Annotated in this window: 43 protein-coding genes; 18 read left to right on the top strand and 25 right to left on the bottom strand. The window is 64.1% G+C overall.

The window, feature by feature from the left end; all coding sequences use genetic code 11:
• Positions 1–345: 345 nt before the first annotated feature.
• Positions 346–795: an azurin gene (gene azu / locus G1E_RS19355; protein ID WP_009683310.1), complete on the top strand. Its 450-nt coding sequence runs from the start codon at positions 346–348 to the stop codon at positions 793–795.
• 108 nt (positions 796–903) lie between these two features.
• On the opposite strand, the gene nadE is transcribed toward azu, so the two are convergent.
• Positions 904–1,731, bottom strand: a complete 828-nt coding sequence (gene nadE, locus G1E_RS19350) for an ammonia-dependent NAD(+) synthetase (RefSeq protein ID WP_009683309.1) — start codon at positions 1,729–1,731, stop codon at positions 904–906.
• Positions 1,732–1,734: 3 nt separating this feature from the next.
• Entirely contained in the window at positions 1,735–2,940 is a 1,206-nt protein-coding gene (gene pncB, locus G1E_RS19345) for a nicotinate phosphoribosyltransferase (RefSeq protein WP_009683308.1), read from the bottom strand.
• A gap of 467 nt (positions 2,941–3,407) precedes the next feature.
• On the opposite strand from pncB, the gene G1E_RS19340 reads away from it, so the two are divergent.
• From G1E_RS19340 to G1E_RS19315, 6 genes are all read left to right on the top strand, one after another.
• The gene (locus G1E_RS19340) at positions 3,408–4,544 is read left to right on the top strand and encodes a branched-chain amino acid ABC transporter substrate-binding protein (RefSeq protein WP_009683307.1); all 1,137 of its coding nucleotides are present in this window, start codon (positions 3,408–3,410) and stop codon (positions 4,542–4,544) included.
• A 158-nt stretch (positions 4,545–4,702) separates the two neighbouring features.
• On the top strand, positions 4,703–5,617 hold the full coding sequence (locus tag G1E_RS19335) for a branched-chain amino acid ABC transporter permease (protein ID WP_009683306.1): 915 nt from the start codon (positions 4,703–4,705) through the stop codon (positions 5,615–5,617).
• 2 nt (positions 5,618–5,619) lie between these two features.
• Positions 5,620–6,921, top strand: coding sequence for a high-affinity branched-chain amino acid ABC transporter permease LivM (gene livM / locus G1E_RS19330; protein ID WP_009683305.1), 1,302 nt, complete (start codon positions 5,620–5,622; stop codon positions 6,919–6,921).
• Positions 6,918–7,793: an ATP-binding cassette domain-containing protein gene (locus G1E_RS19325; RefSeq protein WP_029885721.1), complete on the top strand. Its 876-nt coding sequence runs from the start codon at positions 6,918–6,920 to the stop codon at positions 7,791–7,793. Before livM ends, G1E_RS19325 begins: the two co-directional genes overlap by 4 nt.
• Entirely contained in the window at positions 7,790–8,506 is a 717-nt protein-coding gene (locus tag G1E_RS19320; protein ID WP_009683302.1) for an ABC transporter ATP-binding protein, read from the top strand. The genes G1E_RS19325 and G1E_RS19320 overlap by 4 nt, the downstream gene beginning before the upstream one ends.
• 647 nt (positions 8,507–9,153) lie before the next feature.
• Positions 9,154–9,921 carry an SDR family oxidoreductase gene (locus G1E_RS19315; RefSeq protein WP_029885720.1) on the top strand — a complete coding sequence of 256 codons (768 nt, stop codon included), beginning with the start codon at positions 9,154–9,156 and terminating at the stop codon, positions 9,919–9,921.
• A 35-nt stretch (positions 9,922–9,956) separates the two neighbouring features.
• Here G1E_RS19315 and G1E_RS19310 read toward each other — a convergent pair whose 3' ends face one another.
• The 3 genes from G1E_RS19310 to G1E_RS19300 all read right to left on the bottom strand — a co-directional run bounded on the left by G1E_RS19310 (position 9,957) and on the right by G1E_RS19300 (position 12,369).
• Positions 9,957–11,054, bottom strand: a complete 1,098-nt coding sequence (locus G1E_RS19310) for an AGE family epimerase/isomerase (RefSeq protein ID WP_009683299.1) — start codon at positions 11,052–11,054, stop codon at positions 9,957–9,959.
• A 108-nt stretch (positions 11,055–11,162) separates the two neighbouring features.
• Entirely contained in the window at positions 11,163–11,795 is a 633-nt protein-coding gene (locus G1E_RS19305; protein ID WP_009683298.1) for a TetR family transcriptional regulator, read from the bottom strand.
• Between the two features lie 121 nt (positions 11,796–11,916).
• Positions 11,917–12,369 (bottom strand): hypothetical protein, encoded by a 453-nt coding sequence (locus G1E_RS19300; protein WP_009683297.1) that lies wholly within the window; start codon positions 12,367–12,369, stop codon positions 11,917–11,919.
• Positions 12,370–12,705: 336 nt separating this feature from the next.
• Between G1E_RS19300 and G1E_RS19295 the strand changes: the two genes are divergently transcribed.
• A complete protein-coding gene (locus G1E_RS19295) occupies positions 12,706–14,772 on the top strand; it encodes an AsmA family protein (RefSeq protein WP_047150022.1) in 2,067 nt (688 codons plus the stop codon).
• Positions 14,773–15,120: 348 nt separating this feature from the next.
• Here G1E_RS19295 and G1E_RS19290 read toward each other — a convergent pair whose 3' ends face one another.
• Both G1E_RS19290 and osmE read right to left on the bottom strand, forming a co-directional pair.
• Positions 15,121–15,651, bottom strand: coding sequence for a bacterioferritin (locus G1E_RS19290; protein ID WP_009683295.1), 531 nt, complete (start codon positions 15,649–15,651; stop codon positions 15,121–15,123).
• 47 nt (positions 15,652–15,698) lie between these two features.
• Positions 15,699–16,040, bottom strand: a complete 342-nt coding sequence (gene osmE, locus G1E_RS19285) for an osmotically-inducible lipoprotein OsmE (RefSeq protein ID WP_009683294.1) — start codon at positions 16,038–16,040, stop codon at positions 15,699–15,701.
• Between the two features lie 123 nt (positions 16,041–16,163).
• Here osmE and G1E_RS19280 point away from each other — a divergent pair, with 123 nt between their 5' ends.
• The 3 genes from G1E_RS19280 (at position 16,164) to G1E_RS19270 (ending at position 18,513) form a co-directional block, all read left to right on the top strand.
• The gene (locus tag G1E_RS19280) at positions 16,164–17,054 is read left to right on the top strand and encodes a triacylglycerol lipase (RefSeq protein ID WP_009683293.1); all 891 of its coding nucleotides are present in this window, start codon (positions 16,164–16,166) and stop codon (positions 17,052–17,054) included.
• Between the two features lie 93 nt (positions 17,055–17,147).
• On the top strand, positions 17,148–17,435 hold the full coding sequence (locus G1E_RS19275; RefSeq protein ID WP_009683292.1) for a PsiF family protein: 288 nt from the start codon (positions 17,148–17,150) through the stop codon (positions 17,433–17,435).
• A gap of 70 nt (positions 17,436–17,505) precedes the next feature.
• Entirely contained in the window at positions 17,506–18,513 is a 1,008-nt protein-coding gene (locus G1E_RS19270) for an AI-2E family transporter (RefSeq protein ID WP_009683291.1), read from the top strand.
• Between the two features lie 138 nt (positions 18,514–18,651).
• Here the strand turns inward: G1E_RS19270 and G1E_RS19265 are convergent, their stop codons facing one another.
• A complete protein-coding gene (locus G1E_RS19265) occupies positions 18,652–19,923 on the bottom strand; it encodes an Hsp70 family protein (protein WP_009683290.1) in 1,272 nt (423 codons plus the stop codon).
• A gap of 175 nt (positions 19,924–20,098) precedes the next feature.
• On the opposite strand from G1E_RS19265, the gene cbpA reads away from it, so the two are divergent.
• Positions 20,099–21,052, top strand: coding sequence for a curved DNA-binding protein (gene cbpA, locus G1E_RS19260; RefSeq protein ID WP_009683289.1), 954 nt, complete (start codon positions 20,099–20,101; stop codon positions 21,050–21,052).
• A gap of 2 nt (positions 21,053–21,054) precedes the next feature.
• Positions 21,055–21,360 carry a chaperone modulator CbpM gene (locus G1E_RS19255; protein ID WP_009683288.1) on the top strand — a complete coding sequence of 102 codons (306 nt, stop codon included), beginning with the start codon at positions 21,055–21,057 and terminating at the stop codon, positions 21,358–21,360.
• Between the two features lie 68 nt (positions 21,361–21,428).
• On the opposite strand, the gene G1E_RS19250 is transcribed toward G1E_RS19255, so the two are convergent.
• The 17 genes from G1E_RS19250 to G1E_RS19170 all read right to left on the bottom strand — a co-directional run bounded on the left by G1E_RS19250 (position 21,429) and on the right by G1E_RS19170 (position 39,032).
• Entirely contained in the window at positions 21,429–21,944 is a 516-nt protein-coding gene (locus tag G1E_RS19250) for a GNAT family N-acetyltransferase (RefSeq protein ID WP_009683287.1), read from the bottom strand.
• 31 nt (positions 21,945–21,975) lie between these two features.
• Positions 21,976–22,674: an urea ABC transporter ATP-binding subunit UrtE gene (urtE, locus tag G1E_RS19245; protein ID WP_009683286.1), complete on the bottom strand. Its 699-nt coding sequence runs from the start codon at positions 22,672–22,674 to the stop codon at positions 21,976–21,978.
• Positions 22,675–22,820: 146 nt separating this feature from the next.
• Positions 22,821–23,678 carry an urea ABC transporter ATP-binding protein UrtD gene (gene urtD / locus G1E_RS19240; RefSeq protein ID WP_009683285.1) on the bottom strand — a complete coding sequence of 286 codons (858 nt, stop codon included), beginning with the start codon at positions 23,676–23,678 and terminating at the stop codon, positions 22,821–22,823.
• On the bottom strand, positions 23,675–24,754 hold the full coding sequence (gene urtC / locus G1E_RS19235; RefSeq protein WP_009683284.1) for an urea ABC transporter permease subunit UrtC: 1,080 nt from the start codon (positions 24,752–24,754) through the stop codon (positions 23,675–23,677). The genes urtD and urtC overlap by 4 nt, the downstream gene beginning before the upstream one ends.
• The gene (gene urtB, locus G1E_RS19230) at positions 24,754–26,241 is read right to left on the bottom strand and encodes an urea ABC transporter permease subunit UrtB (protein ID WP_009683283.1); all 1,488 of its coding nucleotides are present in this window, start codon (positions 26,239–26,241) and stop codon (positions 24,754–24,756) included. The genes urtC and urtB overlap by 1 nt, the downstream gene beginning before the upstream one ends.
• A gap of 138 nt (positions 26,242–26,379) precedes the next feature.
• Positions 26,380–27,645, bottom strand: a complete 1,266-nt coding sequence (gene urtA / locus G1E_RS19225) for an urea ABC transporter substrate-binding protein (protein WP_009683282.1) — start codon at positions 27,643–27,645, stop codon at positions 26,380–26,382.
• A gap of 184 nt (positions 27,646–27,829) precedes the next feature.
• A complete protein-coding gene (gene cycA, locus G1E_RS19220) occupies positions 27,830–29,236 on the bottom strand; it encodes a D-serine/D-alanine/glycine transporter (protein ID WP_009683281.1) in 1,407 nt (468 codons plus the stop codon).
• A 374-nt stretch (positions 29,237–29,610) separates the two neighbouring features.
• Complete coding sequence (locus G1E_RS19215; protein WP_009683280.1) at positions 29,611–30,978, bottom strand: PepSY domain-containing protein; 1,368 nt, start codon at positions 30,976–30,978, stop codon at positions 29,611–29,613.
• Positions 30,979–31,035: 57 nt separating this feature from the next.
• Positions 31,036–33,066 carry a TonB-dependent copper receptor gene (locus G1E_RS19210; protein WP_009683279.1) on the bottom strand — a complete coding sequence of 677 codons (2,031 nt, stop codon included), beginning with the start codon at positions 33,064–33,066 and terminating at the stop codon, positions 31,036–31,038.
• A 66-nt stretch (positions 33,067–33,132) separates the two neighbouring features.
• Positions 33,133–33,564, bottom strand: coding sequence for a DUF2946 domain-containing protein (locus G1E_RS19205; RefSeq protein ID WP_009683278.1), 432 nt, complete (start codon positions 33,562–33,564; stop codon positions 33,133–33,135).
• A 22-nt stretch (positions 33,565–33,586) separates the two neighbouring features.
• Positions 33,587–34,072, bottom strand: a complete 486-nt coding sequence (locus G1E_RS19200) for a copper chaperone PCu(A)C (RefSeq protein ID WP_009683277.1) — start codon at positions 34,070–34,072, stop codon at positions 33,587–33,589.
• A 46-nt stretch (positions 34,073–34,118) separates the two neighbouring features.
• Positions 34,119–34,508 (bottom strand): DUF2946 domain-containing protein, encoded by a 390-nt coding sequence (locus G1E_RS19195; protein WP_009683276.1) that lies wholly within the window; start codon positions 34,506–34,508, stop codon positions 34,119–34,121.
• 93 nt (positions 34,509–34,601) lie between these two features.
• Complete coding sequence (locus G1E_RS19190; RefSeq protein ID WP_009683275.1) at positions 34,602–35,456, bottom strand: SPFH domain-containing protein; 855 nt, start codon at positions 35,454–35,456, stop codon at positions 34,602–34,604.
• A 26-nt stretch (positions 35,457–35,482) separates the two neighbouring features.
• Positions 35,483–35,920, bottom strand: a complete 438-nt coding sequence (locus tag G1E_RS19185) for an NfeD family protein (protein ID WP_009683274.1) — start codon at positions 35,918–35,920, stop codon at positions 35,483–35,485.
• A gap of 94 nt (positions 35,921–36,014) precedes the next feature.
• Complete coding sequence (locus tag G1E_RS19180) at positions 36,015–36,737, bottom strand: cobalt-precorrin-6A reductase (RefSeq protein WP_009683273.1); 723 nt, start codon at positions 36,735–36,737, stop codon at positions 36,015–36,017.
• A complete protein-coding gene (locus G1E_RS19175; RefSeq protein WP_009683272.1) occupies positions 36,734–37,828 on the bottom strand; it encodes a cobalt-precorrin-5B (C(1))-methyltransferase in 1,095 nt (364 codons plus the stop codon). The genes G1E_RS19180 and G1E_RS19175 overlap by 4 nt, the downstream gene beginning before the upstream one ends.
• Positions 37,821–39,032: a bifunctional cobalt-precorrin-7 (C(5))-methyltransferase/cobalt-precorrin-6B (C(15))-methyltransferase gene (locus G1E_RS19170; protein WP_009683271.1), complete on the bottom strand. Its 1,212-nt coding sequence runs from the start codon at positions 39,030–39,032 to the stop codon at positions 37,821–37,823. Before G1E_RS19170 ends, G1E_RS19175 begins: the two co-directional genes overlap by 8 nt.
• A 143-nt stretch (positions 39,033–39,175) precedes the next feature.
• Between G1E_RS19170 and cobG the strand changes: the two genes are divergently transcribed.
• The 5 genes from cobG to G1E_RS19145 form a co-directional block, all read left to right on the top strand.
• On the top strand, positions 39,176–40,507 hold the full coding sequence (gene cobG, locus G1E_RS19165) for a precorrin-3B synthase (RefSeq protein WP_033690488.1): 1,332 nt from the start codon (positions 39,176–39,178) through the stop codon (positions 40,505–40,507).
• Entirely contained in the window at positions 40,500–41,126 is a 627-nt protein-coding gene (locus G1E_RS19160; RefSeq protein WP_009683269.1) for a precorrin-8X methylmutase, read from the top strand. The genes cobG and G1E_RS19160 overlap by 8 nt, the downstream gene beginning before the upstream one ends.
• The gene (locus G1E_RS19155) at positions 41,123–41,857 is read left to right on the top strand and encodes a precorrin-2 C(20)-methyltransferase (protein WP_033690487.1); all 735 of its coding nucleotides are present in this window, start codon (positions 41,123–41,125) and stop codon (positions 41,855–41,857) included. The genes G1E_RS19160 and G1E_RS19155 overlap by 4 nt, the downstream gene beginning before the upstream one ends.
• Positions 41,845–43,563, top strand: a complete 1,719-nt coding sequence (gene cobJ, locus G1E_RS19150) for a precorrin-3B C(17)-methyltransferase (protein WP_047150020.1) — start codon at positions 41,845–41,847, stop codon at positions 43,561–43,563. The genes G1E_RS19155 and cobJ overlap by 13 nt, the downstream gene beginning before the upstream one ends.
• A 92-nt stretch (positions 43,564–43,655) precedes the next feature.
• Positions 43,656–44,178, top strand: a 523-nt coding sequence (locus G1E_RS19145; RefSeq protein ID WP_047150026.1) for a hypothetical protein, incomplete at its 3' end; no start/stop codon positions are given.

Raw genomic sequence — 44,178 nt, 5'->3', positions numbered from 1 at the left:
CACCTCCAGTCACTCAGGGTGACAGGGTACGGTGGCTGACCGTCGCTTCCAAGGCCGGGTTCATTCCGGGCGCGAGAATTCGCAGATCGCGCCGGTAGCACCGTGGGCGTAGGCGGCGAGCAGGCTGTTCAGAAACTGGGAGATGGGCATTTGGTATTGCTCCTAAATGAGAGGTTGTCCCATCGTCCAATAAAAGGGCATGATGTGCTCTTAGATTGGTTGTATACAATCCATTGAACAATTCAACTGACTGGCCACTTGACACCCCCTTGACCCATATCAGCAGGGTGCTGAACGGTTTCAGGCAGTCTCGCAATTGATAAAACCCTGCCAAGGAGATTCATGATGTTTGCGAAAGCTGTAGCGGTATCCCTGCTGACCCTCGCCAGCGCCTCTGTCTTCGCCGCCGAGTGCTCGGTAACTGTCGACTCCACCGACCAGATGTCATTCAACACCAAGGTAATCACCGTCGACAAAAGCTGCAAGGAATTCACGGTCAAACTGACCCACTCCGGCAACCTGCCGAAGAACGTCATGGGCCATAACCTGGTGATCAGCAAGACTGCCGACATGCAGGGCATTGCGACCGAAGGCATGAGCCAGGGCCTGGAAAAGGACTACATCAAGGCTGACAACGCCGCGATCATTGCCCATACCAAAATGATCGGCGCGCCGGAAAAAGAAACCGAAGTGAAGTTCGACCCTTCCAAGCTGGAAGCCGGTGGTGACTACAGCTTCTTCTGCACCTTCCCGGGCCACATCTCGATGATGAAAGGCAAGGTTGTCGTCAAGTAATCAGCTGACGCCGAGCCCTGTAGGGGCGGCTTTACCCGCGAATGCGGTGCCAGATCCACCATCGCATTCGCGGGTATACCCGCTCCTACAGGCGTTGTTACAGCCTGATCAAGGGGCGAACGGCAATTCGCGCTTGTGCTGGGTCTTGCGGTAGGTGGCCACGATGATGTCGAACGCTGCCTGGTCGACCGGCTGCCCATGCAGGAACGCGTCGATCTGCTGGTAGGTGACCCCATGCGAGGCTTCGTCCGGTTTGCCCGGTGCCAGGTCTTCCAGGTCTGCAGTCGGCACCTTCTCCACCAGTGACTCCGGCGCGCCAAAGCTGCGTGCAATGGCCCGCACCTGGTTTTTTACCAGGCCGCTCAGCGGCGCCAGGTCGCAGGCACCATCACCAAACTTGGTAAAGAAGCCCATCACCGCTTCGGCGGCGTGGTCGGTACCGATCACCAGCCCTGCGCGCGCGCCAGCGATGGTGTATTGGGCCACCATGCGCGTGCGTGCCTTGACGTTGCCGACCACGAAGTCCACCAGCGCCGGCGAGCCGCTTTTCAATTCCACCACTTCAGCCGCCAAGGCGCGCACTGCCGGGGCGATGTCCACGGTGTGCACTTCGTCGGCCCTGATCACGTCCAGGCAGGCCTGGGCGTCATGTTCATCATGCTGCACCTGGTACGGCAGGCGAACGGCGATGAAGGTATAAGCCTGGTCACCGGTTTCGGCGCGCAGTTCGTTGATGGCGCGCTGGGCGAGCAGGGCGGCGGTCAGCGAGTCGACCCCGCCGCTGATGCCCAGTACCAGGGTCTTGAGCCGGGCGTTGGCCAGGCAGTCCTTGATGAACGCCACGCGCCGGGCAACTTCTGCCTCTAGCGCGGCCGCGTCGGCGAACGGCGGCTGGACCTTCAGCGCCTGGGCAATTTCTTGCTGAACCGCTTGCATGGGTTACTCCTTGCTGGGGACTTTGAATACGTGACGCATGTAGGCAACGAAGTTGGCGTCGCGGCACTGGGTCTTGGCCGCTTCGTCGGAAATCTTGGCCACCGGTGCGCCGTTGCAGTCGGTCATTTTAAGCACGATGCTCATGGGGACCACACCCGGTATGTCGCAGGTCAGGTTGGTACCGATGCCAAAGCTGACGTTGATGCGCCCGCGCAGGGCCCGGAAGATTTCCAGCGAGCGGGTAAGGTTTAGGCTGTCGGAAAACACCAGGGTCTTGGTCATCGGGTCGATACCCAGTTTCTGGTAATGGGCGATCGCTTTCTCGGCCCAGGCTACCGGCTCGCCGGAGTCGTGGCGCAAGCCATCGAACAGCTTGGCGAAGTACAGGTCGAAATCGCCGAGGAAGGCATCCATGGTGATGCAGTCGGTCAGGGCGATACCGAGCAGGCCGCGGTACTCGCGCACCCAGCAGTCCAGCGCGGCGATCTGGCTGTCGATCAGCCGCGGGCCCAACTGCTGGTGCGCCATGATCCACTCGTGGGCCATGGTGCCCAGCGGCTTGATATCCAGTTTCCATGCCAGGTCGACGTTGCTGGTGCCGACGAAACGGCCAGGGAAGTCGTCGCGCAGTACCCGGACCACTTCCTCCTGCACGCGGCTGGAAAAGCGCCGGCGGGTGCCAAAGTCGGCTACCTGCAGTTCCGCCAGTTCGTCGTCGCTGGCGTGGGCGCGCAGCCAGTCGAACTTGCGGTACAGCTGGTCGCGTGCCTCGGCCAGGCGCATATGCGGGTGCAGGTGGCGGTTGCGCACTTCGCTGATGATCGCCAGCAAAGGCACTTCGAACAGGATCACATGCAGCCAAGGGCCTTTGAGGCGCAGGAACAGCTGATCGTGCTCGATGCCGAGGTGCACATAGCGCAGGTTGAAGCGAAACAGCCGCAAAAACCGCAGGAAGTCGGGCTTGAGGAAACTGATGCGCTCCAGAAAACCCAGCTGGCCATCATCGAGCGTGAGGTCGTTGAGCACCTCCAGCTGGTGGCGGATTTCGCCTAGATACGGCCGCAAGTCCTCGCCGTTGCGGCAGCGGAATTCCCATTCGACGTCGGCGTCCGGGTAGTTGTGCAGCACACCCTGCATCATGGTGAGTTTGTAGAAATCGGTGTCGAGCAGGTTGTGCACGATGCGCTCGGCGAATGCGCTCTCGCTCATCAAAGGGGCTCCGGAGGCGGCGAATGGGGGACATTGTGCCAGCCTTTTCGGCCTTGTTGTGTCTGCGCTGGCCTGTTCGCGGGTGAACCCGCGCCTGCAGGGCCGCGTATCTGCCAAATCCGCGTGTTTTTCGGTGCACCCGCCAGCCTTGTAACGGTGCTGCCTGTAGCAGTCGCGCACCACGGGTGTGCAGTTCGGTGACGTCTGCTGTTACAGGCCGGTTGCACGTAAACACCCGGCAGGGTTGCAATGATGGCGCGCGGCGGTTGCGCCTTGTCTGTACGGGTGGTGGCACCCGGCGCGTGGCAGACGGTTGCACGCTCAATAAAGAAAAGGCCGTCGGTCGCTTCTACGTGCCGATGGTGGTGTGATTTTCCGTAAGACAAAACTGATGGCACGGCCCTTGCTCTGAGCATTGGGCTGAGAAGTTGTAGTGCCAACCAAAAAAACTCTAGGAGCACCACCTCATGTCGCAGACGTTTTACAAGAAAGGTTTCCTGGCGCTTGCCGTAGCCACGGCACTGGGTGTTTCTTCGTATGTCCAGGCCGACGTCAAGATCGGCGTAGCGGGGCCGATGACCGGAGCCAACGCAGCGTTCGGCGAGCAGTACATGAAAGGTGCGCAAGCTGCGGCCGACAAGATCAACGCCGCGGGTGGCGTGAATGGCGAGAAAATCGTGCTGGTCAAAGGCGATGACGCCTGCGAACCGAAACAGGCCGTTGCCGTAGCCAACCGCCTGGTCGACCAGGACAAGGTGATCGGGGTGGTCGGCCACTTCTGTTCGTCCAATACCATCCCGGCCTCCGAGGTGTATGACGAGGCCGGCGTGATCGCCATCACGCCCGGTTCGACCAACCCACAGGTCACCGAGCGCGGCCTGAGTGCCATGTTCCGCATGTGTGGCCGTGACGACCAGCAGGGCGTGGTCGCCGGCGACTACATTGTCGACGTGCTCAAGGGCAAGAAAGTCGCGGTGCTGCACGACAAGGACACCTACGGCCAAGGCCTGGCTGATGCCACCAAGGCACAGCTGGAAAAACGTGGCGTCAAGCCTGTGTTGTACGAAGGCCTGACCCGTGGCGAGAAAGACTTCAGCGCCGTGGTTACCAAGATCCGTGCTGCCGGTGCCGATGTTGTCTACTTCGGCGGCCTGCACCCGGAAGCCGGCCCGCTGGTGCGCCAACTGCGCGAACAGGGCCTGAAGGACGTCAAGTTCATGTCGGATGATGGCATCGTCACCGACGAGCTGGTGTCTACCGCCGGCGGTGCGCAGTACGTCGATGGCGTGTACATGACCTTTGGCGCCGACCCGCGCCTGCTGCCAGACAGCAAGGCCGTGGTCGAGGAGTTCCGCAAGGCGGGCACCGAACCGGAAGGCTATACGCTGTACGCCTACGCCTCGCTGCAGGCGCTCGCCGCCGCCTTCAACGGCGCCAAGTCGAACAAGGGCGAAGACGCTGCCAAGTGGCTCAAGGCCAACCCGGTGCAGACCGTCATGGGCGAAAAGAAGTGGGACAGCAAGGGCGACCTGACCGTGTCCGACTACGTGGTCTACCAGTGGGACAAGGACGGCAAGTACCACCAGCTGGACAAACAAAAATAATAACGGCCACCCGCCCGGGTTGCGCATGCGCCCGGGCCTGAGCCCCTGCGGTACCTGTCCTTATTCGGAGACCTGCACGGTCGTGCACTGCTGGGGCCGCATTGTCCGTGGCCTTGCGTGGTCGGCATGCGTGCAGTCTCGCTCAGTGAGATTGCGTTATGGATGGTATTTTCCTGCAGCAACTGGTCAACGGCCTGACCCTCGGGTCGGTCTATGGCCTGATCGCCATCGGCTACACAATGGTCTATGGCATTATCGGCATGATCAACTTCGCGCACGGCGAGGTGTATATGATTTCCGCCTACCTGGCGGCGATCAGCCTGGCATTGCTGGCCTATTTTGGCGTCGAGTCGTTTCCCCTGCTGATGCTGGGCACGCTGTTGTTCACCATCGTCGTCACGGGGGTGTACGGCTTCACCATCGAGCGCATCGCCTACAAGCCGCTGCGTAACTCTACCCGCCTGGCACCGCTGATCAGCGCCATCGGCATTTCGCTGATCCTGCAGAACTACGCACAGATCAGCCAGGGCGCTCGCCAGCAAGGCGTGCCAACCCTGCTCGAAGGCGCCATGCGCATCGATGTCGGCACCGGCTTCGTGCAACTGACCTACACCAAGATCTTCATCCTGGTGGCGGCATTCCTGGGCATGGGCCTGCTGACCTATGTGATCAAGTACACCAAGCTCGGTCGCATGTGCCGCGCTACCCAGCAAGACCGCAAGATGGCCTCGATCCTGGGCATCAACACCGACCGGGTCATTTCCTACGTATTCGTCATTGGCGCAGTGATGGCCGCCCTGGCAGGCGTGCTGATCACCATGAACTACGGCACCTTCGACTTCTATGCCGGCTTCATCATCGGTATCAAGGCATTCACCGCCGCAGTGCTCGGTGGCATTGGCTCCCTGCCTGGCGCGATGCTCGGCGGAATCATCCTGGGGATCTCCGAATCGCTGTTCTCCGGCCTGATCAACTCCGACTACAAGGACGTGTTCAGCTTCTCGCTGCTGGTGATGATCCTTATCTTCCGCCCACAAGGCCTGCTGGGTCGCCCGCTCGTGGCTAAGGTGTGAACATGTCGATTGCCAAAATTGCTTCTGCCTCTGAAACCAAAGGTTTCGATATCAAACGCAGCCTGCTCGAAACCCTCGTCGCCGGCCTGCTGGCGCTGATCGTGTTCGGCCCGATCGTCGGCGTGGTGCTCGACGGTTATACCTTCAACGCCGAACCCCGCCGCGTGGCCTGGCTGGTCGGTGGTGTGATGCTCGGGCGTTTCCTGCTCAGCCTGTATGTGCAGACCGCTGCCGGCCGGCGCATGCTCGAAGGCTTCGACAGCGGTGGCTCGGGCGTGCATGTGCGGGCGCCGAACTATGTGTCGCGGCTGCGCTACATCATCCCGGCGCTGATCGTGATTGCCATCGTCTTCCCGATCTTCGCCAACAAGTACCTGCTGACCGTGGTCATCCTCGGCCTGATCTATGTGCTGCTGGGCCTGGGCCTGAACATCGTGGTCGGCCTGGCCGGCCTGCTCGACCTGGGGTACGTGGCCTTCTACGCCATTGGCGCCTACGGCCTTGCACTGGGTTACCAGTACCTTGGCCTGGGCTTCTGGAGTGTGCTGCCGCTGGCAGCGATTGCGGCGGCCCTTGCCGGGTGCATCCTGGGCTTCCCGGTGCTGCGCATGCACGGTGACTACCTGGCGATCGTAACCCTGGGCTTTGGCGAGATCATTCGCCTGGTGCTGAACAACTGGCTGTCGTTCACCGGCGGCCCCAACGGCATGCCGGCGCCGTCGCCGACCTTCCTTGGCCTGGAGTTCGGCCGCCGGGCCAAAGACGGTGGGGTGCCCATCCATGAGTTCTTCGGCTTTGCCTACAACCCCAACCTCAAGTTCGTGTTCATTTATGCGGTGCTGTTCATGGTCGTGCTGGCCGTGCTCTACATCAAGCACCGCTTGACCCGCATGCCGGTCGGCCGGGCGTGGGAAGCGCTGCGCGAAGACGAGATCGCCTGCCGTTCGATGGGCCTGAACCACGTGCTGGTCAAGCTCTCGGCCTTCACCCTGGGTGCTTCCACCGCGGGTTTGGCCGGCGTGTTTTTTGCCACTTACCAAGGCTTCGTCAACCCCTCGTCGTTCACCTTCTTCGAGTCGGCCTTGATTCTCGCCATCGTCGTGCTGGGTGGCATGGGCTCCACCGTGGGCGTCGTCATTGCGGCATTCGTGCTGACCGTGGCGCCCGAGTTGCTGCGCAGCTTCTCCGAGTACCGGGTGCTGCTGTTCGGGGTACTGATGGTGTTGATGATGATCTGGCGACCGCGGGGGCTGATCCGCATCAGCCGTACCGGTGTGACCCCGCGTAAAGGAGTGGCGCCATGAGCGACGAAATCATTCTGTCGGTCGACAACCTGATGATGCAGTTTGGCGGCATCAAGGCGCTCAGCGACGTGAGCCTGAAGGTCAGGCGCAACCAGATCTTCGCCCTGATCGGCCCCAACGGCGCCGGCAAGACCACGGTGTTCAACTGCCTGACCGGCTTCTACAAGGCCAGTGGCGGGCGCATCGAACTGAATGTGCGCGGTAGCCACACCAATGTGATCCAGCTGCTGGGCGAGCGTTTCCAGGCGGCCGACTTCGTTTCGCCGGCACGCTTTGCCAGCCGCCTGTACTACAAGATGTTCGGCGGCACCCACCTGGTCAACCGCGCGGGCCTGGCGCGCACCTTCCAGAACATCCGCCTGTTCAAGGAAATGTCGGTGGTGGAGAACCTGCTGGTGGCCCAGCACATGTGGGTCAACCGCAACCTGCTGGCGGGGGTATTCAATACCAAGGCCTACCGCAAGGCCGAAAGCGATGCGCTGGACCACGCCTTCTACTGGCTGGAGGTGGTCGACCTGGTCGACTGCGCCAACCGCCTGGCCGGTGAGCTGTCGTATGGGCAGCAGCGCCGCCTGGAAATCGCCCGCGCCATGTGCACGCGACCAAAGATCATCTGCCTGGACGAACCGGCGGCGGGCTTGAACCCGCAGGAGACCGAGGCACTTAGCCAGATGATTCGCGTGCTGCGTGACGAGCACGATATCACCGTGGTGCTGATTGAACACGACATGGGCATGGTCATGAGCATTTCCGACCATATCGTGGTATTGGACCACGGCAACGTGATTGCCGAGGGTGCGCCACAGGACATCCGCAACAACCCGACGGTGATCGCTGCCTACCTGGGTGCAGACGAAGAGGAACTGGTATGAGTGCACCCATTCTCGAGCTGAAGGACCTGGACGTGTTCTATGGGCCGATCCAGGCGCTGAAAAAGGTATCGATGCACATCAACGAAGGTGAGACGGTCAGCCTTATCGGCGCCAACGGGGCCGGCAAGTCGACCCTGCTGATGTCGATCTTCGGGCAGCCGCGGGCGGCTTCCGGGCAGATCGTCTACCGTGGCACCGACATTACCCGCAAGTCATCGCACTACATTGCTTCCAACGGCATCGCCCAGTCGCCGGAAGGGCGCCGGGTATTCCCCGACATGAGCGTCGAGGAAAACCTGATGATGGGGACCATCCCCATTGGCGACAAGCATGCCGACGAAGACATGCAGCGCATGTACGAACTCTTCCCGCGCCTAAAAGAGCGGCGTAACCAGCGGGCCATGACCATGTCCGGTGGCGAGCAGCAGATGCTGGCGATTGCCCGGGCGCTGATGAGCCGGCCAAAATTGCTGTTGCTGGACGAGCCCTCGCTGGGGTTGGCACCCATCGTGGTCAAGCAGATCTTCTCGACCCTGCGGGAACTGGCGAAGACCGGCATGACCATTTTCCTGGTGGAGCAGAACGCCAACCACGCCCTGAAACTGTCGGACCGTGCCTACGTGATGGTCAACGGGCAAATTCGCATGACCGGGACTGGGCAAGAGTTGTTGGTCAACGAAGAAGTGCGCAGCGCTTACCTGGGTGGGCATTAGTTCCCCCTAGGGGCCGCGATCCATGCCCGGTCGCGGTCCCCTGTAGGAGCGGCCTTGTGTCGCGATGGGCTGCAACGCAGCCCCCTTCCCATGTGGACAACTCAACCTAACCGGGCCCTCAACCCGTTCACCCACAGCTACCCAACCCCGCTTCCCGCAAGCCAAATCTTTTCCACCGATAATGTGGAACCGCCTGTGGAAAACATGGTGGTATCCCCCTCCAACCCAACACCATCAAGCCCTACAGCGGCATGATCATTTTTTGATCAGTGCACCCCTGTGGATTGTTTTCCCAGGCAAATCACGTCATTCCAACCACTCCCAGCACTGCGCAAATTCTGTGGATAACTCTGTGTAAAAGCCTTGGACACCCCGCTACAGGCGGCATGCTTGAAAGCTTTCGCCACCACCGAAAAGAATGCCGCCGACCACGACGGGCTGAAAGGGTTCCGCCGGACAGCGAAGTTGCCCCCAATCCGTGGGGAAAGCTCTGTGGATAACATGCGCATAGCTGGCGCGGAGGCTTCTGCCACAAGGGTTTGCCGCACATGAACAAAAAATGACCAGCTGCCTTTTCGGCTTGCCGCCAGCGTTGGCCACGGGCATGCTGCAAAGCTGCCATGACCACCCACTGCGAGGAACAGAGCATGTCATCCACCGTATTCATCACTGGCGCCACGTCGGGTTTCGGCGAGGCCACAGCCCGCCGTTTCGCCGAAGCCGGCTGGAAGCTGGTGCTAACCGGTCGTCGCAAGGAGCGCCTGGACGCCTTGTGCGCCGAGCTTTCTGCCAAGACCGAAGTACATGGCCTGGTGCTCGATGTGCGTGACCGCAAAGCCATGGAGCAGGCCATTGCCAGCCTGCCAGCCGGCTTCGACAAGCTGCAGGGCCTGGTCAACAACGCCGGCCTGGCGCTGGGCGTGGATGCGGCGCAGAACTGCAGCCTGGACGACTGGGAAACCATGGTCGACACCAACATCAAGGGCCTGATGTACACCACCCGCCTGCTGCTGCCACGGTTGATTGCCCATGGCCGTGGGGCGTCGATCCTCAACGTCGGTTCGGTGGCCGGCAACTATCCGTACCCGGGCAGCAACGTGTATGGCGGCACCAAGGCCTTTGTCGGGCAGTTCTCGCTGAGCCTGCGCTGCGACCTGCGTGGCACAGGTGTGCGCGTGAGCAACATCGAGCCGGGCCTGTGCGAAAGTGAATTTTCGCTGGTACGGTTCGGTGGTGACCAGGCCAAGTATGACGCCACCTACGCAGGCGCGGAGCCTATCCAGCCGCAGGACATTGCCGAGACCATCTTCTGGATCCTCAACCAGCCCGCGCACATCAACATCAACAGCCTTGAGCTGATGCCGGTGAGCCAGGACTGGGCCGGGTTCTCGATCGACCGGTCGGTCAAGGGCTGAGCCATGGCCGCTCGGCGGCCACAGCCGCGAAGGCTTCAGCTCAGGCGCTGCAAGCCTTCCAGGCAAGTTGCCAGGTGGTAGGGCGTAGTCGAAGGCATGTCATGCCGGCTGACGGCACCCTCGCCATCCCGGCATTCGTACCAGCCAGCCTCGCGCAGGAACCGCGCTTCCAGCACCTGCAACTGTTCAGGCAACCTGGCTTCACCGCCAGCGCGCAGCACCAGCGCACGCAGGTACTCCGCCTGTGCCCAGATGCGCTGGGTGGCGTCCAGCACCTGGCCGTCCACGCCCAGCATGGCGAGCACTGCGCCACCCTGCACCCCTTGTTGTTCGGCGTAGCTGAACGCCCGGTCGATCGAGGCATGCAGCGGCGTATCTCGCAGCAGCGGGGAGGTGTGCAACAGGTAGAACCATTCGAACTGGTGGCCAGGCTCGTACCAGTTATCCACAGCCCCGCGCGGTTTCTCCAGCATCAGCCCATGGGCCGGTTCGACGAAATGCGCCTGGAGTGCTGCACACAGTTGCAGCAGTGACTGCCGGGTATGTTCGTCGTCGCGAACAGCCAGTACCTGCAGGAAGGCCTCGGCCAGGTGCATCTGTGGATTCTGCAGGGGCCCGCTGCCCAGGTCTGCCCAATCCTCGCCCAGGCTTGCTTCGTACAGGCCATCGTCCCTGGCGAACTGCTGGTCGATGATGTCGAGGCCGGCATTGAGTGTGGATTCCACCAGGCTTTCGCCGACCTTGCCCCAGTAATGCGCGCAGGCAAAGACGATGAAGGCGTGGGTATACAGGTCCTTGCGCCGGTCCAGCGGGTTGCCCTGGGCATCGATGCTGTAGAACCAGCCCCCGTGCTCCGCGTCGTGAAAGTGCTTCTGCAACGAGCGGAACAGCGCGGCTGCACGCTCGGCGCTGCCCGGTTGTTCGATGCGGCTGCTGAACAGGTACAGCTGGCGGGCGCAGGCCATGGCCCGGTAGCGCTGTACCGGTAACGGCCGGTGCTGGGCGTCGAGGGCTTCGTAGGGCAGTGCCATGTCGGCATTCCAGCCCGGGCCTTGCCACATTGGCACGATGCGCTCGGCGAAGTGCTGGTTGAAACGGGCCAGTGCGGGCAGGGTAGGGCGGGGGTCGGACATGTCGGCGCTCGTGGCTGTCGGGCAGGGCGCCATGGTAGCAGAAGTGGGGTTTTCGGTAGCCGGCGGTGCGCTTGCCCGGCTGGCCGGGCGGGGTTGAGCGAAAGGCGATCAGCCCGGGTTGCCTAACCCTTGCCAATGCCGCGCCCCGACGAAGATGAAGCGCAACTGCTGGGTGATCTTTTCCTGCGGTGACAGGGCCTGTGGATAACCCGCTTCTGGGCTGTCGATCAGCTCGGGCAGGGTGGCGAACACCGTTTTCACCACCAGGTCGGCCATCACTGTCAGCGCCGCGCTGTCCAGGTGCTGCCAGCGTTTCATGCGCGCAAGGTCGGTGGCCAGGTCGTCGCTTATGTTCTGACGCAGGCGGGCAATGGCCTGGCGCACCGGCTGTGACCCACCATACTGTTCCCGCGCCAGGAACAGAAACAGCGCGCGGTGGGCGGCGACTACATCGAGAAAGATGCGCACCGAGGCGTCGGTGATGCCGCCCAGCTCGAATTCGTTGTGACGGACCAGGCGAATGGTCTGGCGGAAGGTAGTATCGATCTCGGCTACCAGGGCCAGGCCCAGGGCGTCCATATCCGGGAAATGCCGGTAAAAGCCGGTTGGCACGATGCCGGCTGTTTTCGCCACTTCGCGCAGGCTGATGCTGCCAAAGCCCCGGCCACTTTCCATGAGCTGGCAGGCGGCATCGAGCAGGGCCTGGCGAGTCTGTAGCTTCTGTTCGGCGCGCGGCAGCATGGTGCGGGCTTCTGTGACGGTGAGGCTGGGCACTCTAGTTAAAAAAACGAAGCCCGGTCAATGACCGGGCTGGGAGGGGAGCAAGCGGTGTGACACAGGTTGTTCTTTTCAGCCATGGCAATCAGCTCACGTGGCTGATTGCAACCAGGCGATCCGAACCACCTTCGGCCACGCGGCCGGACTGTTCGATGAGGCGATCCGAACCACCTTCGGCTACGCGGCCAGATTGTTCGATCACGCGATCCGAGCCACCTTCGGCCACGCGGCCGGTCTGTTCGATGAGGCGATCCGAACCACCTTCGGCTACGCGGCCAGATTGTTCGATCAGGCGATCCGAGCCACCTTCGGCCACGCGGCCGGACTGTTCGATGAGGCGGTCCGAACCACCTTCGGCCACGCGGCCGGATTGTTCGATCAGGCGGTCCGAGCCACCTTCGGCGACTGTTTTCAGCGGTTGGGCAATTTCGACAGCGCTCGAACGCGATTCCGCAGTGAGGTGTTGTTCTGCCGCTGGCAGGGCAAAGGCGTTGGCGGCCAGGATGGACAGGGTCAGGGTCAGCAGTTGGCGTTTCATGATTCGGTGCTCCTTTCGGGGGCTGGAAAGTGGGTACGAAGCCAATGCTACGCCGGGTAACGCCAGAGAGAAGTTCATACGGGTAATGGTAACAATCGACCATATTGATAGAGCTCGGCGAGCGCTCTGTTAAGCGCCTTGCAGGCTCGTTGATGGCAAAATGCCGAGGCTGTTGTGGGGTAACATGAGCGCGGCCGCGCCACGATTTGCTGAGCGAATGGCCAGGAAAAACTTCGCTAAGATGACGCTCCCGATAAAACCCCACGGGTTTTCATCAGTCCCAGATACTAAGTGCCCCGCCGCGCCTGTTTCGAGCCCCGCAAGGAGAATCACGCAATGACGCGTCCCGCCAGAATCCTCGTCTGGACCCTCGCCACCCTGCTCACGCTGCTGGCAATACTGGTAGTGGTGATCGCCACCTTCGACTGGAACCGCGTCAAGCCGTTGCTCAACGAGAAGGTGTCCGAGGCCTTGCATCGGCCGTTCGCAATCAACGGCAACCTCGCCGTGCATTGGCGTACCGAGCCAGAAGAAGGCGGTTGGCGTGCCTGGGTGCCATGGCCGCACTTCACCGCCGAAGACCTCACCCTGGGCAACCCTGAGTGGTTGCAGGAGCCGAAGATGGTGGGCCTGGAGCGCGTAGAGTTCCGCCTGGCGCCACTTCCGCTGTTGGTACAGAAGATCAGCATTCCGCGCATCAACCTGACCAAGCCCACGGCCAGCCTGACCCGGTTGGCAGATGGCCGGGCCAACTGGACATTCGACTTCGGGCCGAAGGACGAAAACGAGGCACCGTCCAAATGGCAGTTGGACATTGGTGCCATCGGCTTTGACCAAGGCAATGTCAGCTTCGACGACCAGACCTTGAAAACCCGCATGAAGGTGCAGGTTGACCCATTGGGCAAGCCAATCCCTTTCAGCGAAATCGTTGGTAAGGCCAGCGCTGAAAAAGCCGGCGGAGCGCAGGATTACGCCTTTGCTTTCAAGGCCCAGGGCCGCTACAAGGGGCAGCCGGTGTCTGGCACCGGCAAGATCGGTGGCCTGCTGGCGCTGCAGGACGCCACCCAGCCGTTCCCGTTGCAGGCCGACGTGCGCATTGCCGATACGCACGTGGTACTTGCCGGCACCCTGACCGACCCACGCAACCTGGGTGCCCTTGACCTGCGCCTGCGCCTGTCGGGCGCCAGCCTGGGCAACCTCTACCCCTTGACGGGGGTGACCTTGCCCGACACCCCGGCCTATTCCACGGACGGCCGGCTCAGCGCCAACCTGCATGCAGCCGAAGGTGCGCGTTTCAAGTACGAGGGTTTCAACGGCAAGATCGGCGACAGCGACATCCACGGCGACCTGGCCTTCGTCGCCAGCCAGCCACGGCCCAAGCTGACGGGCAAGCTGGTGTCCAACCAGCTGCTGTTCAAGGACCTGGCGCCGCTGATCGGCGCTGACTCCAATGCCGAGCAGAAGGCCCGTGGTGGGGCCAGCAAGCAACCGGCCGGCAAGGTGCTGCCGGTGGAAGAGTTCCGCACCGATCGCTGGCGCGCCATGGACGCCGACGTCACCTTTGCCGGCAAGCGCATCGTGCACAGTGCGCAACTGCCGTTCAACGACCTGGCGGCGCATGTGATTCTCGATGACGGGCTGCTACGCCTGGAGCCGCTGCGGTTTGGCGTGGCCGGTGGCAACCTGGCCTCCAACATTCGCCTGGATGGGCGCAGCGTGCCGCTGCAAGGGCGGGCACAGTTGACCGCCCGTGGCTTCAAGCTCAAGCAATTGTTCCCCGGTTTCGCGCCCATGCAGACCAGTTTTGGTGAGCTCAATGGCGATGCCGATATCAGTGGCCGTGGCAATTCCGTCGCTGCCCTGCTAGGCACGGCCAATGGCGACCTGCGCATGTTGGTCAACGATGGCGCCATCAGCCGCAGCCTGATGGAGATTGCGGGTTTGAACGTGGGCAACTATGTGGTTGGCAAGCTGTTTGGCGATGAGGACGTGCAGATCAACTGCGCGGCGGCCGATGTTGGCATCAAGGACGGCTTGGCCTCGACCCGGCTGTTCATCTTCGACACCGAGAACGCGATCATCTATATCAATGGCACGGCGAATTTTGCCAGTGAGCAGTTGGACCTGAAGATCACCCCTGAATCGAAAGGGCTGCGGCTGTTCTCGCTGCGTTCGCCGCTGTATGTACGCGGGCCATTTGCCAAACCCAATGCGGGTGTACAGGCGGTGCCACTGGCGTTGCGCGGTGCGGGCATGGTGGCGTTGGGGGTTGTGGCAGGGCCTGCAGCCGGTTTGCTGGCGCTGATTGCACCCAGCAGTGGCGATGATCCGAACCAGTGCACACCGTTGTTGCAGCAGATGAAGGCGGGCAAGGCACCCGCTGCGGTGAAAGGGCGTAAATAGCAGCCAGCTGTGTTGCCGGCCATTACCACGCACGGTCGCTGTAGGACCGGGTTTACCCGCGAATGCGGTGGCAGATGCGAGGGTGAATGGCCAGGAGATAGCCGCCGGTAGGCCCGGCCTCTTCGCGGGAAACCCGCTCTTACAAGGGGCGCTAAGCGCCTAATGCCAGTCAGTTAAGTCATTTGGGGCCGCTTTGCGACCCTTCGCGGGCACGCCCGCTCCTACAGGTAATCGCGCATGTCTTGATTTCAGCGCCAAACCTGTGGGAGCGGGCGTGCCCGCGAAGGGCTGCAAAGCAGCCCCAGTGACGCTTAACTGACTGGCATTCCGCTAAGCGCCCCCTGGTCCTTACAAGCCTTGCAGCAAGTCGGACATGTCGTCTGCGTGCTCTTCTTCCTGCGCCAGGATGTCTTCGAAGATGCGGCGGGTGGTAGGGTCTTTGTCGCCGATGTACTGGATGATTTCGCGGTAGCTGTCGATTGCGATGCGCTCAGCGACCAGGTCTTCCAGCACCATCTCCTTCAGGGAATTACCGGCCACATACTGAGCATGCGAGTTCTTGGTCAGGTTGTCGGGGTTGAAATCCGGCTCGCCGCCCAACTGCACAATGCGCTCAGCCAGCTTGTCGGCGTGCTCGGCTTCCTGGTTGGCATGCTCAAGGAATTCGCTCGCGGCAACGCTTGCCTTGATACCGCTGGCCATGAAGTAGTGGCGCTTGTAGCGCAGCACACACACCAGCTCGGTCGCCAGGGACTCGTTCAGCAGGCGCAGGATCTGTTCGCGGTCGGCGTGGTAACCCTCGGTCACGGCGCCTTGCTCAACATGCTGGCGGGCACGTTCGCGCAGGGTTTTTACATCGGTCAGTTCTGTAGCACTCATTTTCATCTCCGAAAGCATCAGGGTGGTCGTGGCATGCAGGGTGAGACTTACGCGCCGTGAACGGCCTCGCTGTCTTCTTCGCGTTGTTTACAGGTTTTGAAACCCTTGGCATCAACATGGCCGGTGGCGTCGAAACGCACGTAATACGGTTGTTGCTTGCCATCGTGGTTAAGAATGTAGTCGTTGCAGGTGCCCCCGTGCGGCAGGTCGATCACGTTCGATGGGCTACCGCCAATGGCGATGACCTTCTGCATGGTCATGCCGTGCTCCACCTGCTTGACCAGCGGTTCGTCGCGGTAGGTGACGTAGTCGACCGGGTTTTCCGGGCGGCTGCCGCAGGCGGCCAGGGTGGCGCTTGCCAGAAGGATTGCCAGGGTCTGCTTGTACATGGTCCCGCTCCTTGCAAAGGGTCTGTGTGGTTTTGAACAACAGCGCGCGCCAGGAGTTCGATTGCGATGCCCACGAAAGCCGCTGTAGGGTTGGCCAAACCTCCACGCAAAGGGTCAGGGGCAATGCAGCAGGATTTGGCTACGCAATACCCCTTGGTACTGGTGCCAGGGATGCTCGGGTTCGTCCGGGCGGGGTTCTATCCCTACTGGTTCGGTATTGTCCCGGCCTTGCGCAAAGGGGGCGCGCGGGTGTTCCCGGTACAGGTTTCGCCGCTGCACAGCAGTGAGGTGCGCGGCGAGCAACTGCTGACCATCATCGAAGACATCTGCAGGCGCACGGGCGCCGCCAGGGTCAACCTCATCGGCCACAGCCAAGGCGCCCTGAGTGCGCGTTACGCAGCCGCCAGGCGGCCAGCCAGGGTGGCATCGGTCACCTCGGTGGCCGGGCCCAACCATGGCTCGGAGCTGGCCGACCACCTGCAACGCACGGCGCCGGGGGATTCGCCTCAGGGGCGTATGCTGAGGGCGGTGCTGCATGCCCTTGCCGTGGTGCTGGGGTGGCTGGAAACCGGTTGGCGGCGCGACCCATTGCCGGTGGATGTGCATGCCTCGCATCAGTCGCTGACCAGCGCCGGGGTGGCACTGTTCAACCAGGCTTACCCACAGGGCTTGCCGGCCACCTGGGGCGGGGAAGGTGCCCATGAAGTCAACGGAGTGCGCTATTACTCATGGTCCGGCACCTTGCAGCCCGGGCTGACCGACCGGGGGCGCAACCGCTTCGATGGCAGCAACCGTTTCTGCCGCCTGTTCGCCCGCAGCTTCGTCAGGGAAAAGGGCCAGTGCGACGGTATGGTGGGGCGCTTCAGCTCGCACTTGGGGCAGGTGATCGGTGACGATTACCCGCTCGACCACCTCGATATCGTCAACCAGCAGTTCGGCGCCGTAGGGCGGGGTGCCGAGCCGGTGCGGCTGTTCACCGAACACGCCGCGCGGCTCAAGGCGGCAGGCCTTTAACGGCGGATGTCGGGGGGGCTGGGGGCTGAAATTCTTGGCTACACTCTGACCTCGACACCCGTGCATCGGGCACGGAGCCCAGGAGACCACTCCATGAAAGTGCTGCACATCCCGTTACTGGCCCTGGCGATGATGTTCAGCGCCCAAGGCTTCGCTGCCAACACCGCGCAGCAGGAAAAAATGAAAACCTGCAATGCCGACGCCACCGCCAAGGCCCTCAAGGGTGATGAGCGCAAGGCCTTCATGAGCACCTGCCTGAAGAAGAGCGCCCCGCAAACCCAGCAGGAAAAGATGAAAACCTGCAACGCCGACGCCACCACCAAAGCCCTGAAGGGGGACGAGCGCAAAGCGTTCATGAGTGACTGCCTGAAGAAGAAGTGACCTGCGCCTATGCCTGCGCCGTCAAGGCTGGCAGACTGCGGGCATTCCCGCTGTCTGCCTTCGAGGCTGTATGACCTTTACCCCGCGTCAGATTACCTTGGCCAGCCTGATCATCGTCATGGCCGGCCTGCTGCTGGCTTTGCCGCTGAAGTTATTGCCCAGCCTGCTGGCCGGCTTGCTGGTGTTCGAACTGGTCAACATGCTGACCCCGCGCCTGCAACCCCTGCTGGCCGGGCAACGCGCGCGCTGGCTGGCGGTGGCGCTGCTGGGCACGCTGGTGGTGCTCAGCCTGAGCCTGCTGATTGCCGGCGCGTTCAGCTTCCTGCTGCACGAGGCGGAAAACCCCGGTGCCTCGTTGGACAAGTTCATGGCCCTGGTCGAACAGGCCCGCAGCCAGCTGCCGCCGTTCATCGAAGCCTACCTGCCCGCCAGTGCTGCCGAATTCAAGGTTGCCATAGGCGACTGGATCAAAAGCCACCTCAGCGACCTGCAACTGGTCGGCAAGGGCATGGCGCACATGTTCGTCACGCTGCTGATCGGCATGATCCTAGGCGCCATCATTGCCTTGCAGCGCATTCCCGATGTGTCCCGGCGCAAGCCGTTGGCGGCGGCATTGTTCGAGCGCCTGGCCCTGCTGGTACAGGCGTTTCGCAACATCGTCTTCGCCCAGATCAAGATTTCGCTGCTCAACACGGCCTTTACCGGCATTTTCCTGGCAGTGGTGATGCCGCTGTTCGGGGTGCACCTGCCGCTGACCAAGACCCTGATCGTACTGACCTTCCTGCTGGGGCTGCTGCCGGTGATCGGCAACCTGATGTCCAACACCCTGATCACCATCGTCGGCTTGTCGCTGTCGATCTGGGTGGCGGCGGCGGCGCTGGGCTACCTGATCGTCATCCACAAGGTCGAGTACTTCCTCAACGCCCGTATCGTGGGTGGGCAGATCAGCGCCAAGGCGTGGGAGCTGCTGCTGGCGATGTTGGTGTTCGAGGCGGCGTTCGGGCTGCCTGGGGTGGTGGCGGGGCCGATCTACTATGCCTACCTGAAAAGTGAGCTGAAGCGGGCCGAGCTGGTCTGACAGATTGCCGGGGCCGCGCTGCGGCCCATCGCGACACAAGGCCGCTCCTACAGCCGACTGCGTGCATCCAATGATTGCACCTCACCCTGTAGGAGCGGCCTTGTGTCGCGATGGGCTGCAACGCAGCCCCAAAATGGATCAGGCTACCCCGTACCGCTTGCGCGCTTCGATCGCCAGCCCACTACCAATACTGCCAAAGATATTGCCCTCCACATGCCGCGCATTGGGCAACATCGCCGACACGCTGTTGCGCAATGCCGGAATCCCGCTGGAACCACCGGTGAAGAACACCGTGTCGACCTGGCCTTCGCTCACCCCGGCCTTGGCCAGCAGCTCGCTCACGCTGCCGCGCACACGCTCCAGCAACCCCTCAATGGCCTCTTCGAACAGCACCCGGGTCAGTTCGGCAGACAGTTCAGGCTCGACCCGGTGCAGGTCGATGCGGCGGCTGTCGCGCTCGGTCAGTTCGATCTTGCTGGCTTCCACTTCCATCGCCAGCCAGTGCCCGGCACGCTGCTCGATCAGCTTGAACAGCCGGTCGATGCCGAAGCTGTCCTCGATGTCGTAGCGCATGCTGCCCAGCGCCAGCTGCGACTTCTGCGAGTACAGCGCGTTGATGGTGTGCCAGGTGGCCAGGTTGAGGTGGTAGCTGGTCGGCATCAGGGCGCCGCTTTTCATGCGGCTGCCGTAGCCGAACAGCGGCATCACGCCCTGCAGGCTCAGCTGCTTGTCGAAGTCGGTACCGCCGATGTGCACGCCGCCCGTGGCCAGGATGTCGCCCTGGCGCTCGGCCAGCAGGTGGCGCTCTGGCGACAGGCGGATCAGGGTGAAGTCCGAGGTACCCCCGCCAATGTCGACAATCAGTACCAGCTCTTCGCGGCTGATGGTCGACTCGTAGTCGAACGCGGCGGCAATCGGTTCGTACTGGAACGACACGTCCTTGAAGCCGAGCTTGCGTGCCACCTCGGCCAGGGTGTCCTCGGCCTCCTGGTCGGCGGCCGGGTCTTCGTCGACGAAAAATACCGGGCGCCCCAGCACGACCTGGTCGAACTCGCGGCCCGCGGCCGCCTCGGCACGCTTTTTCAGCTCGCCGATGAACATGCCCAGCAGGTCCTTGAACGGCAAGGCACTGCCCAGCACGCTGGTGTCGTGCTTGATCAGCTTGGAGCCCAGCAGGCTTTTCAGCGAGCGCATCAGGCGGCCTTCGTAGCCTTCCAGGTACTCGTGCAGTGCCAGGCGGCCATAGACCGGGCGCCGCTCTTCAATGTTGAAGAACACCACCGAGGGCAAGGTGATCTTGCCGTCTTCCAGGGCGATCAGCGACTCGACCCCAGGGCGGTGCCAGCCAACCGTGGAGTTGGAGGTGCCAAAGTCGATGCCCAGGGCACGGGCCGGGGTTACGTCAGACATGGGAAAAGGCTTCCGGAGGCAAAACGGCCGCGCAGTTTATGCCAGTTGGCTACAGAATCAAGACCAGTCGTCTGCGATGGAGCAAAGCCAAGGCGGTCTTGAAAGGCTATGCTTGACCCCTATCTTCAGTAGCATCTTCAGTTGCAACACGCACTTTCACATTGGTGATCCACAGATGGACTTCAAAGACTATTACAAGATACTTGGCGTAGAGCCCACGGCGGACGAGAAGGCGATCAAGGCCGCGTACCGCAAGCTGGCACGCAAGTACCACCCCGATGTCAGCAAGGAACGCGACGCCGAGGACAAATTCAAAGAGGCCAATGAGGCCTACGAGGTTCTGGGCGACGCGCAGAAACGTGCCGAGTTCGATGAGATCCGCAAGTATGGCGGCCAGCACGGCCGGCCATTCCAGGCGCCACCGGGCTGGGAAAACCGCGGTGGCGGTGGTGGCTTCGAGGGCGGCGATTTCTCCGACTTCTTCAGCTCGATATTCGGCAACCGTGGTGGCAACCCCTTCGGTGGTGGCCGGCAGCAGCAACGCAGTGCCGGCAGGCGGGGGCAGGACGTGGAACTTGAATTGGCCGTATTCCTTGAAGAAACCCTGAGCAAGGAGTCCAAGCAGATCAGCTTCCAGGTGCCGCAAACCAATGCCATGGGCCAGCGCACCGGTTTCACCACCAAAACCCTGAACGTGAAGATTCCGGCCGGGGTCACCGATGGCGAGCGTATCCGCCTCAAGGGCCAGGGCGCGCCGGGCAGTGGCGGCGGGGCCAATGGCGACCTGTTCCTGACCATTCGCATGGCACCGCACCCGCTGTTCGATGTTGAAGGCCATGACCTGATCATCACCGTGCCCCTGGCGCCATGGGAGGCTGCGCTGGGCACCAAGGTTGCGGTACCCACCCTGGACGGCAAGATCAACCTGACCATCCGCCCGGACAGCCAGAGCGGCCAGCGCCTGCGTGTACCGGGCAAAGGCCTGGCGAGCAAGCACGGTGAGCGCGGTAACCTGTATGCACAGCTGAAGGTGGTGATGCCGCCGGCATCCGACGAGTCTGCCCGCGAACTGTGGGCGAAGCTCGCCGAGAAAGCGGCGTTCAACCCGAGGACACAATGGAGTAAGTGATCATGAGCAGCACCCTGATCGTTCAACTGGACATGCGTACCCTGTGTCAGGAAGCCGATGTCACGGCGGACTGCGTGATCGAAATCGTCGAACACGGCATTGTCGAGCCTTCTGGCCGAACGCCAGAGGACTGGCTGTTTGACGATCAGGCGCCGTTGTTGGCCAAGCGCGCGGCCAAGCTGCACCGGGAACTGGAGCTGGAGTGGGAAGGGGTGGCGCTGGCGCTGGAGCTGTTGCAGGAAGTGCAGCAGCTGCGCAGCGAGAACAGCATGTTGAAGCAGCGGCTGGGCAGGTTTACCCAGATGTAGGCTTGCGCGCCGGCCTTTGTGGGAGTGGCCTTGTGTCGCGTAAGGGCCCTCCCACAAGCGGCCGCATTTCAGCCTGGTTCAGCTCCCGGGTTCAGTACCCGCTGCATGAAGGTCAAATCCAGCCAGCGGCCGAACTTCACGCCAACCTGGGGCATCTGCCCGGTCACCACGAAACCCAGCCGCTCATGCAGGCGGACCGACGCCGCATTGCCACTTTCGATGGCCGCGACCATCACATGCTTGCCGCAGCCTTGTGCACGCTCGATCAGCGCCGCCATCAACACCGCCCCCAGCCCCTTGCCCCGCTGGTCGCCGCGGATGTACACCGAGTGCTCCACGGTCAGGCGGAAACCCTCGAACGGCCGCCAGTCGCCAAACGAGGCATAGCCCAGCACGCCCGTGTCATCCACAGCCACCAGGATCGGATAGCCCTGCTGCGTACGTGCTTCGAACCAGGCCTGGCGGTTGGCCAGGTCTACCGGGGTTTCGTTCCAGATCGCCGTGGTAGTGCGCACGGCGTCGTTGTAGATATCGAGGATGCCCGGCACGTCGGCGGGCAGGGCATCGCGCAGCTGGTAACTCATGACAGGGTCTCGCAAGTACGGTGCTTGCAGGTTAAATGGTTACCAGGCCGCGCACACCCTCGACTTGCATGTTTTCGCCGCGCCCGCGCTGCACGATCTCGCCACGGGCCATGACCAGGTACTGGTCGGCCAGCTCTTCGGCAAAATCGTAGAACTGCTCCACCAGCAGGATCGCCATGTCCCCCCGTGCGGCCAGGCGACGGATGACGGCGCCGATTTCCTTGATGACCGACGGCTGGATGCCTTCGGTCGGTTCGTCGAGGATCAGCAGACGCGGCCGGCTGGCCAGGGCGCGGCCAATGGCCAGCTGTTGCTGCTGCCCGCCAGACAGGTCGCCGCCCCGGCGCTGCTTCATTTGCTCAAGCACCGGGAACAGCTCGTAGATGAAGGCTGGCACTTCGCGGGCCTCCCGCGCGGGGAAACGCGACAGGCCCATCAGCAGGTTCTCCTCGACGGTCAGGCGCGGGAAAATCTCACGGCCCTGGGGCACGTAGGCGATGCCTGCGTGCACGCGTTGCTGGGGTTTGAGCGCGGTAATCGGTTTGCCTTCCCATTCGATGCTGCCATCCCGGGCGGGCACCAGGCCCATCAGGCAGCGCAGCAGGGTAGTCTTGCCGACCCCGTTGCGGCCCAGCAGGCAGGTCACTTCGCCGACTTTGGCTTCGAAGGAGAGGCCGCGCAGAATGTGGCTGCCTCCGTAGTATTGGTGCAGGGTGTCGATCTTGAGCATGTTGGTGTTCCTGAAAGTGTTGCTGTGCCTGTGCCGGCCTATTCGCGGGTGAACCCGCTCCTACAGGGACCGCACAGATTTCAAGACTTGTGCATTACCTGTGGGAGCGGGTTTACCCGCGAATAGGCCGGCACAGGTATCCCTGTCTAGCGGCCCAGGTACACCTCGACCACCCGCTCATCCGCCTGCACCTGCTCCAGCGACCCTTCTGCCAGCACACTGCCCTGGTGCAGCACGGTCACGTGGTCGGCGATGCTGCCGACAAAACCCATGTCGTGCTCGACCACCATCAGCGAATGCTTGCCGGCCAAGCCCTTGAACAGCTCGGCGGTGAACTCGGTCTCGGCATCGGTCATGCCCGCCACGGGTTCATCCAGCAACAGCAACTGCGGCTCTTGTACCAGCAGCATGCCGATTTCGAGGAACTGCTTCTGCCCGTGCGACAGCAGGCCCGCCTGGCGCTGGGCCAGCGGCAGCAGGCGCAAGGTGGTCAGTACCTCTTCGATGCGCTGGCGCTGCTCGCCGCTCAGGCGTGCAGCCAGGCTGGCCCATACCGATTTGTCGGTCTTCAGCGCCAGCTCCAGGTTCTCGTATACCGTCAGCGCCTCGAACACCGTGGGTTTCTGGAACTTGCGGCCAATGCCGGCTTGGGCGATCTGGTACTCGCTCAGGCGGGTCAGGTCTAGGGTGTCGCCAAAGTAGGCCGTGCCGCTGTCTGGGCGGGTCTTGCCGGTGATCACGTCCATCAGGGTGGTCTTGCCGGCGCCATTGGGGCCGATGATGCAGCGCAACTCACCCACCCCGATGTACAGGTTGAGCGCGTTCAGCGCCTTGAAACCGTCAAAGCTGACACTGATGTCTTCCAGGCTCAGCACCGTGCCGTGGCGGGTATCCAGGCCCGCCTTGCGGGTGTGGCCCAGGCCAATGGCGTCGCGGCCGGCGCCGAGGGGGTCGAATACCGGTTCGAGCATGAATTCGGGATGCACCGGGGGCACGCCTCTCATGGCTGGCTCCTTTTTTTCAACAGGCCGACCACGCCCTTGGGCAGGTACAGGGTGACGAGAATGAACAGCGCACCGAGGAAAAAAAGCCAGAACTCCGGGAAGGCCACGGTGAACCAGCTTTTCATGCCGTTGACCAGGCCGGCGCCGAGCAACGGCCCGATCAGCGTGCCACGGCCACCAAGGGCTACCCACACGGCGGCTTCGATGGAGTTGGTCGGCGACATTTCGCTGGGGTTGATGATGCCCACCTGGGGCACGTACAGCGCCCCGGCCAGCCCGCACAGCACGGCGCTGAGCACCCACACCAGCAGCTTGAAGCCGCGCGGGTCGTAACCGCAGAACATCAGGCGGTTCTCGGCGTCGCGCACGGCGGTCAGCAGGCGGCCGAACTTGCTGCGGGTCAGCCGCCAGCACAGGTACAGGCTGGCCAGCAGCAGGCCGACCGTCAGCAGGAACAACACGGCGCGGGTCCCTTGCGCGGTGATGTCGAAGCCCAGAATGGTGCGGAAGTTGGTGAAGCCGTTGTTGCCGCCGAAGCCGGTTTCGTTGCGGAAGAACAACAGCATGCCGGCGAAGGTCAGGGCCTGGGTCATGATCGAGAAGTACACACCCTTGATCCGCGAGCGGAAGGCGAACCAACCGAACACCAGCGCCAGCAGCCCGGGGGCCAGCACCACCAGGCACAGGGCCCAGGCAAAATGCTGGGTTCCGGCCCAGTACCATGGCAGCTCGGTCCACGACAGAAAAGCCATGAACCCGGGCAGGCCGTCCCCGGCCGCCTGGCGCATCAGGTACATGCCCATGGCATACCCGCCCAGGGCGAAGAACAGGCCGTGGCCCAGTGACAGCAGGCCGGCGTAGCCCCAGACCAGGTCCAGGGCCAGGGCGACGATGGCGTAGCAGAGAATCTTGCCGACCAAGGTCAGGGTATAGGCCGACACTTGCAAGGCGTGGTCCGCCGGGAGCAGCGACAACAGCGGCAGGGCGACCAGCAGCAGGGTGACGACGGCGCCGATGGCCAGCGACAGGCGCGGCCCGGCCTTTTGCGTAGCGGTGACTAGCAGTGGCTGGTTCATCAGTCGATTACCCGTCCCTTGAGGGCGAACAGGCCTTGCGGGCGCTTCTGGATGAACAGAATGATCAACGCAAGGATGAGGATCTTGCCGAGTACGGCGCCGATCTGGGGTTCCAGCAGCTTGTTGGCAATGCCAAGGCCGAACGCCGCCCACAGGCTACCGGCCAGTTGCCCGACCCCGCCGAGCACCACCACCAGGAACGAGTCGATGATGTAGCTCTGGCCCAGGTCCGGGCCGACGTTGCCCACCTGGCTCAGGGCTACGCCGCCCAGCCCGGCAATGCCCGAGCCAAGGCCGAAGGCCAGCATGTCGACGCGCCCGGTAGACACACCGCAGCATGCCGCCATGTTGCGGTTCTGGGTCACCGCCCGCACGTTCAGGCCCAGCCGCGTGCGGTTGAGCAGCAGCCAGGTCAGCAGCACCACCGCCAGGGCGAAGCCGATGATCACCAGGCGGTTGTAGGGCAGCACCAGGTTGGGCAGCAGCTGGATGCCGCCCGACAACCATGCCGGGTTGCTGACTTCGACGTTCTGCGCGCCGAACAGCAGGCGGATGGCCTGGATCAGGATCAGGCTGATCCCCCAGGTGGCCAGCAAGGTTTCCAGTGGGCGGCCATACAGGTGGCGGATGACCGTGCGCTCCAGCGCCATGCCGACGCCGGCGCTGATGGCGAAGGCCACCGGCAGGGCGATCAGCGGATAGAACTCGATGGCACCCGGGGCATAACGCTGCACCAGCACCTGGACCATATAGGTGCTGTAGGCGCCGAGCATCAGCATCTCGCCATGGGCCATGTTGATCACGCCCAGCAGGCCGAAGGTGATCGCCAGGCCGAGCGCCGCCAGCAGCAGGATCGACCCCAGCGACAGGCCACTGAAGGCCTGGCCGAGCAGCTCGCCGAACAGCAGCTTGCGCTGCACCTGGGCCAGGCTGGTTTCGGCAGCGGTGCGCACGCCCGGGTCGCTTTCCGCGTCGGGTTGCAGCAGCGCTTCAAGGCGGGTGCGGGCCAGCGGGTCGCCGGTTTCCCCCAGCAGGCGCACGGCGGCCAGGCGTACAGCGGGGTCGCTGGCGCCCAGTTGCAAATTGGCCAGGGCCAGGCCCAGGGCTGCGTGTACGGCAGCGTCCGGCTCGCTGGCGAAGCGCCGGTCGAGGAACGCCATTTGCGCCGGTTGTGCGCTTTTTTGCAGTTGCTGGGCGGCAGCCAGGCGGGTGTCGCTGTCGTCGCTGAGCAACTGGTGGCTGGCCAGGGCATTGTCGATCAAGCCGCGCAGGCGGTTGTTCAGGCGCAGCTTGCGGGTGTCGTCGGGTGCGATGCGGCCCTGGCGCAGGTTTTCCAACAGCGGCAGGCGTGCAGCATCGGGTTGCGCTGCCCAGTTTCCGAGCAGTTGGGCCTGCTCCGCGGGCTTGGCGGTGAGGAAGAATTCGCCCTCGCTGGCGTGGGTTGCCAAGGGCATTAGCAGGAGAAGTGTGAGCAGGAGTCTGAGCATGCGGGCAATCCTGGAAATCGGTGTTGGATTCTTCGCGCGTAAACCCGCTCCTACAGGGATTTCACCGGTCCAGAGGGCAGTGGGGATCCTGTGGGAGCGGGCAAGCCCGCGAATGGGCTGCAAAGCAGCCCCCTGCACTCAGTTACCTTTCACGGCGTAATCTGGCCGCTTGTCATTGCCCGGAATGAACGGGCTCCATGGCTGCGCCCGCAGCGGCTGCTCGGTTTCCCAGACCACGCTGAACTGCCCGTCATCCTGGATCTCGCCGATCATCACCGGCTTGTGCAGGTGGTGGTTGGTCTTGTCCATGGTCAGGGTGAAGCCTGACGGTGCCTTGAAGGTCTGGCCGGCCAGGGCCTCGCGGACCTTGTCCACGTCGGTGGACTTGGCTTTCTCAACCGCCTGGGCCCACATGTGGATGCCCACGTAGGTGGCCTCCATCGGGTCGTTGGTTACCGCCTTGTCGGCACCGGGCAGGCCTTTGGCCTTGGCGTAGGCTTTCCAGTCGGCGACGAACTTCTGGTTGACCGGGTTATCCACCGACTCGAAGTAGTTCCACGCCGCTAGGTGGCCCACCAGTGGCTTGGTATCGATACCGCGCAGCTCTTCTTCGCCCACCGAGAACGCCACCACCGGCACGTCGGTGGCTTTCAGGCCCTGGTTGGCCAGTTCTTTGTAGAACGGCACGTTGGAGTCGCCGTTGACCGTGGAGATGACCGCCGTCTTGCCGCCTGCGGAGAACTTCTTGATGTTGGCGACGATGGTCTGGTAGTCGGCGTGGCCGAACGGCGTGTACACCTCTTCGATGTCCTTGTCGGCCACGCCCTTGCTGTGCAGGAAGGCGCGCAGGATCTTGTTGGTGGTGCGAGGGTAGACGTAGTCGGTGCCCAGCAGGAAGAAGCGCTTGGCGCTGCCGCCGTCTTCGCTCATCAGGTATTGCACCGCAGGGATGGCTTGCTGGTTGGGGGCGGCGCCGGTGTAGAACACGTTTGGCGACATCTCTTCACCCTCGTACTGCACGGGGTAGAACAGCAGGCCGTTGAGTTCCTCGAACACGGGCAGCACCGACTTGCGCGACACCGAGGTCCAGCAGCCGAACACCACCGCGACCTTGTCCTGGGTCAGCAGCTGGCGGCTCTTCTCGGCGAACAGCGGCCAGTTGGAGGCCGGGTCGACCACCACCGGTTCGAGCATCTTGCCGTTGACCCCGCCTGTGGCGTTGATTTGCTCGATGGTCATCAGCGCCATGTCCTTGAGCGACGTCTCGGAAATGGCCATGGTCCCCGACAGCGAATGCAGGATGCCGACCTTGATGGTCTCGGCGGCCTGGATACTCCAGCTCAGGCCCATTGCCGCAATCGATGCGCTGAGGGTTAAGGCCTTGATCAGACTGCGACGCTTCATGTGCTCTCTCCGCTGGTTTTTATGTGTTGGGCAAGCGGGAGGAGCTTTGCAAGGGGTGTGCCTAACGGCGAAACGGGCGGGATAGAGCAGTGGTGCGAGGTGTTGGGGCGTTTGCGCGGGCCAGCATGGTGCTTGTGGGGGTTGCGTGCACAGGATTGGGGCTGCAACGCAGCCCCCAAGGTCATTAACCGTTGCGCACTGTGGAACGCGGCTGACGGCGGCTGCGCACGCCCTGGTAAGTGGATGCCAGCAACAGGAACCAGATCGGCGTTACCACCAGCGCCGAGCGGGTGTCGGCCTCCAGGCTCAGCAACACCAGGATGAAGGCAAAGAACACCAGGCACACGTAGCACATGAAGCGCCCGCCCGGCATCTTGTACTTCGACGCCTGGTGCAGCGCCGCCCGTTGCTTGCGGTACTTCAGGTACGACAGCAGGATCAGCGTCCAGACGAACATGAACAGCACCGCCGATACCGTGGTCACCAGGGTGAATGCCTCGACCACGTTCGGCACCAGGTAAATCAGCACCGCCCCCAGCAGCAGGCAGGTGCAGGAGAAGTACAGGCCGTTGGCAGGTACCGAGCGGCTGGACAGTTTCTCGAACGCCCTGGGCGCATCACCTTCCTGCGACAGGCCGTACAGCATGCGGCTGGTGGAGAACACGCCGCTGTTGGCCGACGAGGCGGCCGACGTCAGCACCACGAAATTGATGATGCTCGCCGCGGCCGGCAGGCCGGCCAGCACGAACAGCTCGACGAACGGGCTCTTGCCCGGTACCACGTCGCGCCACGGGGTCACCGCCATGATCGCGATCAGTGCCAGCACATAGAACACGATGATGCGTACCGGGATCGAGTTGATCGCCCGCGGCAGGGTGCGCTCGGGGTTTTTCGCTTCGGCAGCGGTGGTGCCGACCAGCTCGATGCCGACGAAGGCGAACACGGCGATCTGGAAGCCGGCGAAGAAGCCCATCACCCCGTTGGGGAACATGCCGCCGTCATTCCACAGGTTGGCCAGCTGCGCCGTGCGCCCGCTGGGCGAGGTGAAGCCGGTGATGACCATGTACAGGCCGGTGGCGACCAGGCCGAGGATGGCGACGATCTTGACCAGGGCGAACCAGAACTCCAGCTCACCGAACATTTTCACCGTTACCAGGTTCAGCGACAGCAGCAGCGCCACGCAAGTCAGCGCGGGTATCCACTGCGGCAGGTCGGGGAACCAGAACTGTGTATAGGCGGCGATGGCGACCACATCGGCGATGCCGGTGACCACCCAGCAGAACCAGTAGGTCCAGCCGGTGAAGTAGCCAGCCCAGGGCCCGAGCAGGTCGGCGGAAAAATCGATGAAAGACTTGTAGTTGAGGTTCGACAGCAGCAGCTCGCCCATGGCGCGCATGACGAAGAACAGCATGAAGCCGATGATCATGTAGACGAAGATGATCGATGGGCCGGCCAGGCTGATGGTCTTGCCCGAGCCCATGAACAGGCCGGTGCCGATCGCGCCGCCGATGGCGATGAGCTGGATATGGCGGTTGGTCAGGTTGCGCTGCAGATGCGGTTCATCTGGCGCTGTGGGTGAGGTTTGCGTCATAGGCAGCATTCCCTTGTAAAGGTCAGTCTTCTTGTCAGAGGTAGCCGGCTAGGCTAACACGGGCGTCCCAATTCGGGGCGTGACAGATCGACTCTGCATTTGGGTAGCAGTGTGATGCCTGTGCCGCCCTCTCTACAAAGCCAACGCAGTTCGTTGTAGGAGCAACGGTCTTTCCCAAAATTTGAAAAGCCTGCGCGATTCATTGTGGGAGCGGGCAAGCCCGCGAAGCAGGCGACGCGGTGTCTGGCACCGGCTGCGCCGGTGTTCGCGGGCACGCCCGCTCCCACAAGTGGAGCGGTGAATGGCAGCTTCTGCTCCTACTCGTGCTCTAGGCACCTACGGCATTCAGCTTGTCATTCACCGCTCATGCACAATTAGGCGCTGGCCAACACCCGGCGGCGCCTCACCACCAGGCTGTCCACCGCCCACATCACCACCATCGACACCCCCACCAGCGGGAACATCACCCCCAGCACCAGCATCACCGCCACCGCCGCCTTCCAGCGCGGCAGGTCATGGCGCAGCGGCGGTACGCCCAGGCCGCCCTCGGGCCGGCGTTTCCACCACATCACCAGCCCGCTCACCGAGCTCAGCAGGATCATCAGGCACACCAGCAGGATGATGACCTGGTTGACCACGCCAAACATCCTGCCTTCATGCAGCATCACCCCCAGTTCGGTGGCGCGGGCGACCGGGCTGTAGTCCTGCCAGCGCACGTCGGCCAACACCTTGCCGGTGTACTGGTCGACATGCAGGGTGGCGTCATTGCGCGGGTCATCGGCGAACACGGCGACGGTGAACACCCCATCGGCGGTGGTGGGCAGGGTAATGCTGTAGCCCGGCTCGACCTGCCGCGCGGTGGCGATGTCTTCGACCTGCTGCAGGCTTACCTGCGGCGCTGCCGGTTTGGCCGACATCATGTGGTGCCCGGCGTGTTCGGCATGCGCGCCAGACTGCGGCATGGGCGTATTTTCCATGGCCCACGGTACGGTCTGGCGGTGCGCGTCGTTCAGTTCGCCCGCCTGCTGGTCCGACTTGGGCACGTTGGTCCACATGGCCGCCGGGAAGCGGTTCCACAGCTCGGCGTACTGCTTGCCCCACAGGCCGGTCCAGGTCATGCCGCTGAGCAGCATCAACAGCAGCAAGGCCGAACCCCAGAACCCGGTTACCGCATGCAGGTCGCGCCACAGCAGGCGGCCACGTGCCGACAGCCGGGGCCACACTACCCCGGCGCCGGTGCGCCCGCGTGGCCACCACAGGTACAGGCCCGAGACCACCAGCACGATGCCCCAGCCGGCAGCCAGTTCCACCAGGCGGTCACCGACGGTGCCGACCATCAGTTCGCCATGCAGGGCACGGGCGATGGCCTGCAGGTTCAGCTTGCCGTCCTGTTCGCCGAGGACCTTGCCGCTGTAAGGGTCAACGAAGACGTTCAATTCCCGCCCGCCGTCATGCACCACGAACTGCGCGCTGCGCTCGGCATTCAACGGCGGCAGGTATTGGCCCACGTGGCCCTTGGGGTAGGCCTGGTGCACCTCGGCCAGCAACGTATCGGCGGCCTGGCGATGATGGCCGGCTTCGACCACCATCAGGTCGCGGTACAGCACTGGGTCGAGTTGCGGCTTGAACAGGTAGATGATCCCGGTGATGGCCAGCAGGATCATGAAGGGGGCCACGAACAGCCCCGCATAAAAGTGCCAACGCCAGGCCAGGTTATAGAAACTGATGCGTGTTCCTCTCATGGGAACCTCCTTTTGACCCGCAGATGGGCGCAACCGAAGCTGCGCCCGTGGTTAGTGTCAGAAGCTGAAATCGACCTTGGTCCAGAAGGTCCTGCCTGGCTCGTTGACCGGCTGTGGGTCGCTTGCCGGGTAGCCGAACCCGGCGTTGCCGGCCAGGTTCAGGTGCTCGGCGTATGCCTTGCCGAACAGGTTGTCGACCCCGGCGCTGAGCTTGAGGTTGGTGTTGACCTTGTAGGCGCCGTTGAGCGAGAACACGCCGAAGCCGGCGCTTTTTTCGTAGTCCTTGCCGACCACGTTGCCCTGGTTCTCGGCGATGCGGTTCTGCGCCGCCACCAGCCGCCACAGCGCACCGACGCTCCACACATCACGGCTGTAGGTCAGGCCCAGGCGGCTTTCCAGCGGGGGCATCTGTGGCAGCGCCTTGCCGTCACTGCTGTTCTTGCCCCACGCGTACGCCAGGCTGGCATCGGCCTTCCAGTGCTCGGTCAGCTGGTAGGCCGCGCCCAGTTCGCCACCCATGATACGCGCATCGACATTCTGGGCCTGCGAGGTGCTCATGCCCATCATGCCGGGGCGGTAGTCGAACAGGATGTAGTCACGGATCTGCCCGACATAACCCGAGGCCCAGGCTTCCAGGCGTTCGCTACGGTACTGGATGCCGAAGTCCAGCTGGGTGGTCTTCTCGGGCTTGATGCCGTCGAAAGCGTTGGCCGCACCGGGCGGTGCCAGCTTGGGCGAAAACAGCTCCCAGTAGTCGGGGAAGCGCTGGGCATGGCCCAGGCCAATGTAAGTGGTGGCCGGCAGGCCTGCCAGGTCATGTTCGTAGCGCACGAAGCCGCTGGGCAGGGTGGCCGCGCGGGTGTCGCCCTGGGTGGCGCTGCCTTGGCGGAAGTCGCGGGCCGAGGCGCGGTCCAGGCGGGCACCGCTGACCAGGCGGTCCTCACCCGTGGCGTACCAGGTCAGTTCGCTGAAGGCACCGTAGTTGTGGAAGTCGGCGTCCTTGGTCCAGGCCTGGCCCTTGTGCGCGTCCACGCCCATGCCGCCACGCTGGCGGTGCTCGTTGGTTTGCGCATCGAGGCCGCTGATCAGTTGCACGTCGGCCCAGCGCCAGGTGGCCTTGATGCGTGCGCCCAGGGTGCGGCGGTCTACGTTGCTGACCATGGGCATGCCCATCATGCCGCTGCCCGAGGGCGTGCGCAGGCTGTAGTTGTCCATCACGTGGTCGGCGTAGTTGTAGTAGACCTGCGCTTCAAGCGCGTCCAGCACCTCGCCGAGGTTGGACTTTTCAAAGCGCAGGCCCAGGCTTTCGCGCTTGAACTGCGAGCCGTCCATGCCACGCCCGGCGTAGCGGGCTTCGCCATCGCCCTTACCGGCGGTCAGCTCCAGCAGGGTGTCCTGGTCGGGCGTCCAGCCCAGGGCGACATCGCCGTTCCACTTGTCCCAGCGTGACGGCACGGTGTCGTTGTTACCGTCGTGATAGTCGTCCGAGCGCGACTGGTTGCCGACGAACCGTGCATAGGCCTGGCTGTTTCCGGCAGCGGCATCCAGCACTTTGTCGAAACGGCCGTTGGAGCCGGCCAGCAGGCTGGCATTGACCCGGCTGCCGAGGCTGCCGAACTGCTCGGGTTCGCGTTCGAACAGTATCGTGCCCGCCGAACCGCCTGGCCCCCAGATCACGCTCTGCGGGCCCTTGATAACGGTCAGCCGGTCATAGGTTTCGGGGGAAATGTAGGAGGTCGGCGCGTCCATGCGGTTGGGGCAGGCGCCGAGCATCAGCCCGCCATTGGTGAGGATGTTCAGGCGTGAGCCGAACATGCCGCGCAGGACCGGGTCGCCGTTGGTACCGCCGGCGCGGATCGCCGAGAAACCGGGAATGGTTTTCAGGTAGTCGGCGCCATCGCTGGCCGGCACCGGCTGGCGTGGGTCTTTCGGGTTGGTGACCACGGTCAACGGCGAACTCGGTGCCACGGCGGTGACGACCGTCGGGCTCAGCTCGGCGGCCAGGGCTACCGGCGCAAGCAGCGAGCCGCACAGTGCGGCGATGGTCCCACGCAGGGACAAGGCAAAAACAGGGGTGCAGCCAGACATAATGATTCCAGTCGATCAGTCATGAGGTAGCGCGAAGCCCGCGGGCTTCGTGCACAAAACGTCGGTTCAGGTGCTGATCGAGGAAGGCGGTGCACGGCTGCGCGCACCGGGGAATACAGCCTGCCGGGCATGGCCCTGGTGCGTGGGTGCAATCAGGTGGCTGGTGGGGACGACGCTGCCGGCGCTGAGTGGGCTAAGGGCCTGGGGCAGGGCCGGGCAGTTGAACAACAGGCTGCAGTAGCCGCACTTTTCCCACATCACATGCAGCTGGCCGTCGCTGCCGTGGCCGTGATGGCTGTCGCCAGCGTGCTGATGGGCAGCCGGCATGGGCATGTCCATCGGCATGGCCATGCCGGCGTGATGGTTCATCGGCATCGCCTGGGAAATCAGCGGGCCGATGAAGATCATCCACATGGCGAACAGGCTCAGCCATCCGCCACCGGCGCGCCTGCGGTCAGGGCGGGTGGTACGGCGCATGCGGGGGTAGGGCAGGCTCATGGCCAGCGCCTGTCAGCTGCGGTCAGTGTGCGTGTTCGTGCGCTTGCGGCTGGTTCGCTGGCGCTTGCTTCTGCACGGCCACTTCGACGGTGACATCGCCGGCCTTCTCGAAGTGCAAGGTCAACGGGAAGCGCTTGCCATCGACCAGCAGGCTGCGATCCTTGGGCTGCATCAGCATCACGTGGTAGGCACTGGGGGCGAAGGTCAGGTCCTTGCCGGCGGGCACCACCACGCTGGGTACCTGTTGCATTTTCATGGCGCCGTTGGCGCTCATGGCATGTTCGTGCAGTTGCGCATCATCGCTGATCGGGCTGTCGACGCTGAGCAGGCGGTCGTCGGCCTGGCCGTTGTTGTGCACCACGAAATACGCCGCCACGTTGGGCGCATTGGGTGGCAACTGCAGCGACCAGGGGTGGGCAATGTGCAGGTCACCCACGCTGTATTCGTGGGCATTGGCGAAAGCGCCAGGCAGCATCAGGGCGGCCAGGACGAGGGCGTGCTTGAGCATGGTGAATCTCCGTTCTGTTTCAGGTTCAGGCAGACAACGACGGAACTCAGGCCAGCGGAGAGGCACGAGGGTTTAACGCAGGCCAGAGCTGGCGCGGCGTGGGTTGGTAGTCAGCCGGTGGCGGCAACAGCCCGGCGAACAGTGTCGGCGGGTTGTGCAATTGCGGCGGGTATGCGGGCAGGGCCAACAGCGGCGCGGCGCCAGAGCAGCACCAGCAGTTCATCAAGGCGGCGCTGTCGTCGCTTTGCGGGCCCAGGTCGATCTTGGCCAGTGCCTGGACATCGACCTTGGCCTTCTTGGCCATGCTGGAACAGAAGGCCCCCCACAGCAGCTGCTCGGCCGGGCCCTTGGGCGCGGCAGAGGACAGCGGCATGGCCAGCAGGTTGAACAGCACTGCAAGGCAGGCTATCCAGGCGATGTGCCGACGTGGGGGCATGGAGAGATCCGGTCAGGAATCGTGGTGGGTATTGTAAGGCGGAGTATAGGTAAATACGCGGGGTGCGGTGAAGTGACGCAGCGCGTGGTGCTATCAAGCCTTGCCACGCCCCATCAGCCCACGCACGGTTTCCTGCAGGTCCGCCGGCAACACCACCACCTTGGCATTGTTGCTCCCGGCCAGGTTTTCCATCGCCCCGACATAGCGCTCACCCAGCAGGTACATGGCCGGCACGGTTTCGTTGCCCACGGCTTCCTTGACCAACGAAATAGCCCGGGCCGAAGCCTCGGCCAGGCTGATTTGCGCCTCGGCATCCAGCCTGGCGGCTTGCAGGCGCGCTTCGGCTTCCAGGATGGCCGCCTGCTTGGCGCCTTCGGCACGGGTCACGTCGGCCTTGCGCTCCCGTTCGGCGGCAGCCTGGCGCTCCATGGCCAGTTGCATGTTTTCCGAGGGCTTGATGTCCTGGATTTCCACCGAACGCACGGTCACGCCCCAGTCTTCGGTCTGCTCGGACATCGCCTCGCGCAGGCGTGCCTTGATCTGCTCGCGGCTGGACAGCGCTTCGTCCAGGTCCATGGCACCGACGATCGCGCGCAGCGAGGTCATGGTCAGGCTGGTGACGGCGAAGGAGAAGTTCTGTACGCCATACGAGGCTTTCTGCGGGTCGACCACCTTGGCGAAGCACAGGGCATTGGCGACGATCACCGCGTTGTCCTTGGTGATGATTTCCTGCTCCTGCACATCGAGGATGATGTCCTTGGTGGGCAGGCGGTAGGCGACCACGTCCATGTACGGGATGACGATGTTCAGGCCGGGCTTGAGGGTGCTGTGGTAGCGGCCCAGGCGCTCGACGATCCATTCCTCGCCCTGGGGCACGATGCGAACCCCCTTGAACACGGTGATCAGAACGAACAGCGCGATGGCGCCAACGACGATGAGGCTGGTCATGATGCAAAATTCCTTTTTGTGCGGTTTCAGGCCCGGATGACGCGGGCGGTATTGCCCTCGATGGCGGTCAGGCGCACCCGCTCGCCGGCGGCGATTTCGCTGTCGGCGATGCAGGTCCATTCTTCATTGCCGAGGATCGGCTTCTGGAAGCGCACGCGGCCCTTGTGGAACTCCGACACCGCGGCGGTCAGCAGGCCCACTTCGCCGATCACGCTGTCGGCGGTCCAGCGCACATCCGGCTGCTTGCGCCGGAACAGCTTGAACCACAGCGCGGTGGTGGCCGATGACAGCACTACCCACAGCAGTACCTGCATGTCCAGGGCCAGGGTGGGCGCGGCCAGGGCAACCAGCGCGACCAGCACGGCACCGATGCCGAACCAGAGGATGAAGAATGTCGGCAGGACCAGTTCCAGCAGGATCAGCCCGATGCCGAACAGCAGCCAGATCCACCATTGCATTTCCATATGGGTTGCGCCTTCCAGGGGGAGGTGCTGAGTGTAAGGCAGCGGGGCGCTACTGGGCCACTTGCAGGGCGTACGGAAAAATCTGAAAAAGCTGTCAGTGCAGGCCCAGCGCGGCCAGCAGCGCCAACGGCGTGTCGAATGCACGACCCACCGCTGGCAACGCCGGGCGTTTCAGGACCAGCACCGGCACCCCCAGCTCACGCGCCACTTCCAGTTTGGGTTCGGTCGCCACGCTGCCGCTGTTCTTGCTGATCAACACGTCGATGCTGCGCCGCTGGAACAATGCCCGTTCATCCTCGAGAACAAACGGCCCGCGCGCACCGATCACCTCGCAGCGCTCATTGCCGGGGCAGGCCTCCAATGCCCGCAAGGTCCAGAACTGCTGTGGCGGAATTTCGTCCAGGTGCTGCAGCGGCTCACGGCCCAGCGTGAACAGCGGCCGGCGAAACGGCTGCAGTGCTGCGATCAAGTGCGCCCAGTCTGCCACTTCGCGCCAGTCATCCCCCTTTTGCGCCTGCCAGGCCGGGCGGCGCAGGGCCCAACAGGGGATGCCGGCGCTGCGTGCGGCCTGGGCGGCATTGCCGCTGATCTGTGCTGCATAGGGGTGGGTGGCGTCGATCAGCAGGGTAATGCCCGACTCGCGCAGGTAGCGCGCCAGGCCTTCGGCGCCACCGAAGCCACCGACCCGCACCTGGCATTGCAGGTCCTGGGGCACACGGCCGATACCGGCCAGGCTGTAGACATGCTGCGGGCCGAGGCGGCGGGCGATGGCCAGGGCCTCGGTGATGCCACCCAGCAGCAGGATACGGGCGGTCATGCCACGCCAGCCTTGCCGACAATGCCGCCCTGGCGGTCGATGGCGAACACTTCCACCTGCACTGCCGCCGGCACCACGCTGCGGGCAAACGCCAGGGCATGGGCGCACACCGCATCACCCAGCGCGATACCGGCCGCATGCGCCAGTGCGAGAGCCTGCTGGCTGGTATTGGCGTCGATGATCGCGGCTTGCAGGGCTGTGTCAGCACCGATCGCCGCTGCCCAGCCGGCCAGCTGCGGCAGGTCGATGCTGGAATGGCGGCTGTGCAGGTCCATGTGCCCGGCAGCCAGCTTGCTGATCTTGCCAAAGCCGCCGCACAAGGTCAGGCGCGGCACCGGCACCTTGCGCAGGTGCTTGAGCACCGCGCCGACGAAGTCGCCCATTTCGATCAGGGCGATTTCCGGCAGGCCGTAGACACGGCGCATGGTGTCTTCACTGGCGTTGCCGGTGCAGGCGGCGATGTGGGTGTAGCCGTTGGTGTGAGCCACGTCGATGCCCTGGTGGATCGACGCTATATAGGCGGCGCAGGAGAATGGCCGCACGATACCGCTGGTGCCGAGGATCGATAGGCCGCCGAGGATGCCCAGGCGCGGATTCATGGTCTTTAGCGCCAGCTGTTCACCGCCCTGCACGTTGACCGTGACCTCGAAGCCGCCAGGGTGGCCACACTCATCGGCCAGGCGCTGCAGGTGCTCGCTGATCATGCGCCGGGGCACCGGGTTGATGGCAGGTTCACCGACCGCCAGCACCAGCCCCGGGCGGGTCACGGTGCCGACGCCGCTGCCAGCGACAAAACGCACGCCCGGGTCGCCCAGCAGGCGCACCCGGGTGTACAGCAGCGCACCATGAGTCGCGTCGGGATCATCGCCGGCATCCTTGACCGTCCCGGCTTCGGCGCATTCGCCCACCAGGCGACAGAATTCCAGGCGCATCTGCACCACCTTGCCTTTGGGCAGGGTGATAGCCACGGCGTCGTCACGCTGCCCGGTGAGCAACAGCTTGGCTGCCGCCAGGCTGGTGGCGGTGGCGCAACTGCCGGTGGTCAGGCCGCTGCGCAGTGGGGCGGGCTGTTCGCGGGTTTCTTCACGCATCGACGGGTTTCTGCACTTCCAGCAGGGTGATCGGCAGCGCCTGGCGCCAGGTGTCGAACGCGCCCAGTGGCTGGGCATGGGCGACATGCACGCGGGTCAGTTCGCCGCCGTGCTGTTGGCGAAAATGCGCCAAGGCCAGTTCGCTTTGCAGGGTCACCGCATTGGCCACCAGGCGCCCGCCAGGGCGCAGGCTGGCCCAGCACAGGTCGAGCACCCCTTCGCGGGTGACGCCGCCGCCGATGAAAATGGCATCGGGCGGCTCCAGCCCATGCAACGCTGCCGGCGCCTTGCCGCGAACCAGCTGCAGGCCGGGAACACCCAGCGCATCGCGGTTATGTTCGATGAAGCCCTGGCGGCCTTCGTCGGCCTCGATGGCCAGGGCGCGGCAGGCCGGGTGGGCGCGCATCCATTCGATACCGATCGAGCCGCAGCCAGCACCCACGTCCCACAGCAGTTCGCCTGGCTGCGGCGCCAGGCGCGCCAGGGTCATGGCGCGGACATCGCGCTTGGTCAGCTGGCCGTCGTGGCGAAAGGCGCTGTCGGGCAGCCCGGCCAGGCGATGGTGACGGGGGGCGTGGGGCGTGGCCTGGCAGTCGATGGCCACCAGGTTGAGCGCAGCGATATCGGTGTGCGGCCAGTCCTGGGCAGTGCCGACCAGCGTGCGTTCGGCTTCGCCACCGAGGTGCTCGAACACCTGCACGCGGCTGGGCCCGAAGCCACGTTCGCAGAGCAGTGCAGCAATGGCCGCCGGGCTGTCGCCATCGTTGCTCAGCACCAGCAGGCGCAGGCCGCTGTACAGGTGGGCGTTGAGGGCAGCCAGCGGCCGCGCCACCAGTGACACCACGTGCAGGTCCTGCACTGGCCAGCCCAGGCGGGCCGCTGCCAGGGCGCAGGAGGAGGGCATCGACAGCACGCGCATTTCGGCCGCGGGCACCAGGCGCGCCAGGCTGGCCCCGACGCCGTAGAACATGGGGTCGCCGCTGGCCAGCACGCACACCGGCTCGCCACGCAGGGCCAGTACCGGGTTCAGCGAGAATGGGCTGGGCCAGGGCAGTTGTTCAGCGCGCGTGCAGTGCGGCAGCAGGGCCAGCTGGCGGGGGCTGCCGACAATCTTCGTGGCGCCCAGCAGGGCGCGCCGGGCTTGTTTGCCCAAGCCAGGGAAGCCGTCTTCGCCGATGCCTACTACTGTCAGCCAGGGTGTCATTCATACCTCTTAAAGATTCTGGGGCGCACAGCGCCCCAGAATTTCTGCTCAAACCCGAATGATGCTCGACCACCGGCTTTTCATGCCGCCGGCCAAAGCAGGCATAATACCGCGCCTTCTACACTCAAGCGCACTTTCACAGATTGCCGGATACTCCATTGACCCAGGCCGATGCCCCCGCTGTTACCCCACGTCCCTCGGCTTGCCCGGGGTTGTGGCGCATCGTCAGTGCCCGCGATGGCGGTATCTGCCGGATCAAACTACCGGGCGGCCTGCTGCTGGCCGACCAGGCCGATGCAGTAGCCGCCGCTGCCGAGCGTTTCGCCGGCGGCGTGATCGAGGCCACCAACCGCGGCAACCTGCAGATCCGCGGCATCGGCAATGCACACCACGCCCTGGTCGAGACCTTGCTCGCGGCAGGCCTGGGCCCGCGCGATGCGGCCGGCGACGATGTACGTAACCTGATGCTCAGCCCGCTGGCCGGGCATGATCCGGCCATGCTGCTGGATGCACGGCCCCTGGCCGGGCAGATTCTAGACCTGCTCGAAAGCACCCCGCGCTTCCACCAGTTGTCAGCCAAGTTCGCCGTGCAACTCGATGCCGGCGAAGCCCTGGCCATGCTCGAACACCCTCACGACCTGTGGTTGTCGGCCTTGCGCCTGGGCCAGCAAACCTGGCTGGCGTTCGGCCTGGCGGGTTGCCCGGCAGATGGCCAAGTGCTGGGTGCGGTGCCGCTGGCCGATGGCCTGGCCTTGGTGCGTGCCGTGCTCGACCGTTTCCTCGACCTGGCCAGCCCCGCGCATTCGCGCATGCGCCAGCTGCTGGAAGCCTACCCGGCCGGCGAGTTTGTCGAAGGCCTGCCTCTGGATATCCGCCGCGACGCTGCCGTGCTCGGCTGGCGCCGGCACCAGCCTGCTCCCGTGTGGTTGGGCAAGCTGCCCCAGGCCCGCGGCCTGGCCCTTGGCGTTGCCCCGGCGCAGGGCCGCCTGACCCCGGCCATGCTGCGCGGCGTCGCCCAGGTCTGCCGTGAGCTGGGCGACGGCAGCCTGCGCCTGAGCCCATGGCAAAGCCTGGTGCTGACCAACCTGCCGGCGCAGCACATCGAGCAGGCCCAGGCTGGGTTGTCTGCCCTGGGCCTGCTTTGCCACGTGGATGAGCCGCTGGCACGTATCAGCGCCTGCACCGGCAGCAGCGGCTGCGCCAAGGCCCTGGGCGAGACCAAGGGCGATGCCGTGGCCCTGGCCGCGCTGCTCGGCCCTGGCGCCCCGGGCAGCGTGCACTTGTCTGGCTGCCCCCGTTCCTGCGCCGTGGCCCACGTTGCCCCGGCCACCCTGTTGGCCCGTTCACCGGGCCGTTATGACCTGTACCTGCGTGACGCGTGCCAGCCAGGCTTTGGCGCCCTGCGCGGCACCGACCTTACCTTGAATGAAGCAGGCGCCATGCTCGACCTGCCGACGGAGCACCTTGATGATTGACTACATCCGCGATGGTCAGGAGATCTATCGCAATTCCTTCCGGATCATCCGCGAGGAAGCCCGGCTCGAGCGGATCCCCGCAGACCTCGAAAAGCTCGCCGTGCGGGTGATCCACGCCTGTGGCATGGTCGAGGCCATCGATGGCCTGCAGTTCTCTGCAGGCGCTGGCCATGCCGGGCGCGAAGCGCTGCGCAACGGCGCACCGATCCTGTGCGATGCGCACATGGTCGCCGAGGGCATCACCAGGGCCCGCCTGCCAGCCGACAACCAGGTCATCTGCACCCTGCGTGACCCCAGCGTGCCTGGCCTGGCCAAAGAGGCCGGCAACACCCGCTCGGCCGTGGCCCTGGAGTTGTGGCGCCCGCACCTGGAGGGCAGCGTGGTGGTCATCGGCAACGCCCCCACCGCCCTGTTCTACCTGCTGGAAATGCTCGACGCCGGTGCGCCCAAGCCGGCGCTGATCCTCGGCTTCCCGGTCGGCTTCGTCGGTGCTGCCGAGTCCAAGGCGATGCTCGCTGCCGACAGCCGCGGCGTGCCGTTCGTGATCATGCAAGGCCGCCTGGGCGGCAGCGCAATGGCCGCTGCCGCGGTCAACGCCCTGGCCACGGAGGTGGAATGATGGCGCCGCGTGGACGACTGCTGGGCCTGGGCGTAGGCCCCGGCGACCCCGAGCTGATCACCGTCAAGGCCCTGCGCCTGCTGCGCGAGGCCCCGGTGGTCGGCTACTTCGTGGCCAAGGGCAAGCGCGGCAATGCCTTCGGCATCATCGAGGCGCACCTGCAGCCTGCCCAGACCCTGCTGCCGCTGGTCTACCCGGTGACCACCGAAGCCCTGCCGGCGCCTTTGTCCTATGAACAGGTCATCAGCGACTTCTACGACGAAGCCAGCGTGCAAGTGGCCGAGCACCTGGATGCCGGTCGGGACGTGGCGGTGATCTGCGAAGGCGACCCGTTTTTCTACGGCTCGTACATGTACCTGCACGACCGCCTGGCACAGCGTTATGAGGCCGAGGTGATTCCTGGCGTGTGCTCCATGCTGGGGGGCGCTTCGGTGCTGGGCGCGCCCTTGGTGTACCGCAACCAGAGTTTGTCCGTGCTGTCGGGGGTGTTGCCGGCCGATGAGCTGAAGCGCCGCCTGGCCGACGCCGATGCGGCGGTGATCATGAAGCTTGGCCGCAACTTCCCCAAGGTCCGCGACGTGCTGGCCGAGCTTGGCCTGGACGGGCGCGCGCTGTACGTGGAACGGGCGACCATGGCCAACCAGAAAATCGTGCCGCTGGACCAGGTCGACCCGCTGTCGTCGCCGTACTTTTCGCTGATCATCGTGCCGGGGGAAAAATGGCAGGGCTGACCTTGAACCCGGCACCGGCCATCGTCATTCTCGGGCCGGGCAGCCTGTTGACGGCACAGCGCATCCAGCAGCGTTATCCACAGGCTTTGATCCATGGCCTGCAGGGCCGCGTGGAGGGCGCCGACTGCTACTACAGTGCCTTTGGCGACACCCTGCGGGCGCTGTACCAGCAAGCCACCCCGATCATTGCGCTGTGCGCAGCCGGTATCGTCATTCGCAGCCTGGCGCCCCTGCTCAGCGAGAAGGGCAGCGAACCGCCGGTGCTGGCCGTGGCTGAAGATGGCAGTGCGGTGGTGCCATTGCTCGGTGGCCTGGGCGGGGTGAACGTGATGGCGCGGGAAATCGGCGCGGCGCTGGGTGTTGCCGCCGCCATCACGACCAGCGGCGAACTGCGTTTCGGCACCTGCCTGCTGAACCCGCCGCAAGGCTATGCCCTGGCTGATGTCGAGCAAGGCAAGCGCTTTGTTTCCGACCTGCTGGCTGGCGAGTCGGTGCGGGTCGAGGGGCATGCGCCCTGGTTGCAGCAGGCGCAATTGCCCGCCAGCGAGGTGGCCCGGCGCACCATTCATGTGGGGCACCTGGCGCGCCCGGCCAGCCGCGACGAGCTGCTGATCCACCCGCGCTCGGTGGTGGTGGGGGTTGCAGGCGGCGCGCTGCACACTATCCGTGCTGCCTTGCAGCAGGCCGGCATCGCCGAGCCAGCTGTGGCCTGTGTGTTGGCGGGCGAGCACGCCATGGCCGACACCACCCTGCACGAAGCGGCGCAGGCTTTGGGGGTTGCCCTGCGCTTCGCGGCCCAGCCAGGCGATGTTGCCAGCATGCTGGCGGCGGCATTGCCCGGTGCCCAACTGATCGGGCAGGGCGACGTGGTCATCGCGGTGGCACCCGCCCCGGTCGAGGTGGAGCGGCTGGGGCGCCGCCGCGGCCGCTTGGGCCGCCGCCGCGGCCGTTTGGCCGTTATCGGCCTGGGGCCGGGCGCTGCCGAGCTGATGGTGCCAGCGGTCAAGGCGGAATTGGCCCGGGCGCAGGACGTGCTTGGCTATGAAACCTATGTGCGCATGGCCGGGCCGTTCCGTAGCGACCAGGTGCTGCACTGCACCGACAACCGCGAAGAGATGCAACGCGCCAGGCATGCCTTCGAGCTGGCGGCCCAAGGCCGTTCGGTGGTGGTGGTGTCGTCGGGCGACCCGGGGGTGTTCGCCATGGCGGCGGCAGTGCTCGAAGCGCTGCACGCGTCGACCGACCCGGCGTGGCACCGGGTCGACCTGGAGATCCTGCCGGGGGTATCCGCCTCGCTGGCGACCGCTGCCCAGGCAGGTGCACCGCTGGGCCATGACTTCTGCGTGATGTCGCTGTCGGACAACCTCAAACCCTGGTCGATCATCGAGAAGCGCCTGGACCTGGCCGCCCAGGCTGACCTGGTATTGGCATTCTACAACCCGATTTCCCGCTCGAGGCCGCATCAGCTCGGCGTGGCGCTCGAGGTGGTTCGGCGGCACCGTGCTGGCAACACGCCTGTAGTCCTGGGGCGTGATATCGGTAGGCCAGGGCAGACGCTCAAGGTAGTCACATTGGCCGAGCTGCTGCCAGAAATGGTCGACATGCGCACCATGGTGCTGGTGGGCTCCTCCACAACCTGCGTGTTTCCTCGCCTCACGGGTGGGGTGTGGGCCTACACGCCACGTTGGTACCCTTCGGCCAGCTAGCTACCGCGGAAACCCTTCAGCGCGCTGTCTTGCGAGCACGCTGGCTAAGGTGGCTGCCCCTGATTCAGGGGTAACCACCAAGGAGTTTCCCGATGTCTGAAACACAAGCCACTACCCGCGACGCCGCCGTCCTGGTCGAAGGCAACCTGCTTGCCTGTGGCGCGGGTATGTCCGTGCAAAGCCGCCATGACTGCAAGAATGCATACCACTTTGCCACCTTGGTGGCGGACAAAGCCTTCGATGCCGAAAAGCAGAGCAGGGAGTGGTATGACAAGCTCATCGATGTGATGCGTGACCTGGGCTTCACCATCCCCAAGCGCAGCTTCGAGCAGGAAACATCGGCTGAGCTGTCGGTCACCGTCGGCGCCATTGCTGTACGTGCTATAGCCGTTGCCGGCAACGCAATGTTGGGCGGCACCCAACTGGGCAGCCTGGCCAAAAAGGCCTTCGACAAGATGGCCACCGTCGAGAGCGACGCCAAAGTGCTCGACCACAAGCGCAAGAACAAGTCCCGGGGCATGGTCGGCCTGGCTGCGTGCATCGAGACCGAGCAAGGTGATGTGGTCATGGTGATCAGTTGCATCCAGGCGTCTGCCCCGCAGCTGGACGACGACG

It is taken from the genome of Pseudomonas sp. TJI-51, from assembly GCF_000190455.2.
Taxonomy (GTDB): domain Bacteria; phylum Pseudomonadota; class Gammaproteobacteria; order Pseudomonadales; family Pseudomonadaceae; genus Aquipseudomonas; species Aquipseudomonas juntendi.
Note: the sequence above shows the minus strand (reverse complement) of the source record. Positions and strands in the feature narration are given on the sequence as shown.

Coding starts and splice junctions, on each gene's coding strand:
- azu (WP_009683310.1), top strand. CDS start 346: ATGTTTGCGAAAGCTGTAGCGGTATCCCTGCTGACCCTCGCCAGCGCC.
- nadE (WP_009683309.1), bottom strand. CDS start 1,731: ATGCAAGCGGTTCAGCAAGAAATTGCCCAGGCGCTGAAGGTCCAGCCG.
- pncB (WP_009683308.1), bottom strand. CDS start 2,940: ATGAGCGAGAGCGCATTCGCCGAGCGCATCGTGCACAACCTGCTCGAC.
- G1E_RS19340 (WP_009683307.1), top strand. CDS start 3,408: ATGTCGCAGACGTTTTACAAGAAAGGTTTCCTGGCGCTTGCCGTAGCC.
- G1E_RS19335 (WP_009683306.1), top strand. CDS start 4,703: ATGGATGGTATTTTCCTGCAGCAACTGGTCAACGGCCTGACCCTCGGG.
- livM (WP_009683305.1), top strand. CDS start 5,620: ATGTCGATTGCCAAAATTGCTTCTGCCTCTGAAACCAAAGGTTTCGAT.
- G1E_RS19325 (WP_029885721.1), top strand. CDS start 6,918: ATGAGCGACGAAATCATTCTGTCGGTCGACAACCTGATGATGCAGTTT.
- G1E_RS19320 (WP_009683302.1), top strand. CDS start 7,790: ATGAGTGCACCCATTCTCGAGCTGAAGGACCTGGACGTGTTCTATGGG.
- G1E_RS19315 (WP_029885720.1), top strand. CDS start 9,154: ATGTCATCCACCGTATTCATCACTGGCGCCACGTCGGGTTTCGGCGAG.
- G1E_RS19310 (WP_009683299.1), bottom strand. CDS start 11,054: ATGTCCGACCCCCGCCCTACCCTGCCCGCACTGGCCCGTTTCAACCAG.
- G1E_RS19305 (WP_009683298.1), bottom strand. CDS start 11,795: ATGCTGCCGCGCGCCGAACAGAAGCTACAGACTCGCCAGGCCCTGCTC.
- G1E_RS19300 (WP_009683297.1), bottom strand. CDS start 12,369: ATGAAACGCCAACTGCTGACCCTGACCCTGTCCATCCTGGCCGCCAAC.
- G1E_RS19295 (WP_047150022.1), top strand. CDS start 12,706: ATGACGCGTCCCGCCAGAATCCTCGTCTGGACCCTCGCCACCCTGCTC.
- G1E_RS19290 (WP_009683295.1), bottom strand. CDS start 15,651: ATGAGTGCTACAGAACTGACCGATGTAAAAACCCTGCGCGAACGTGCC.
- osmE (WP_009683294.1), bottom strand. CDS start 16,040: ATGTACAAGCAGACCCTGGCAATCCTTCTGGCAAGCGCCACCCTGGCC.
- G1E_RS19280 (WP_009683293.1), top strand. CDS start 16,164: ATGCAGCAGGATTTGGCTACGCAATACCCCTTGGTACTGGTGCCAGGG.
- G1E_RS19275 (WP_009683292.1), top strand. CDS start 17,148: ATGAAAGTGCTGCACATCCCGTTACTGGCCCTGGCGATGATGTTCAGC.
- G1E_RS19270 (WP_009683291.1), top strand. CDS start 17,506: ATGACCTTTACCCCGCGTCAGATTACCTTGGCCAGCCTGATCATCGTC.
- G1E_RS19265 (WP_009683290.1), bottom strand. CDS start 19,923: ATGTCTGACGTAACCCCGGCCCGTGCCCTGGGCATCGACTTTGGCACC.
- cbpA (WP_009683289.1), top strand. CDS start 20,099: ATGGACTTCAAAGACTATTACAAGATACTTGGCGTAGAGCCCACGGCG.
- G1E_RS19255 (WP_009683288.1), top strand. CDS start 21,055: ATGAGCAGCACCCTGATCGTTCAACTGGACATGCGTACCCTGTGTCAG.
- G1E_RS19250 (WP_009683287.1), bottom strand. CDS start 21,944: ATGAGTTACCAGCTGCGCGATGCCCTGCCCGCCGACGTGCCGGGCATC.
- urtE (WP_009683286.1), bottom strand. CDS start 22,674: ATGCTCAAGATCGACACCCTGCACCAATACTACGGAGGCAGCCACATT.
- urtD (WP_009683285.1), bottom strand. CDS start 23,678: ATGAGAGGCGTGCCCCCGGTGCATCCCGAATTCATGCTCGAACCGGTA.
- urtC (WP_009683284.1), bottom strand. CDS start 24,754: ATGAACCAGCCACTGCTAGTCACCGCTACGCAAAAGGCCGGGCCGCGC.
- urtB (WP_009683283.1), bottom strand. CDS start 26,241: ATGCTCAGACTCCTGCTCACACTTCTCCTGCTAATGCCCTTGGCAACC.
- urtA (WP_009683282.1), bottom strand. CDS start 27,645: ATGAAGCGTCGCAGTCTGATCAAGGCCTTAACCCTCAGCGCATCGATT.
- cycA (WP_009683281.1), bottom strand. CDS start 29,236: ATGACGCAAACCTCACCCACAGCGCCAGATGAACCGCATCTGCAGCGC.
- G1E_RS19215 (WP_009683280.1), bottom strand. CDS start 30,978: ATGAGAGGAACACGCATCAGTTTCTATAACCTGGCCTGGCGTTGGCAC.
- G1E_RS19210 (WP_009683279.1), bottom strand. CDS start 33,066: ATGTCTGGCTGCACCCCTGTTTTTGCCTTGTCCCTGCGTGGGACCATC.
- G1E_RS19205 (WP_009683278.1), bottom strand. CDS start 33,564: ATGAGCCTGCCCTACCCCCGCATGCGCCGTACCACCCGCCCTGACCGC.
- G1E_RS19200 (WP_009683277.1), bottom strand. CDS start 34,072: ATGCTCAAGCACGCCCTCGTCCTGGCCGCCCTGATGCTGCCTGGCGCT.
- G1E_RS19195 (WP_009683276.1), bottom strand. CDS start 34,508: ATGCCCCCACGTCGGCACATCGCCTGGATAGCCTGCCTTGCAGTGCTG.
- G1E_RS19190 (WP_009683275.1), bottom strand. CDS start 35,456: ATGACCAGCCTCATCGTCGTTGGCGCCATCGCGCTGTTCGTTCTGATC.
- G1E_RS19185 (WP_009683274.1), bottom strand. CDS start 35,920: ATGGAAATGCAATGGTGGATCTGGCTGCTGTTCGGCATCGGGCTGATC.
- G1E_RS19180 (WP_009683273.1), bottom strand. CDS start 36,737: ATGACCGCCCGTATCCTGCTGCTGGGTGGCATCACCGAGGCCCTGGCC.
- G1E_RS19175 (WP_009683272.1), bottom strand. CDS start 37,828: ATGCGTGAAGAAACCCGCGAACAGCCCGCCCCACTGCGCAGCGGCCTG.
- G1E_RS19170 (WP_009683271.1), bottom strand. CDS start 39,032: ATGACACCCTGGCTGACAGTAGTAGGCATCGGCGAAGACGGCTTCCCT.
- G1E_RS19160 (WP_009683269.1), top strand. CDS start 40,500: ATGATTGACTACATCCGCGATGGTCAGGAGATCTATCGCAATTCCTTC.
- G1E_RS19155 (WP_033690487.1), top strand. CDS start 41,123: ATGATGGCGCCGCGTGGACGACTGCTGGGCCTGGGCGTAGGCCCCGGC.
- cobJ (WP_047150020.1), top strand. CDS start 41,845: ATGGCAGGGCTGACCTTGAACCCGGCACCGGCCATCGTCATTCTCGGG.